General features: G+C 73.6%; 53 protein-coding genes, 1 pseudogene and 1 riboswitch (2 of these 55 only partly in view). Of the genes and pseudogenes, 25 read left to right on the forward strand and 29 right to left on the reverse strand.

The window, feature by feature from the left end; translation table 11 throughout:
- The 4 genes from ACFVGS_RS00470 to ACFVGS_RS00485 all read right to left on the reverse strand — a co-directional run.
- Positions 1-272, reverse strand: partial view of a transglycosylase SLT domain-containing protein gene (locus ACFVGS_RS00470; RefSeq protein ID WP_384407153.1) — the beginning only. The gene continues 592 nt to the left of window position 1, outside the view; only the first 272 of its 864 coding nucleotides appear in the window; it begins with the start codon at positions 270-272; the stop codon falls past the left edge of the window.
- 4 nt (positions 273-276) lie between these two features.
- Positions 277-466, reverse strand: a riboswitch (cyclic di-AMP (ydaO/yuaA leader).
- 310 nt (positions 467-776) lie between these two features.
- Positions 777-1,547 (reverse strand): alpha/beta hydrolase, encoded by a 771-nt coding sequence (locus ACFVGS_RS00475; RefSeq protein WP_385688899.1) that lies wholly within the window; start codon positions 1,545-1,547, stop codon positions 777-779.
- A 262-nt stretch (positions 1,548-1,809) separates the two neighbouring features.
- Positions 1,810-2,529, reverse strand: a complete 720-nt coding sequence (locus ACFVGS_RS00480) for a response regulator (protein ID WP_384407157.1) — start codon at positions 2,527-2,529, stop codon at positions 1,810-1,812.
- Positions 2,526-3,833, reverse strand: a complete 1,308-nt coding sequence (locus tag ACFVGS_RS00485) for a sensor histidine kinase (RefSeq protein WP_384407159.1) — start codon at positions 3,831-3,833, stop codon at positions 2,526-2,528. The genes ACFVGS_RS00480 and ACFVGS_RS00485 overlap by 4 nt, the downstream gene beginning before the upstream one ends.
- A gap of 221 nt (positions 3,834-4,054) precedes the next feature.
- Here ACFVGS_RS00485 and ACFVGS_RS00490 point away from each other — a divergent pair, with 221 nt between their 5' ends.
- Entirely contained in the window at positions 4,055-4,474 is a 420-nt protein-coding gene (locus ACFVGS_RS00490; protein WP_385688903.1) for a DUF2690 domain-containing protein, read from the forward strand.
- Positions 4,475-4,643: 169 nt separating this feature from the next.
- Here ACFVGS_RS00490 and ACFVGS_RS00495 read toward each other — a convergent pair whose 3' ends face one another.
- Positions 4,644-4,781, reverse strand: coding sequence for a hypothetical protein (locus tag ACFVGS_RS00495; RefSeq protein WP_385688905.1), 138 nt, complete (start codon positions 4,779-4,781; stop codon positions 4,644-4,646).
- 188 nt (positions 4,782-4,969) lie between these two features.
- Here ACFVGS_RS00495 and ACFVGS_RS00500 point away from each other — a divergent pair, with 188 nt between their 5' ends.
- From ACFVGS_RS00500 to ACFVGS_RS00510, 3 genes are all read left to right on the forward strand, one after another.
- Positions 4,970-7,801, forward strand: coding sequence for a hypothetical protein (locus ACFVGS_RS00500; protein ID WP_385688908.1), 2,832 nt, complete (start codon positions 4,970-4,972; stop codon positions 7,799-7,801).
- Positions 7,802-8,026: 225 nt separating this feature from the next.
- The gene (locus ACFVGS_RS00505; RefSeq protein WP_385688910.1) at positions 8,027-8,278 is read left to right on the forward strand and encodes an EF-hand domain-containing protein; all 252 of its coding nucleotides are present in this window, start codon (positions 8,027-8,029) and stop codon (positions 8,276-8,278) included.
- 82 nt (positions 8,279-8,360) lie between these two features.
- Positions 8,361-9,083 (forward strand): GntR family transcriptional regulator, encoded by a 723-nt coding sequence (locus tag ACFVGS_RS00510; RefSeq protein ID WP_385688913.1) that lies wholly within the window; start codon positions 8,361-8,363, stop codon positions 9,081-9,083.
- 22 nt (positions 9,084-9,105) lie between these two features.
- Here the strand turns inward: ACFVGS_RS00510 and ACFVGS_RS00515 are convergent, their stop codons facing one another.
- The 6 genes from ACFVGS_RS00515 to ACFVGS_RS00540 form a co-directional block, all read right to left on the reverse strand.
- Positions 9,106-9,387, reverse strand: coding sequence for a hypothetical protein (locus tag ACFVGS_RS00515; RefSeq protein ID WP_385688915.1), 282 nt, complete (start codon positions 9,385-9,387; stop codon positions 9,106-9,108).
- A 261-nt stretch (positions 9,388-9,648) separates the two neighbouring features.
- The gene (locus ACFVGS_RS00520; RefSeq protein ID WP_384407172.1) at positions 9,649-10,431 is read right to left on the reverse strand and encodes a metallophosphoesterase; all 783 of its coding nucleotides are present in this window, start codon (positions 10,429-10,431) and stop codon (positions 9,649-9,651) included.
- Positions 10,428-10,694 carry a BON domain-containing protein gene (locus ACFVGS_RS00525; RefSeq protein WP_384407174.1) on the reverse strand — a complete coding sequence of 89 codons (267 nt, stop codon included), beginning with the start codon at positions 10,692-10,694 and terminating at the stop codon, positions 10,428-10,430. The genes ACFVGS_RS00520 and ACFVGS_RS00525 overlap by 4 nt, the downstream gene beginning before the upstream one ends.
- Positions 10,687-11,493 carry a nucleotidyltransferase family protein gene (locus tag ACFVGS_RS00530; protein WP_385688919.1) on the reverse strand — a complete coding sequence of 269 codons (807 nt, stop codon included), beginning with the start codon at positions 11,491-11,493 and terminating at the stop codon, positions 10,687-10,689. Before ACFVGS_RS00530 ends, ACFVGS_RS00525 begins: the two co-directional genes overlap by 8 nt.
- Positions 11,494-11,502: 9 nt before the next feature.
- Positions 11,503-12,540 carry an iron-containing redox enzyme family protein gene (locus ACFVGS_RS00535; RefSeq protein ID WP_385688922.1) on the reverse strand — a complete coding sequence of 346 codons (1,038 nt, stop codon included), beginning with the start codon at positions 12,538-12,540 and terminating at the stop codon, positions 11,503-11,505.
- A gap of 88 nt (positions 12,541-12,628) precedes the next feature.
- Positions 12,629-12,913 carry a CDGSH iron-sulfur domain-containing protein gene (locus ACFVGS_RS00540; RefSeq protein ID WP_385688923.1) on the reverse strand — a complete coding sequence of 95 codons (285 nt, stop codon included), beginning with the start codon at positions 12,911-12,913 and terminating at the stop codon, positions 12,629-12,631.
- 206 nt (positions 12,914-13,119) lie between these two features.
- Between ACFVGS_RS00540 and ACFVGS_RS00545 the strand changes: the two are divergent.
- The 3 genes and pseudogenes from ACFVGS_RS00545 to ACFVGS_RS00555 form a co-directional block, all read left to right on the forward strand.
- Positions 13,120-13,578: pseudogene (locus ACFVGS_RS00545) on the forward strand (SRPBCC family protein); the annotation flags it as partial.
- Between the two features lie 223 nt (positions 13,579-13,801).
- Positions 13,802-15,106 (forward strand): cytochrome P450, encoded by a 1,305-nt coding sequence (locus ACFVGS_RS00550; RefSeq protein WP_385688925.1) that lies wholly within the window; start codon positions 13,802-13,804, stop codon positions 15,104-15,106.
- The gene (locus tag ACFVGS_RS00555; protein ID WP_385688928.1) at positions 15,099-15,791 is read left to right on the forward strand and encodes a UdgX family uracil-DNA binding protein; all 693 of its coding nucleotides are present in this window, start codon (positions 15,099-15,101) and stop codon (positions 15,789-15,791) included. The genes ACFVGS_RS00550 and ACFVGS_RS00555 overlap by 8 nt, the downstream gene beginning before the upstream one ends.
- A gap of 80 nt (positions 15,792-15,871) precedes the next feature.
- On the opposite strand, the gene ACFVGS_RS00560 is transcribed toward ACFVGS_RS00555, so the two are convergent.
- Both ACFVGS_RS00560 and ACFVGS_RS00565 read right to left on the reverse strand, forming a co-directional pair.
- Positions 15,872-16,576 carry an HAD family hydrolase gene (locus ACFVGS_RS00560; protein ID WP_384407187.1) on the reverse strand — a complete coding sequence of 235 codons (705 nt, stop codon included), beginning with the start codon at positions 16,574-16,576 and terminating at the stop codon, positions 15,872-15,874.
- Between the two features lie 42 nt (positions 16,577-16,618).
- Complete coding sequence (locus ACFVGS_RS00565) at positions 16,619-17,332, reverse strand: HemK2/MTQ2 family protein methyltransferase (RefSeq protein ID WP_385689496.1); 714 nt, start codon at positions 17,330-17,332, stop codon at positions 16,619-16,621.
- A 138-nt stretch (positions 17,333-17,470) separates the two neighbouring features.
- On the opposite strand from ACFVGS_RS00565, the gene ACFVGS_RS00570 reads away from it, so the two are divergent.
- The gene (locus tag ACFVGS_RS00570; protein WP_384407189.1) at positions 17,471-17,950 is read left to right on the forward strand and encodes an SRPBCC family protein; all 480 of its coding nucleotides are present in this window, start codon (positions 17,471-17,473) and stop codon (positions 17,948-17,950) included.
- 71 nt (positions 17,951-18,021) lie between these two features.
- The gene (locus tag ACFVGS_RS00575; RefSeq protein ID WP_385688931.1) at positions 18,022-18,180 is read left to right on the forward strand and encodes a hydrophobic protein; all 159 of its coding nucleotides are present in this window, start codon (positions 18,022-18,024) and stop codon (positions 18,178-18,180) included.
- 119 nt (positions 18,181-18,299) lie between these two features.
- Here the strand turns inward: ACFVGS_RS00575 and ACFVGS_RS00580 are convergent, their stop codons facing one another.
- The gene (locus ACFVGS_RS00580) at positions 18,300-19,400 is read right to left on the reverse strand and encodes a glutamate--cysteine ligase (protein WP_384407193.1); all 1,101 of its coding nucleotides are present in this window, start codon (positions 19,398-19,400) and stop codon (positions 18,300-18,302) included.
- A 173-nt stretch (positions 19,401-19,573) separates the two neighbouring features.
- Between ACFVGS_RS00580 and ACFVGS_RS00585 the strand changes: the two genes are divergently transcribed.
- Together ACFVGS_RS00585 and ACFVGS_RS00590 are read left to right on the forward strand one after the other, a co-directional pair.
- On the forward strand, positions 19,574-20,680 hold the full coding sequence (locus ACFVGS_RS00585; protein ID WP_385688934.1) for an SDR family oxidoreductase: 1,107 nt from the start codon (positions 19,574-19,576) through the stop codon (positions 20,678-20,680).
- Positions 20,681-20,686: 6 nt separating this feature from the next.
- A complete protein-coding gene (locus ACFVGS_RS00590; RefSeq protein WP_385688936.1) occupies positions 20,687-21,271 on the forward strand; it encodes a hypothetical protein in 585 nt (194 codons plus the stop codon).
- Between the two features lie 121 nt (positions 21,272-21,392).
- On the opposite strand, the gene ACFVGS_RS00595 is transcribed toward ACFVGS_RS00590, so the two are convergent.
- The 3 genes from ACFVGS_RS00595 to ACFVGS_RS00605 form a co-directional block, all read right to left on the reverse strand.
- Positions 21,393-23,192, reverse strand: a complete 1,800-nt coding sequence (locus ACFVGS_RS00595) for a thiamine pyrophosphate-requiring protein (RefSeq protein WP_384407198.1) — start codon at positions 23,190-23,192, stop codon at positions 21,393-21,395.
- Entirely contained in the window at positions 23,189-24,226 is a 1,038-nt protein-coding gene (locus ACFVGS_RS00600; protein WP_385688939.1) for a TIGR03557 family F420-dependent LLM class oxidoreductase, read from the reverse strand. Before ACFVGS_RS00600 ends, ACFVGS_RS00595 begins: the two co-directional genes overlap by 4 nt.
- Positions 24,227-24,332: 106 nt before the next feature.
- Positions 24,333-25,253 (reverse strand): SigB/SigF/SigG family RNA polymerase sigma factor, encoded by a 921-nt coding sequence (locus tag ACFVGS_RS00605; protein WP_385688942.1) that lies wholly within the window; start codon positions 25,251-25,253, stop codon positions 24,333-24,335.
- A 184-nt stretch (positions 25,254-25,437) separates the two neighbouring features.
- Between ACFVGS_RS00605 and ACFVGS_RS00610 the strand changes: the two genes are divergently transcribed.
- The 3 genes from ACFVGS_RS00610 to ACFVGS_RS00620 are packed head-to-tail and all read left to right on the forward strand — an operon-like array spanning position 25,438 to position 26,828.
- Positions 25,438-25,764, forward strand: coding sequence for a plasmid stabilization protein (locus ACFVGS_RS00610; RefSeq protein WP_384407204.1), 327 nt, complete (start codon positions 25,438-25,440; stop codon positions 25,762-25,764).
- 33 nt (positions 25,765-25,797) lie between these two features.
- On the forward strand, positions 25,798-26,358 hold the full coding sequence (locus ACFVGS_RS00615) for a DJ-1/PfpI/YhbO family deglycase/protease (protein WP_384407205.1): 561 nt from the start codon (positions 25,798-25,800) through the stop codon (positions 26,356-26,358).
- Between the two features lie 50 nt (positions 26,359-26,408).
- Positions 26,409-26,828, forward strand: coding sequence for a CBS domain-containing protein (locus ACFVGS_RS00620; RefSeq protein ID WP_384407207.1), 420 nt, complete (start codon positions 26,409-26,411; stop codon positions 26,826-26,828).
- Between the two features lie 65 nt (positions 26,829-26,893).
- On the opposite strand, the gene ACFVGS_RS00625 is transcribed toward ACFVGS_RS00620, so the two are convergent.
- Positions 26,894-27,097 carry an antitoxin gene (locus ACFVGS_RS00625; RefSeq protein WP_384407209.1) on the reverse strand — a complete coding sequence of 68 codons (204 nt, stop codon included), beginning with the start codon at positions 27,095-27,097 and terminating at the stop codon, positions 26,894-26,896.
- A gap of 218 nt (positions 27,098-27,315) precedes the next feature.
- Between ACFVGS_RS00625 and ACFVGS_RS00630 the strand changes: the two genes are divergently transcribed.
- Positions 27,316-28,503 (forward strand): alpha/beta hydrolase family protein, encoded by a 1,188-nt coding sequence (locus ACFVGS_RS00630; RefSeq protein WP_385688946.1) that lies wholly within the window; start codon positions 27,316-27,318, stop codon positions 28,501-28,503.
- Between the two features lie 40 nt (positions 28,504-28,543).
- On the opposite strand, the gene ACFVGS_RS00635 is transcribed toward ACFVGS_RS00630, so the two are convergent.
- From ACFVGS_RS00635 to ACFVGS_RS00650, 4 genes are all read right to left on the reverse strand, one after another.
- Complete coding sequence (locus ACFVGS_RS00635; protein ID WP_384407213.1) at positions 28,544-29,839, reverse strand: sugar ABC transporter permease; 1,296 nt, start codon at positions 29,837-29,839, stop codon at positions 28,544-28,546.
- Complete coding sequence (locus ACFVGS_RS00640) at positions 29,836-30,636, reverse strand: ATP-binding cassette domain-containing protein (protein WP_384407215.1); 801 nt, start codon at positions 30,634-30,636, stop codon at positions 29,836-29,838. Before ACFVGS_RS00640 ends, ACFVGS_RS00635 begins: the two co-directional genes overlap by 4 nt.
- Before the next feature lie 43 nt (positions 30,637-30,679).
- Entirely contained in the window at positions 30,680-31,771 is a 1,092-nt protein-coding gene (locus ACFVGS_RS00645) for a substrate-binding domain-containing protein (protein WP_384407217.1), read from the reverse strand.
- A 190-nt stretch (positions 31,772-31,961) separates the two neighbouring features.
- A complete protein-coding gene (locus ACFVGS_RS00650; RefSeq protein WP_385688951.1) occupies positions 31,962-33,371 on the reverse strand; it encodes an aminopeptidase P family protein in 1,410 nt (469 codons plus the stop codon).
- A gap of 144 nt (positions 33,372-33,515) precedes the next feature.
- On the opposite strand from ACFVGS_RS00650, the gene ACFVGS_RS00655 reads away from it, so the two are divergent.
- The 5 genes from ACFVGS_RS00655 (at position 33,516) to ACFVGS_RS00675 (ending at position 41,217) form a co-directional block, all read left to right on the forward strand.
- Positions 33,516-34,499 carry a LuxR family transcriptional regulator gene (locus ACFVGS_RS00655; protein ID WP_384407221.1) on the forward strand — a complete coding sequence of 328 codons (984 nt, stop codon included), beginning with the start codon at positions 33,516-33,518 and terminating at the stop codon, positions 34,497-34,499.
- Between the two features lie 369 nt (positions 34,500-34,868).
- Entirely contained in the window at positions 34,869-35,120 is a 252-nt protein-coding gene (locus ACFVGS_RS00660) for a hypothetical protein (protein WP_384407223.1), read from the forward strand.
- A gap of 136 nt (positions 35,121-35,256) precedes the next feature.
- Complete coding sequence (locus tag ACFVGS_RS00665; protein WP_385688954.1) at positions 35,257-36,027, forward strand: HlyD family efflux transporter periplasmic adaptor subunit; 771 nt, start codon at positions 35,257-35,259, stop codon at positions 36,025-36,027.
- Positions 36,024-38,246 carry an NHLP family bacteriocin export ABC transporter peptidase/permease/ATPase subunit gene (locus ACFVGS_RS00670; protein WP_384407227.1) on the forward strand — a complete coding sequence of 741 codons (2,223 nt, stop codon included), beginning with the start codon at positions 36,024-36,026 and terminating at the stop codon, positions 38,244-38,246. Before ACFVGS_RS00665 ends, ACFVGS_RS00670 begins: the two co-directional genes overlap by 4 nt.
- A gap of 136 nt (positions 38,247-38,382) precedes the next feature.
- The gene (locus ACFVGS_RS00675) at positions 38,383-41,217 is read left to right on the forward strand and encodes an NHLP bacteriocin export ABC transporter permease/ATPase subunit (protein ID WP_385689499.1); all 2,835 of its coding nucleotides are present in this window, start codon (positions 38,383-38,385) and stop codon (positions 41,215-41,217) included.
- A gap of 23 nt (positions 41,218-41,240) precedes the next feature.
- Here the strand turns inward: ACFVGS_RS00675 and ACFVGS_RS00680 are convergent, their stop codons facing one another.
- The 4 genes from ACFVGS_RS00680 to ACFVGS_RS00695 all read right to left on the reverse strand — a co-directional run bounded on the left by ACFVGS_RS00680 (position 41,241) and on the right by ACFVGS_RS00695 (position 45,226).
- On the reverse strand, positions 41,241-41,888 hold the full coding sequence (locus tag ACFVGS_RS00680) for an alpha-ketoglutarate-dependent dioxygenase AlkB (RefSeq protein WP_385688957.1): 648 nt from the start codon (positions 41,886-41,888) through the stop codon (positions 41,241-41,243).
- A gap of 73 nt (positions 41,889-41,961) precedes the next feature.
- Positions 41,962-42,834 (reverse strand): NmrA family NAD(P)-binding protein, encoded by an 873-nt coding sequence (locus ACFVGS_RS00685; protein WP_385688959.1) that lies wholly within the window; start codon positions 42,832-42,834, stop codon positions 41,962-41,964.
- A 7-nt stretch (positions 42,835-42,841) separates the two neighbouring features.
- On the reverse strand, positions 42,842-43,759 hold the full coding sequence (locus ACFVGS_RS00690; RefSeq protein ID WP_385688962.1) for a thermonuclease family protein: 918 nt from the start codon (positions 43,757-43,759) through the stop codon (positions 42,842-42,844).
- 108 nt (positions 43,760-43,867) lie between these two features.
- A complete protein-coding gene (locus ACFVGS_RS00695) occupies positions 43,868-45,226 on the reverse strand; it encodes an aldehyde dehydrogenase family protein (RefSeq protein ID WP_385688964.1) in 1,359 nt (452 codons plus the stop codon).
- Positions 45,227-45,358: 132 nt separating this feature from the next.
- On the opposite strand from ACFVGS_RS00695, the gene ACFVGS_RS00700 reads away from it, so the two are divergent.
- Genes ACFVGS_RS00700 through ACFVGS_RS00720 form a run of 5 tightly spaced genes read left to right on the forward strand, consistent with a single transcriptional unit; the run spans position 45,359 to position 51,084 of the window.
- The gene (locus ACFVGS_RS00700) at positions 45,359-47,116 is read left to right on the forward strand and encodes an ABC transporter substrate-binding protein (protein ID WP_385688967.1); all 1,758 of its coding nucleotides are present in this window, start codon (positions 45,359-45,361) and stop codon (positions 47,114-47,116) included.
- A gap of 8 nt (positions 47,117-47,124) precedes the next feature.
- The gene (locus tag ACFVGS_RS00705; protein WP_384407239.1) at positions 47,125-48,084 is read left to right on the forward strand and encodes an ABC transporter permease; all 960 of its coding nucleotides are present in this window, start codon (positions 47,125-47,127) and stop codon (positions 48,082-48,084) included.
- Complete coding sequence (locus tag ACFVGS_RS00710; RefSeq protein WP_384407241.1) at positions 48,081-49,067, forward strand: ABC transporter permease; 987 nt, start codon at positions 48,081-48,083, stop codon at positions 49,065-49,067. Before ACFVGS_RS00705 ends, ACFVGS_RS00710 begins: the two co-directional genes overlap by 4 nt.
- Positions 49,067-50,071, forward strand: a complete 1,005-nt coding sequence (locus ACFVGS_RS00715) for an ABC transporter ATP-binding protein (protein WP_385688971.1) — start codon at positions 49,067-49,069, stop codon at positions 50,069-50,071. The genes ACFVGS_RS00710 and ACFVGS_RS00715 overlap by 1 nt, the downstream gene beginning before the upstream one ends.
- A complete protein-coding gene (locus ACFVGS_RS00720) occupies positions 50,068-51,084 on the forward strand; it encodes an ABC transporter ATP-binding protein (protein WP_385688974.1) in 1,017 nt (338 codons plus the stop codon). The genes ACFVGS_RS00715 and ACFVGS_RS00720 overlap by 4 nt, the downstream gene beginning before the upstream one ends.
- Here the strand turns inward: ACFVGS_RS00720 and ACFVGS_RS00725 are convergent.
- The 3 genes from ACFVGS_RS00725 to ACFVGS_RS00735 all read right to left on the reverse strand — a co-directional run.
- Positions 51,081-52,751 carry a carbohydrate binding domain-containing protein gene (locus ACFVGS_RS00725; RefSeq protein WP_384407247.1) on the reverse strand — a complete coding sequence of 557 codons (1,671 nt, stop codon included), beginning with the start codon at positions 52,749-52,751 and terminating at the stop codon, positions 51,081-51,083. The two genes, ACFVGS_RS00720 and ACFVGS_RS00725, sit on opposite strands and share 4 nt — an antisense overlap.
- 83 nt (positions 52,752-52,834) lie before the next feature.
- Positions 52,835-53,998 carry an LCP family protein gene (locus tag ACFVGS_RS00730; protein WP_384407249.1) on the reverse strand — a complete coding sequence of 388 codons (1,164 nt, stop codon included), beginning with the start codon at positions 53,996-53,998 and terminating at the stop codon, positions 52,835-52,837.
- 240 nt (positions 53,999-54,238) lie between these two features.
- Positions 54,239-54,556, reverse strand: the 3' portion of a protein-coding gene (locus tag ACFVGS_RS00735; protein WP_384407250.1) for a hypothetical protein. It continues 339 nt past the right edge of the window; the window shows 318 of its 657 coding nt (coding positions 340-657); its start codon lies off the right edge, out of view; the stop codon is at positions 54,239-54,241.

Genomic DNA, 54,556 nt, shown 5'->3' on the forward strand with positions numbered 1-54,556 from the left:
TTCGAGAGCGAGTCGCCCGCGACGACGGAATACTTCACCGGCGCGACACCGGAGACCGCCTTCGGCGCGTTCACCGCGACCGACTGGAGGGCCGCCGAAACCGCCGGCTTTGCCACTGCGACGGAGTTCGTGCCCTGCGGAACGACCGCGGCGGCACTGGTGGCTCCGGCCAGTGGAAGCGCGAGGGCGGCGCTGCCGGTGAGGCTCACGGCGGCGATGCCGCGGGTGAGCGGGACGTTCTTGGGGCGGCGGTGCTTGCCGTGTCCACGCATGGCGGGTTCCTCTCCTCCGCCTGCGAGGTGAGCTGTCGGGTTCGGGCAGGAGATGCCCGGCCGCGGCGTGCGCGACTTCACCCCGAGCCGTCCCCGGAGACCGGGACCGGCGGCAAACCTGGGTCCCCCGCTCCTGCCGGATGTGTGGTGAGTGCGGTCGTTCGGACGGCGGCAGGATTCGGCGTTTCCGTCCGGTTGCGGGGCGACGCTATGCGAAAACAAATCCGGAAAACAAGGCGGGAATTCCTCGCGGAAAATTGATCTAGCGGGAATTACGAAAGGATCATTCCGCCCGACCCGTGCTGCCGTACCAACCCTTTTCCGCGATACGGCACCTGACGCTCCGCCAGCAGCGGGAGGGCCCGGTCCGGCGTGATTCAGATCACGCGCGCCGACCGGGCCCTTTACCGGGGAGCGAAATACCCGCTTGCGCCATCAGATCCGCATTCCGGCATTGCAGGGGAATAACCGGACATCGTCCGTTTTGCCCCGCAATGGAGCGCCTCAGGCGCGGCCGTGCGACGCCACCAGCCGTTCCGCGACCGTGCAGGCCGGCTCGCCCAGGAGGATCGTGTAGTGGTTGCAGTCCGGCACGAGCTCGGCGGTCAGGTTCGGCGCCTGCGCGGTCCAGTGGTCGACGAGCGCGGGCGGCAGCATGCCGGGGGCCTCGCCGAGCAGCCCGAGCGGCGCGTGCAGTAGCAGGGCGGGCACCTTCAGGCCCGCCAGGTCGGTGCCGAACGACGCGGCGCCGGTGAGGAGTTCGCGCCCGTCCTGCCGCACCGCCGCCTCCTGGGCCCGGGAGCGGCGGGCGCCCTCGGGGCCGGTGAGGTCGTAGCGGACGTACGACTCGATGTCCGCGTTCCAGTGCGGCCCGAGCGCCGGGTGGGCGCGGAAGAAGTCCACGTAGGCCTGGTCGCTGTCGTACGTCATCGAGAGCCGGGCGAGCGCCGGGCCCAGGCCGGCCTCCAGCACCGCGTCGGGGTCCGCCTCGGCGGGCAGCGGGATCGGCAGGCCGCCGTCGATCAGCAGCAGGCGCTCGAAGAGGCCGGGAGCCCGGACGGCGGCCCGCAGCGCCACGTACGCGCCCATGGACTGGCCGGTCAGGACCACGGGCCCGCCGTCGCCCCAGGTCCGGGCCGCCGTCACGAGGTCGGCGGCGTGCCGGTCGATCCCGTACGGACCGGAGGCGGTCGAGCTCCCGCCGCGGCCGCGCAGGTCGACCGCGTACAGCGACCAGTCCGCCGGCAGGTGCCGGGCGACGGCCGCGAAGGACATCCCCGAGGCCGAGATGCCGTGGGCGGCGACCGCGGTCCGCGGACCCGTGGCAAGCGCAGCGCGCGGAGCGTCGTCCCGTCCACGGGGAGGTCGAGCGGTATCGGTTCCGGGGCCGGCCGCGGTCCGTCCGCACGGGTCATGGTCGCGTCTCCTCGACGTGTCTGGGCTCGGCCGTGGCGCGCGACGAACCGAACTAAGTGGTCAGGGCGTGCTGTTGGGGCGGGTCGACGGTACCTCAACCCGGCGGCGGGCCTTTCGCCGGTCAGCGCGCCGGACCGCCCGGGACGACGAGCCCGCTCTCGTAGGCGACGACGACCGCCTGGGCGCGGCTGTCGACGTGCAGCTTGCTCATGGTGCGGTTGAGGTGGGTCTTCACCGTCGCCTCGCCGATGTAGAGCTGCTCGGCGATCTCCGTGTTCGACAGGCCCCGGGCGGTGAGCCGCAGCACCTCGCGCTCCCGGGCCGTGAGGACATCCAGGTCGGCGACGGGGCCGGCGACCGGCTCGGCCCGGTGCACGTACGCCTCAATCAGCCGGCGGATCACGCTCGGCGCGAAGAGCATGTCGCCGCCGGCCACGGCGGTGACCGCCTCGATCAGCCGCTGGGGCCCGGTGTCCTTGAGCAGGAAACCGGAGGCCCCGGCGCACAGCGCCGCGTACACGTACTCGTCGAGGTCGAAGGTGGTGAGGACCAGGATCCGCGGGACGGGACCGTCGGAGCGGGCCAGAATGCGTTCGGTGGCCGTGGTGCCGTCCATGCCCGGCATGCGGATGTCCATGAGGATCACGTCGGGCCGCACGAGGGCGGCCTGGAGCACCGCGGACTCCCCGTCGGCGGCCTCGCCGACGACCTCGAGGCCGGGCGCCGCCCGCAGCAGGGCGACGAGCCCGGCCCGGATCAGGTCCTGGTCGTCCACCACGAGCACCCGGATGCCGCCGGTGGCCGAACGCGGCGGGGTTCCGGCGGTGCGCGCGCCCGTCACGCCGGCGGGCGGCGGTCCTTCCGCCGGTGGTCCGGCCGGCCGTGGTGCTCCTGGTGGACCTGGTGACGTCCCTGCCGGTCGGTCGTCCTGGCCACGGGAAGTGTGAGGCACACGCGGAATCCCCCTTCGGCCCGAGGGCCGGCGTCCACTGTTCCGCCGTAGAGCCTCGCGCGTTCCCGCATGCCGATCAAGCCGTGTCCTGAGCGTGTCGGCACGTTGGCCGGATCCGGACGGTGGCCCGGGGGACCGTGGCCCGGGCCGTCGTCGGTCACCGTGACGACGAGCTCGTCCGGCCGGTACTCGACGAGCACCGTGGCGCGCGCCGGCCGGGCGTGCTTGATCACGTTGGTCAGCGCCTCCTGCACCACCCGGTACGCGCAGAGCTCGGTCCCGGGCGCCAGGGCGCGGGCCGCGCCCTCCGTGCGCAGGTCCACGGGCACGCCCGCGGCCCTGGTCCGCTCGGCCACCTCGGCGAGGCGGGCGAGGCCGGGCATCGGCGCGTACCAGACCCCGTCCGGCCCCTCGGCCTCCCTCGTCTCGCCGGCCGCGGAGCGCAACAGGGTCAGGATCCGCCGCAGCTCCCGCAGGCCCTCCTGGCTGGTCTCGGAGATGGTGTCCAGGGCGGCGCGCGCGGTGCCGGGTTCGGTCGCGAAGACATAGCCCGCCATGCCGGCCTGCACGCTGATCACCGACATGTGGTGCGCGACGACGTCGTGGAGCTCACGGGCGATCCGCCGCTGCTCCCCGGCGACGGCCCGCTTCTCCCTCTCCTCCTGCTCCCTGCGCAACTGGGCCGTCAGTCGGGCGAGTTGACGGTTCCTGCGGGCGAGGCGCCGGGTGCCGTTGCCGAAGAACCAGACGACGGCGGGTACCGCCACCGCCTGGATCACGGCGACGGCGAGGCCCAGTTCGGGGGCGCGCAGTCCGCTGTAGAGGACGACGGCCGCGGTGAGCGCGGCGCCCGCCGCCGTCGTGCGGGGCGGGCGCTGGACGGCGACGCCGTACAACGCGATGACCGGGGCCCAGAAGTTGAGCGACGGCTGGTAGCCGGCGGCCAGGTAGCCGGCGAAGGCCAGACAGCTCGCCACGAGCGCGGCGACCGGCGCCACCCTGCGCAGGGCCAGCGGCAGCCCGGTGAGCGCCGTCAGCAGGTACGCGGACAGGTCGAACGCCGGCCAGCCCGTCGGGTGGTACTGGTGCCCGACCGCTGCCGACGCCGTCACCAGGCCGAGGGCCAGGGCCCCGTCGACCAGGAGCGGATTCACCTCGCCGAACCGCGTCGCCCAGTGGGCCCTGGTGTGCATCGCGCGATGGTACGGCCCGGCACGCGGGCACGTCGTCATACCGGAGGTGCAGTGTGCGCCGGTGCGCACTGCCGCAGGGGTTTACCCCGACGGTCAACTCCGCGGTTGACGCCCCGGGTCCGTCGGCCGGGAGATCGTACGGGTGCACCGACCGCAACACCCTCGGCACCACCGATCGCACCGATCGACCACTCGTGACACCGACGACTCAGGGGGAACACATGAAGATCAGCAGGCGGACCGGCGTCGTGCTGTCCACGGCCGCGCTCGTGCTCGGCCTCGGCGGCGTGGCCACGACGGCGCAGGCGGCCACCGGTTCGGCCTCGGCGGCCCTGGCGTGCAGCACGGCGAACGCCACGACCCCGCGCACGGCCAGTGTCGACGGCATCCGCATCGAGCTGCGCTACAGCACTTCCAGCCGCTGTGCGTGGGGCCGGATCACCGGCGCGGACCCCGGCGACAAGGTGTGGGTGGACCGCTCCAGCAACGGCGGCGGCAGCTGGACCGGCCCGCTGGGCATGACCACGGTCCAGTACGGGAGTGACACGCACACCCCCGCGTACGACGACGCCGGTTACGTCATGCGGGCCTGCGCGTGGAACGACTCCACGGGCAACATCCGCTGCACCGGCTGGTACTAGGCGGTCTCGTCCGGATCTCGGCCGGGTCCGCCCCCGATCCGGACGAAACGGCCTGGACCGCCACCGGGGACCCGCACGGTCGCCCGCCCGTCGGTGGACGGGCGGCCGTGCGGCGCGGGATCCGGCACCGGTCCTGTCACGGGGGTGACGGGGGAGGACCGGCGCCGGATCACTTCGCCTCGCGGTACGTCCCCAGGACGTGGTCAGGGATCTTCCCGACCTCGTCGCGCCGGGTTTCGGGCCCGCTGACGAGCACGGCGGCCTGGCCCTCCGGCGCACCGTCCCTGCGACGGCTGAAGCGGCGCACGCCTCTTCTCTCCGACCGCAATGACTGGTCCCTGACGCGATCGTGACGTCCCATCAGGCAACCCGCGTTCCTTCCTTCCCGTCCTCCGGGGGCGAGAGGGGCGCCCGGGGGGGGCTGTCCGGGGGAGCCGAACGACGGCTTGCCGTGGTGCCCGTGTCGTGACGAGACCGATCGTGAGGAAGACCGCTTTGATACGTGTCACACGCGGCGTGACCACCGCCGTGACGCTCATGGCACTCGCCGCCGCATCACCGGGAGTCGCGCAGGCGGCGCCGCCGTCGCCGGGAGCGCCGACGACGTCCCAAGGGGAACGGGACGGGAGTCCGCGGCTGCCCGAGGGGTGGCGGATCACCGGGGCCGGTGCGGAACGCCAGTTGGTGTGGACGGCCGACGAGGCCGTGCCCATGGGGGACGCCCGGGTCGAGTTCCGGCTCGGCGGGCGGCTGCTCGGGTTCCCGGTGGCGCAGCCGGACGGCCGCTCCTTCCGGCTGCCGCTCGGCGACACGCGCCTCGGCGGGCGGACGGAGCAGCGGATCGCCGGCGGGGAGGAGCTCCGGGTGACGGCCGGCGGGCGGCGGCTCGACGCCGACGCGCCGGCGCTCTCGGCGCGCGTACGCCCGAACGCTCCCGCCGTGCGGCCGGAGGCGCCGCTGCCCGCGAACCCGGTGGACCCGGGCGTGCCGGGCGGCCACCGCACCGTCAAGGGCGAGTACGCGCTGAAGTCCGTGCGCCTGCCCGGGTTCCCCGAGCCGGTCGAGATGCGCGCCGCGGTCGTGGCGCCGGACCCGGCCTCCGCGCCCGGCAGGCGCCCGGTGGCGCTGTTCCTGCACGGCCGCCACGGCACCTGCTACAAGCCGGGCACCGACGAGGAGACCGGCGACTGGCCGTGCCCGCCGGGGATGAAGCCGGTTCCGAGCCACCAGGGCTACGAGAAGGCGCAGCGGCTCCTGGCCTCGCAGGGGTACGTGACGCTGTCCATATCGGCCAACGGCATCAACGGGCAGGACTTCCGGGCCGAGGACGGCGGCGCGCAGGCCCGTTCCTCCCTCGTCCGGCTGCACCTGGCGCGGTGGGCGGAGTGGGCCGCGAACGGCAAGGACGCGCCGGCGGTCGTAAGGAAGTCGGCCGCGGCCGACCTCTCGCGGGTGCTGCTCGTGGGTCATTCGCGGGGCGGCGAGGGCGTCAACCGGGCCGCGCTCGACAGTCTGTCCGCCCCGCCCGCCGACCAGGACGGCTACCGCGGCCCCGTGCGGTGGAAGATCCGCGGCAACGTCCTCATCGGGCCCACGATCTTCGGCCAGAACCCGGTGCCCGACGTACCGTCCATGACGATCCTGCCGGGCTGCGACGGCGACGTGTCCGACCTCCAGGGCCAGATCTACCTCGACGGCACGCGCGGTGTCGGCGGTGGCGCGGCGCTGCACAGCGCGGTGTACATGGTCGGCGCCAACCACAACTTCTTCAACAGCGAGTGGACGCCGGGCCAGGCGAAGGCGCCCGCCGTGGACGACTTCTGGACGGACGAGGAGACCCCGGACGCGGTCTGCTCCCCCGGCACGCGGACCCGGCTCACCGCCCCGCAGCAGCAGACCGCGGGCGCCACCTACATCGCGGCGGCGGCCCGGCTGTTCGTCGGCGGTGACGACCGGGTGCGGCCGCTGCTCGACGGCTCCGGGCGCCGGGCGGCCTCGGCCGGTCCCTCCCGGGTGCTCACCCACGCCGTCGGTGCCGGCCGCACACCCGCCTTCCTCCCCGGCCCGTCGGTGACGGTGTCCGGCGGCGGCCGGCTCTGCGCGCAGGTCGACCCGGACCCCGCGCGCTCCTGCCTCTCGCCCGACGAGGGCGGCCAGTCCCCGCACTTCGCGTCGTGGGAGACCTCGCCCGAGCCGGGCCGGGACGCCGTCGCGATGACGTGGACGAACCCCGGCGCGGCGACCGCGGTGCGGGCGGCGCGGCCGGTGTCCCTCGCGGGCGCCGAGTCCCTGGCGCTGCGCGTGATCGTCCCGCCGAACAGCAAGGGCGCCGAGCTCGACGTCGCCCTGGCCGACGGCTCGGGCCGCCGCGCGAAGCTCGGCCGGGTGCGGGCCGACGGCCTGCCGGGAAGTGACCGGACCGCCTCGTACTGGGGCCGCGAGCTGCGCGTACCGCTGTCCGCCGCGGTCCGGGCCGGACTCGACCTGAAGCGGGTCTCCGTCCTCGAACTCACTCCGCGCAGTGCCTCCGGGCGTGCCTGGCTGGTGGACGCGTGGGGCTGGCGCCCCGGCACGCCCGCGGTGCGGCCCGCGCCGCTGCCGCGGGTCGACTTCGGGCGGCTGACGGTCGACGAGGGCGACTCCGGGGTGCGGACCTATCGGGTTCCGGTGCGGGTCTCGGGCCAGGGCAGTGGCCAGGTCCGGGTGTTCACGCCCCGGCCGGGCGGGGAGGGCGTCGAGTCGCGCCTCGTGACCGTGCGCCCGGGTCAGCGGACCGTCGACATCCCCGTGACTGTGCGGGGCAACACGCGCTACGGCTGGGAGGTGTCCCACGACGCGTTCGTCAAGGCGGTGCGCGGCGCCGTGGTCGGCTCGCACCACGGCGGTGTGACGGCGCGGAACGACGACCCGATGCCGAAGGTGCGGCTGACGCCCGTCGCGGACGACGTGGCCGAGGGCGGGGCGCTGACCTGGCGGGTGACGCTGTCCGAGGCCGCCGACGCGGACATCATGGGCGGAGTGTCGTTCCTGCCGGTGACCGGCGGTGCGGAGCTGTCCACGGCGGACCTCGATCCGGAGTGGGTGCGGGACACCTACGGCTCCGTTCCCGAGCCGGCCAGGCCGCTGTCGCGGCCGGAGGAGGAGGACGCGTACGCGAGCTTCGCCGTTCCCGCCGGCGAGACGGCCGTGGAGCTGCGCGTGCCCACCGTCAGGGACGGGGTCGCCGAGCCCGTCGAGTCGCTGCGGGCGCGGCCGTTCTCGTACGACGGTGACTGGGAGCGCGTGCCGGGTCCGGAGTTCACGGGTACGGTGCGGGACGCCTCGTGACGTCTCGGGGTGCCGGGCCGGGGCGATCCGCGGTCTGATGGACATGGGAGGGGCGGGCGCCGGTTCCCCTGAGGGGGCCGGCGGCCGCCCCGCGGCGTCGGGCACGGATCCGGGGCCGCGAGGCGGCGCCGGGATCCGGCGCGAGGCAACTCGGCGGGCGCTTCCGGCGTCCTTCCCCACGGCCGGCACACGCACGGCACCCTCGGATGGCGAACAGGAAACGCGATGAGCGACAAGGCCCGGATTCTCTTCGACGCGCTCGACCTCGACCACGACGGCACCCTGACGCGCGTCGAGGTCATCGAGGCCCTGCGGGCCAAGGGCCCGACGCTGGTCGCGCAGGGAGTCATCCCGGCGTGGGGCGTCGGGGACGCCGACGCCGCCTCGGCGCTGTTCGACGAGGCCGACGCGAACGGGGACCAGGTCCTCACCCTCGAGGAGTTCACCGCGCTGGTGGACCGCCGTTTCGGCTGGTGAGGTCCGCTGCCGGGCTCCCGTGCCCGGCCGACGTATTCTCGGCTTCCCGGCGCGGGACACGTCGGCGGGGCGGCGAGGGACGGTGGCGGACGTGAAGGGGTCGGACCGGGTGGCGGACGGCAACGGCGGCGGTGCGGGCTCGAACGGCGGTACGGGCGGCGGCGGGACGGCTTCCCTGAGCGCGCGGGCGCGTGAGGCGGTGCTGCAACGGATCGTCGACCGCCGCTACGCGCAGGGCGCGCGACTGGTCGAGCGGGAGGTCGCCGAGGAGCTGAGCATGTCCCGCGTGCCGGTGCGCGAGGCGCTGCGGGCGCTGGTCGCGGAGGGGCTGCTGGAACTGCTGCCGCACAGCGGCGTCCGCGTCCGGCGGCTGGAGCGCGCCGACGTGGAGCATCTGTACGAGGTGTGGGAACCGCTCGCGGCCCAGGCGTCCCGGCTCGCGGCGCGGGCGGCCGCGGCGGGCGACGCCGCCGGGCTCGCCGCCCTGGAGGCCGCCCTCCGGCAGGCGGAGACGGCGGCCGCGGCGGAGGAGAGCGCCCGTGAGGTGGCCGCGCACACGGCGTTCCACGACGGGGTGGTGACGATGGCCGGCAATCCGCTGCTCGCCCGCATGATGGAGCAGCTGTCCTGGCAGCTGCGGTTGCTGTTCGGGCTGCGCGCGGAGCCGGAACACATGCGGGCGCAGCACGCGGAGATGTACCGGCACATCGCCGCCGGTGACGAGGAGGCCGCGGCGGCGAGCACGCTGCTGCACGTGCGGGACAGCAGGGCCGTGGCCCTGCGTTCCCTCTTCGGCACCGGCTGACGTCGGAGAAGGACCTGTCCGGTCACGCCGCTGTGGGACGCGGCGGCGTGGGGACGGGCCGTACCGGGCCGACGACGCTGAGCGGGATGCCCAGGCTCTCGCAGAGCCGGCGGGCGCGGGACAGCGCGCTCAGGGAGGCCGGGGACGGATCGTCGGTGGGGAGCTGGACGCGGACCAGTCGCGGGCGGTGCGCGAGCAGCAGGGCCTCGGTCTCCAGAACCGCGGCTCCCCGGCTGGTGACGTCCAGGTCGCGCAGGAGCGAGACGTGCAGAACCCCGTCCTCGAAAGCGTGGCTGATCAGCATGGCGGTCTCCTTCCGACGCCCGGAGGGCTCCTGCCGGGCGGCGCGAGGCCGTGGCAGGCGGCTCACCGGGTATGGCGAGAAGCGTGCTGCATGCATCCTTTCGTGGGGCGTGTCCGCGGCATCCGCCGCCCTGACCACGGGCGAGGGGGTGAGCGGGGCTCCCATCAGCCCCGGGCGCCTCGCCGGGCACGCAGGACAAGGCTAGGCAGACGCCCGCCGTGATCGCACCCGCACGTCGTGTGAAGGCCGTCGGGAGCGGTCTCAGGGCCCGGCGGCGGCATGGCCGTCGGGGTGCAGGTGGTAGAGCGCGAAGGCCCTGCCGATCACGGGCTGGGCGACGTTGCGGACCCGTACGCCGCCGGCCGTCATGCCGTGCTCCGTCCCGAGGTGGGCATGGCCGTGGACGGACAGGTCGGCGCCGGCCGAGTCGATGGCCTCGGCGAGCAGATAGCTGCCGAGGAAGGGGTAGATCTCCAGCGGCTCGCCGGCGAGCGTGTCGGGTACGGGCGAGAAGTGGGTCAGGGCGATGCGCAGCGCGCAGCCGCCGACGGCCAGGTCGCCGAGCGCGGCGGTCAGGCGTTCGGCGCTGAGTCGCGTGGTGCGGACGAAGGCCTTCATCTCGGGCTCCCCGAACTCGCCCGCGCTGCGGCCGACGAAGCCGCCGCAGAAGCCCTTGGTGCCGGCGACGCCCACCTTGCGGCCGCCGACGTGCAGCACGACGGCCTCCCCTTCCAGGACGGCGACGTCCGCGTCGCGCAGCACCCGGGTGACCTCGGCCTCCTCGCCGGAGTGGTAGTCGTGGTTGCCCAGGACGGCCACGACCGGTATCCCCAGCCCGCGTACCTCTCCGGCCACCACCTCGGCCTCGGCCGCGGTGCCGTGCCGCGTCAGGTCGCCGGCGAGCAGGAGCATGTCGGCGCAGTCCGGCAGGGCGGAGAAGGCCGAGCTCAGCAGTCCCGCGCAGTCCTCGCTGAGATGGATGTCGCCGACGGCCGCGACACGGACGGCGGTGTCGGCGGTGGACGGGCCGGTGGCGACGGTCATGACAGCTCCTCCCAACGGTCCGGGGCGTCGGCGCAGGCCACTTCGAGGTCGACGCGCAGGGTCAGCCCGGCGAGCTCGTCACGCGCCAGCCGCAGGATCTCGTCCCGGTGGGTGGCGGTGGGCACGGTGCCGGTCAACAGCACGGCGCTTCCTCGCTGTTCCGCCTGGATGCCCAGTTCGGCCAGGTCGTCTCCGGCGAGCCGCTCGCGCAGCCGGGCGATGCGGTATTCGTCCTCGTGGGCCCCGGCGTGCTGCTCAGTCATCGTCGTTCCCTCCGTCGCCCGCCTCGTCGTTCCCTCCGTCGCCCGCCGCCGTCGTCCGGGGGATGACGTCGAGGAGTTCCAGCAGGTAGAGGAAGGCGACCGCCATCGGCTTGTCGTGCGTCTCGGCGCGGACCCGGTCCCAGTCGACGCGTTCGCGCAGTCCGCGGGCCACCGGCAGCAGCGGGCCGAAGTCGCAGTGGTGCTCGGACAGTGCGTCGAGGCGGCCCACCAGGAGGTCCGTCGGGTCGATCACCGGCATGTGCACCGAGTCCACGGGCAGGGTCCAGGCCCGTTCGAGGAGTTCCCTGGTGACGGGCCGTCCGGCGAGGGCGAAGATGAGGTCGATCTCCTCTCCGCCGCTGCGGGCCTTCACCAGCCAGTCCTCGGGCGGCTCCACGATCCGGATGCCGCGCCGGCGCAGCAGGCGGGTGACCGTTTCGGCGTCCTCGGCGCGCAGGGCGAAGTCGGTGTCGTGCTGGAGCCTGACCGGGATGCCGTGCGCGTACACGGCGACGCTTCCGACGAGGGCGAAGGGGCAGCCGGAGGTCTTCAGGACGGCGCCGACCTCCTTGGTCGCCTCCAGGATGGCCTGGGTGTGGTCGGGCGGCAGGGGCTGCGGGGGGTCGGTGCGGGTCGACGGCGCTTCGTGGTCGTCCTCGGACGGAGGGTGCACGGCGGCGAGCGGCGGGCGCCCCTCTTCCGGGGCCGGCGGGGGGCTCGCCGGTTCGGCGGCGGGCCCGGCGGTCGGTCCGGTGGGCGGTCCGGTGATCGGTCGGCGCGTCGGTTCCATGAGGTTCATGCCTCCTCCTCACGGTGCGTCGTCGAGCGGCGCGCGCAGGGCCGTGTCGCCGTCTTCCCACGCGCGGGTGACGGAGGCGGCGAACGCGTCCTCGAGGAGGACGGTGGCCTGTACGCCGAAGGCCACGTCCGGGGCGAGGTCCGGTTCGTCGGCGAGCAGCCCGCCGACGACCTCGCGCCGCACGAGCTGTTCGTGGACGGCGTCGGCCTCGACGTGTTCGTCGTAGAAGCGCACGGCGGCCTCGTCGGTGCCGATCCTGCGCATCGCGGCGGCGATCCGGGACGCGGCGGGCGAGGAGCCGATCTCCAGGGCGGCGAAGTGCCCGACGAGGGCGCCACGGCGGGCCCGGTGGAGGCCCAGCAGCGACATCAGGTTGGCGTTGGCGAGCGCGGGCGCCCCGACGAGCGGCAGGTAGTGGCCGTACGCGGGGTCGAGGCCGAGGGCGCGCAGGAGGTCGGCGTAGAGCCGGGCGTGCATGTGCTCGGCCCGGCCGCAGCCGTACTCGTCGTACTGGATCATCATCATCCCGGCCTTGGCGCGGCCCTGGAGGCGGGGAACCACCCACAGGTGCGGGTCGGCCTCGCGGAGCTGGTGCACGGAGCGCAGGACGGCGTGCTCCCGCACGTGGTGCGGGGTGCCGTGGCGGAGCAGGTAGTGGGAGACGCCGTGGCCTTCGACGGGTTCCGTCAGCAGCGCCTCGAAGACCTCGTCGAGGTTGCCGGGCCGTCCGCAGTCGGCGCGCAGCGCGTCCTCGAAGCGGCGTTCGAGGGCGGCCCGCAGGCGCAGCAGGGCCGGGTCCCATTCGGCCTCGTCGGGGACGCCCGCGAAGCCCCGGTAGTGGAGCTCGTAGCCGAGGTGCAGGGCCAGCTGGAGGTCTTCCCCGTACGGGTCGGCGGCCTCGGTGGCGCGGCGGCCGGGCAGCGGGCCGGCCGCGCCGCGCAGCCGGGCGACGAGTGCCTCGGACAGCTCGCCGCGGGGCGGCGGCAGCCGGGGGCCGTCCTCCGGGCCGGTGCGTTCCGCCGGCTCCCGCAGGAGTGTGGTGGTCATGTCACGGTCTCCTCACGACGGGCCCGGCGGGTGGGCGCCGTCCGTTGGGACGGGCTCGCGATCCGGCCGGACGCGCGAACGGCGACGGTCAGTCCCGCCGCCCGGTCCCTTCCTGGTTGCGCCGCATCCGGCGGCGGTGGCTGGTGTCGCAGAAGGGTTCTCTGAGGCTGCGGCGGCACATGCACAGGGCGACGACGGGCCGGTCGCTGCGGCGGACCGTTCCGTCCGGGAGCACGATCTCGACCGGGCCCTCGACGAGCAGCGGACCGTCCGCGACCGGGGTGACCCGCACGGCGGCGGGCCGAGGGGGTCTGGTGACCGGGTCCGCGGATCCTCGCGCACGATCCTCGGCGGAACTCACGACAGCGCTCACGGCGCACCTCCGTTCGCTGGGGCGACGCTTTGGCGGATGCCCGCTTCCGTCACCGGTATGCCCGGGCACTCGTGCGGGGGGGGCTGGTACGCCGCGGCAGGCGTGCGGGCGGCCGGACGGGGTAGTCGCAGCCGTCCACGGACCGTGATCCGACGGGACGGGGTACCGACGGCACGACACCGGACCGAGGAGACGAGGAGACGGCCATGAGCATGGTGCAGGAGACCATCCGGGTCACGGCGCCGCTGCACGACGTCTACGGCCAATGGACCCAGTTCGAGGAGTTCCCGAGGTTCATGGACGGTGTCGAGGAGGTACGGCAGCTCGACGACCGGCACTGCCACTGGCGCACCCGCGTGGCGGGCGTGACCCGCGAGTTCGACACGGAGATCGTCGACCAGCTGCCCGACGAACGCATCTCCTGGCGCACGGTCGGCGGCGACGTGAAGCAGAAGGGCGTCGTCACCTTCCAGCGCCTCGACGACACGCACACGAGGGTCAGCCTGGCCATGGACGTCGAACCGCAGGGCATGGTCGAGAAGGCCGGTGACGCCCTCGGCTTCCTGGAGAGCCGGGTCCAGGGCGACCTGATGCGCTTCAAGCAGTTCATCGAGGAACAGGACGGCGCGACCGGCAGCTGGCGCGGCCGGCTCCGGCCCGAGGACTCCACCGGCGAGGCCCCCACGGCCCCGACGGCCGGCGAGCCGGTGCCGCCTCCCGAACGGCCCGGCCCGTATCCCGGCCCGCTCCCCGACGAACCCGGCGGCGCGCCCCACATCTGACGCCGACGCCCGCCGCCGCGGGCCGCCCGGCGAGCCCGGACGGCCCTGGTGAGCCCCGTACCGACCACGGTGAGCCCGTACCGACCACGGTGAAGGGAGACGGACCATGCGCCCGTCGAACCCCGTCGGCGCCGCGCCGCGTTCCGGCGCCGACCGCACGCTCGGCCTGCTCCTGAAGGGATACGGGTGGCTGCCCGGACTGCGCCGGGACGCTCCCGGCGACGGCCCGGTGGCGACCCGGCTGCTCGGGCGGCCGGTCCGGGTGCTGCGCGGCCCGGACGCGGTCGCCTTCTTCTACGACGAACGGCACGCGCGGCGCTCCGGCGCCCTGCCCGGGCCCGTGCTCGACACGCTCTTCGGCCGCGGCGCGGTGCACACCCTCGACGGCGCGGAACACCGGGTCCGCAAGTCCCTGTTCCTGTCCCTGCTGACCGCTCCGGACGCGGTCGAAGCGCTGGCCCGGAGCGCGGCGGAGGACTTCCGCGAGCGGCTCGTCGAACGGGACGGCGAGGAGGTCACGCTGTTCGACGAGGGCGCGCTGGTCCTCGCCGGCGCCGTCCGCGACTGGGCGGGGCTGCCCGGGTACGACGGCGCGGGCACGGCGCGCCTGGCCAGGGACTGCGTGGCCATGGTCGACGGCTTCGCCACGGCCGGGCCACGCCATCTGCGGGCCCGCCGGGCGCGGGCGCGGCAGGAGGACCTGCTCGCCGCGGAGGTCGAACGGGCCCGGGCGGCGCCGGTGCCGGCCGGCCCGCCGCGCACGGCCTTCGACGCCGTGGTGGCGCACCGGGACGCCGACGGTTTCCCGCTCGCCCCGGCCACGGCCGCCGTGGAACTGCTGAACATCGCGCGGCCCACGGTGGCGATCACCTGGTACCTGACCTTCGCGGCCCACGCCATGTGCCGGCGCCCCGACGTGCGGCGGCGGCTCGCGGCGGACGAGCCCGTCGGGTTCGCCACGGCGTTCGCGCACGAGGTGCGCCGCTTCTACCCGTTCGTGCCGTTCGTCGGCGCGCTCGCGCCCGAGGGGCTGGTCCTGGACGGCGAGCGGGTGCCGGGCGGCACGCTGCTGCTCCTCGACGTGTACGGGCGGAACCACGACCCGGCCCTGTGGGAGGAGCCGTACCGCTTCGAGCCCGACCGGTTCCTGGGCCGGTCGCCGCACACCGACGCGCTGGTCCCGCAGGGCGGCGGACCGCGCGACGGGCACCGCTGCCCGGGCGAGGACATCACCGTGACCGTGCTCGCCGGCCTGGCCCGTGAGCTGGCCAGGACCGGCTTCACGGTCCCGGAGCAGGACCTGCGGATCCCGCTGAACCGGATCCCGACCCGGCCACGCGACGGCCTGCGGATCGTCGTCGGCTCCGAACGTGAGCCCGTGCCCGTACGGGAGGTGTGCGGTCATGACTAGCCGTTCCGCGGCCACCGCGCCGGAGACGTACGACGACGAGCGGTACGACGCGACGCCCTTCCTGCCGCCGCGCGGCGGGCTGCCCGCGTACCGTCGGGCCGCTGCCGACTGCCGGGGCTGCCCGCTCCACCGGGAGGCGAGCGGCACCGTCTTCGGGCGCGGCCCCGCGCATGCCCGGCTGATGCTGGTGGGCGAACAGCCCGGCGACCGCGAGGACCGGGAGGGCAAGGCCTTCGTGGGACCCGCGGGGAAGCTCCTCTCGCGGGCGCTGCGCGACGCGGGGATCGACGAGGAGGACGTGTATCTCACGAACGCGGTCAAGCACTTCAAGTTCACCCAGGACGAGACCCGCAAGCGCCGGATCCACAAGGCGCCGAGCCTGCGCGAGACGCTGGCCTGCCGTCCCTGGCTGGTCGCGGAACTCCGTCTCGTCTCCCCCGAGTTGATCGTCACGCTCGGCGCCACCGCGGGCCGCTCGCTGCTCGGTCCGTCCTTCCGGGTGGGCGCCGACCGGGGTGTGCCGCAGCCGCTGCCGGACCCCGGCGAGGAGGCCGCCGACGCGGCCGGCGGGGAGATCCGGGTGATTCCCACCGTGCATCCCTCGGCGGTGCTCCGGTCGCAGGACCGGGAGGAGATGTACGCGGGGCTGGTCGCCGACCTGCGCGCGGCGGCCGAGGCCCTGTGACCTGCGAGCCGTGACACCGCCTGACGCGGGGTCACGGCTCGTGAACGGGCGGCCGGTCACCCGGCGGGGCGGTCCGGCGGTCACCCGGCGGGGCGGTCCGGCGGCCGGGACAGCGGGCTCGTGTCAATACGGCGCAGCAGCGTCATGGGGTCCTCGCACACGAGCACCGCGCCCGCGTCCTCCAGTTCGGCGCGCGAGGTGCCGCCGGTCAGCAGGCCGATGCACGGCAGGCCGGCGCGTCCGGCGGCCTCGACGTCCCACACCGTGTCGCCGATGAACACGGCGTCCTCGGGCTCGGCGCCCACCGCCTTCAGGGCGGCCTCCACGAGGTCGGGCGCGGGCTTGGTCACGTCGACGTCGGCGCCCGACGTGACGGCGTCGATCACCTCGTCGGCGTCGAGCAGCCCGCGGACGGCGCCCACCTCCTCCTCCGAGGCGGAGCTGGCGAGCACGACCTGCCAGCCGCGCGCGGACACGGCGCGCAGCAGCTCCGTGGCGCCCTCGAAGGGACGGAGGTTCTCGTACCAGGCGGCGTAGAGGGCGCCGTGCGCGTCGGCGACGGCGCGGTCCTCCTCGCGCCGCCGCTGCGCCCCGAGCACCTGGTCGAGGAGGCGGTCGGCGCCCATGCCGATGGCACGGTGGATCCGGGCCATGGGCACGTCGTGACCGTGCCGGCGCAGTGCCTGCCACCAGGCCAGCGTGTGCAGGTAGTTGGTGTCCACGAGGGTGCCGTCGACGTCGAACAAGGCGGCGCCCCGGGACGCCCGTGCCCCACGCGTAGTCATCGTGTTCCTCCTCAGGCCGCGCCCGGCGGGCGGCGGGTCCGGTCAGGCCGCTTCGCGGTCGCGACTGCCCCGCATCGCCACGGGCATGCGGGCCCCCGGTTCGCGGACGGCCCGGATCACCACCAGCACCTCGCTGGTCGTCCCCGGCGGGACCAGTCCCCTTCGCTCGAACCAGGACGCCCGCGCCGCCATGACGGGCCCGAAGGACTGGGCACGCCGGGCGGCGACACCGGCCCGGAGACCGGCGCGGCGCAGGGCGGCGAGGGTGGCGGCCACTCCGCTGAGCGAGGACTGCACGACGAGCAGCACGCCGCGGGGAGCGAGGAGCTCGGGAACGGTCCGGCAGATCCTGTCGAGCAGGAGCCGCCCGTCGGGGCCGGCGTCCCAGGCCCGGCGCGCGCCGTGGGCCGGCCCCTCGGGCGCGGCGGCGGGCACGTAGGGCGGGTTGACGGTGACGAGGCCGAAGCGCTCGCCTCGCACCGGTTCCGTGAGGTCGCCGCGCAGGACCCGGACCCGGCAGCGGTGGAGCCAGGCGTTGCACCGCGCCGCGGCGACGGCCGCCCCGGAGATGTCGGCCGCGGTCGCGTCGGCTCCCCTGCGGGCCGCCGCGAGGGCGAGGATCCCGGTGCCGGTGCACAGGTCGAGCGTGCGGACGCCCGGCTCGATCCGTTCGCGGGCGAGGCTCTCCAGAAGGAGGGCGGTGTCGCCCTGCGGGGCGTAGACACCGGGCGGTCTGATCAGCGGCACCGTGGACATCATGGTCATTCCGAGCGAGTACCCGGGTACGGGCGGGGCACTCACCGGTCGCATGGTGCGGGCGCCCGGGGTTACGGGAGCCGACGGCGGGTAGCCGCGCTGCCAGACCGGTCCTTCGCGGGCCAGGAGGTGAACACGATGGTGCACGCCACGATCGAGGTGGACGCCCCGCTGCGCGAGGTCTACGACCAGTGGACCCAGTTCGAGGAGTTCCCGCGCTTCATGGACGGTGTCGAGGAGGTCCGTCAGCTCGACGACCGGCACTGCCACTGGCGGACCACGATCGCCGGAGTGACCCGGGAGTTCGACACGGAGATCGTCGACCAGCTGCCCGACGAGCGCATCTCGTGGCGCACGGTCGGCGGCGACGTGGGACAGATGGGCGTCGTCACCTTCGTACGGGCCGACGACAGCCGTACCCGGGTGGACCTGGCCATGGAGGTGGAGCCCCGGAGCCTGGCCGACAAGGCCGGCGCGGCCGTCGGCGCCGTCGACAGCCGGGTCGAAGGGGACCTGTACCGCTTCAAGGAGTTCATCGAGGACCGCGGCCGCGCGACCGGCGGCTGGCGCGGCCGGCTGCGGCCGGCGGACAGCGAGTCCGCTCCGGAGCCGCCGTGACGCGGCCCCGTGTGGCACACCAACGACCGGCTCGTGCGAGCGGCCGGTCCGATCCCCTCAGGAGACTCGTCATGATTCCTTTGCTCATCGTCCTGCTCATCATCCTCGTGCTGTTCGGCGCCGGCTTCGCCCTCGACGTGCTGTGGTGGATCGCCATCGCCCTGCTCGTGCTCTGGGTCCTGGGATTCTTCTTCCGCTCCGGGAGCAACAGCCGCTGGTACCGCTGGTGACGTCCGTGCGGTGACAGCCGTTCGGCCGACGGCGCCGGCCCTCGGGCCGGCGCCGGGCCGTGCGGTCGTCCGCCGGTCGGTCAGGACAGCCGGTCGGTCAGGACAGGAGGCCGTCGGGGTCAGGGCAGGGCCGTCAGTCGCGCCAGCGCGTCCACCACGTCGCTGAGGCGGCCCTGGCGGCGGTACGCGACGCGCTGCCGGGTCGCGCCGACCCCGTAGGCGCGGATGCTGTGCCACTGGCGCAGGACCCGCGTGGTGTCGCCGGTGCGGTCGAGTTCCGGCCGCACCCGCTCGACGAGGCGGTCGACCAGTTCGGTGGCGGGCCGCTCGGAACCCGTGCACGGATCGATGCCGAAGCCGGACAGGCCGTACCGGGCGGCCAGCTCATGGGCGAGCAGCAGTCGGCGCAGCGGGGTGCGCTGCACGGGCTGGTGGGCCTGCTCGTCGGCCAGCAGGGTGGCGGCGAGGGCACGGACGAGGGCCGCGACCATGACGACGGTGTCCACGTCCGCGTTGGAGTCGGCGACGCGGATCTCCAGGGTGGGCACGTGCTCCGACGGGCGGGCGTGCCAGTACACCATCCGCCGGTCGAGCAGGGTGCCGGTGCGCACCAGCTCGGCCACGTGCGCGAGGTAGCGGGGCTCGTCGAGGTCGGGCGCGGGCCCGACGGTGGGCCAGCTCGCGTACTCGACGGAGCGCCAGCTGGCGAAGCCCGTGTCGCGCCGCCGTGCGAAGGGCGAGTTGGCCGTCACCGACTGCAGCACGGGGAGCCACGGGGCCATGCGGCGGGAGAGGGCGAGCGCGAGCTCGCGGTCGAAGGTGCCGACGTGGACGTGACAGCCGCAGACGAGGCCGTCGACGGTGCTGAAGCGGGACGCGAAGCGCCGGGCCATGCGCCGGTAGCGCTCCGTGTCCGTGATGGTCAGCGGCTGCGCGGGCGGCACGACCGGCGTGCCGGTGGCGATCGGCAGGCAGCGTTCCGCGCGGGCTGCGGTGCCCACGACGGAGCGCAGCCGGACCAGTTCGTCCCTCAGGTCGCGGCACGAGCCGGTGGGCTGGGTGATGGTCTCGACCTGGGCGTTGAAGAACTCGTTCTGGACCTGCTCGCCGAGTATCCGCGCGGCCGAGGCGATGACGTCCGGAGCCCGGTCGACGGGGGCACGGCTCGCCCGGTCGACGAGGACGAACTCCTCCTCGACTCCCATGGTCAGGTCGTTCATGGCCGTCTCCTCGCTTCGGCCAGCGTCTACCCGGTGAGCGGCGTTCCACCCGCGTCGACGCACGCCAGGCGTGTTCCGGCCGGGCCGGGGCAGTCGCCCGCTGGGAACCGTGTCCCGACGCACGGGCGGGGACCGTGCGCCGGGACGGAGACCGAGGCCCGAGGAGCGTGATCATGGTCAGGACGTCGGACGTCCTCTCCTTCCTGGAAGGACTGCTCGTGCTGCGTGCGACGCGCGGCGGGGCGCGGCCGTTCGACGGGTGCACGGTCGTGGTGACGGGTGCGAGCGCGGGCGTGGGGCGTGCCACGGCGCGGGAGTTCGGAGCGGCCGGAGCCCGGGTGGCGCTGCTCGCCCGCGGCCGGGTGGGTCTGGAGGCGGCGGCTAGTGAGGTCGAGCGCGCGGGCGGCACGGCCCTGGTGGTACCGGTGGACATGGCGGTCCCGTCGATGGTGGAGGAGGCCGCCGACCTGGTCGAGAGCCGTCTGGGGCCGATAGACGTCTGGGTGAACTCGGCGTTCACCTCCGTGTTCGCCCCGTTCCTCTCCGTCACCGCCGACGAGTACGAGCGGGTGACCGAGGTGACCTATCTCGGCTGCGTCAACGGGACGCGGGCGGCGCTGCGCCGCATGCTGCCGCGCGACTCGGGAGCCGTCGTGCAGATCGGCTCGGCCCTCGCCGAGGTGTCCGTGCCGCTCCAGGCGGCGTACTGCGGGGCGAAACACGCGATCAACGGCTTCACGGCCTCCGTGCGGCTCGAACTGCTGCACCGGCACAGCCGCGTGGCCGTCACGCTCGTGCAGCTGCCGTCCGTGAACACGCCGCAGTTCTCCTGGGCGCTGTCCAGGCTGCCGCACCGGCCGCGCCCGGTCGCGCCGGTCTTCCAGCCGGAGGTGGCCGCCCGGGCCGTGCTGCACGCGGCCCGGCACCCGCGGCGCAAGGAGTACCGGGTCGGCGCGTCCACCGCGGCGGCGGTACTGACCCGCCGGGCGGCGCCCGGCCTCCTGGACCGGTACCTGGCGCGTACCGGCTACGACTCCCAGCAGACCGACCTGCCGGCCACGGCCGACGGTCCGCACAACCTCTGGGCTCCCCTGGACGGGCCGGACGGGCGGGACCACGGCGCCCACGGCGCCTTCGACGCGGAGTCCGCCGAGCGTTCGCCGTACACCGCCCTGGCCCGGCATCCGATGACCGTCGCGTCGGCCGTGGGCGCGTCGGCGGCGGGCGCGTCCGCGCTCGCGGCCCGTGCCCTCCGGGCTCGGCGCGACGAAAGGCGGTGACCGGCCGTGACCGGTTTCGAACTCCTTGACCTCTCCCTGCACACGGAGGAGCTGGGACGGCTCGAAGTGCCGCGCAGCGACCGCCCCGTCGAAGCGGAACCGATCGTGGTCCCCGAGGGCACGGTGATCAGTGTCGGCCTCACGTTCCGGCTGGACCGGGAGGTCGACGGGCTGGCCTTCGAGGAGTCCCTGGTCATGGACGGGAAGGTGCTCGCGACGACGCGGACCGTCCTCGGCGGCTTCCGGACCGGCGGCCCTTACGAGGTGCGGCTGCCTCCGGAGCGCCTCCCGGTGGGCCGGGCGCACTGCGGGGTGTACACGGTGACCGGCCGCTTCACGGACGGCGACGGCCGGGACCTCGCGGAGAAGGGCTACCGGATGCGCCTGGAGCACCGCCCGTCCCCCCGGCCCGGCCCGCATCCCGGTTCCCGGCCCGCCGTCCCGCCGCATCCCGCGGCACCCCGGCCAGGATCGCCGCCTCCGGCGTCCCCGCGTCCCGCTCCGCCCTCGGGCGCGCGCGACGCGGTTCCGGGCTGGGGTGACCCCGCCGCTCCCGCCGACCCGGCCGCTCCCCCGGCTCCGGCGGCCTGACCGCAGCCCCGCCGGCTCCGGCGGCCTGACTTCCGAGACCGCACTGGTCACTTCCGAGACCGCACTGGTCACTTCTGAGTCCGCACCAGTCGCTGTCGCGCGCGTGGATCGCGACCGGCGTTCACCGTCCGCCGGGGCGGCGCGGCAGCAGTTCCTGGGCCTTGGCCTTGAGGCCCTGCATCACCACGTGCCCGCGGTGGCCGTCGCCGCGGGCGAGGGAGGCGAGGGTGGCCTCGATCTGCTCCCACGTGGAGTGCGGCGGGATGGGGGGCACGGCCGGGTCGGTGCGGAAGTCCAGGACGGTGGGACCGTCCGCGGACAGGGCCTGGCGCCAGGCGTCCTCGACGTCGCCGGGATCGGTGACGCGGATGCCGTCCATGCCGAGCGACCGGGCGAAGCCGGCGTACGGCACGTCGGGGATGGCCTGGGAAGGACCGTAGGGCGGTGTGCCGCCCATGGCACGCAGCTCCCAGCTGACCTGGTTGAGGTCCTGGTTGTTCCAGACGGCGACGACGAGTCTCGGGTCGGTCCATTCGTCGGCGTACTTGGCGACGGTCACCAGCTCCGCCATGCCGTTCATCTGCATGGCGCCGTCGCCGACGAGGGCGACGGCGGGCCGGTCGGGGTGGGCGAACTTGGCGCCGATCGCGTACGGGACGGCGCAGCCCATGGTGGCGAGGGTGCCGGAGAGCGAGGCCCGCATGCCGGGGCGCAGGGTGAGGTGGCGGGCGTACCAGTTGGCGACGGAGCCGGAGTCCGCGGTGATCATGACGTCGTCGGGGAGCAGCGGGTCGAGCGCGTGGGCGACGAGCTCGGGGTTGACGGGGTCCGCGGAGAGCGCGGCGCGGCGCTCCATCACGGTCCTCCAGCGGCGCGTTCCGGCGATGACGGCCCGCTGCCAGCCGCGGTCCTCCTTGCGGAGGAGCAGAGGCAGCAGGCGGCGCAGGGTGGCCGCGGCGTCGCCGACGAGGTTGACCTCGTACGGGTAGCGCAGTCCGACCATGTGGGCGTCGATGTCGATCTGCACGGCCCGCGCCTGGCCGTACGGCGGCAGGAACTCGGAGTAGGGGAAGCTGGAGCCGACGGTGAGCAGGGTGTCGCAGTCGCGCATCAGCTCGTACGAGGGGCGGGTGCCGAGCAGGCCGATCGAGCCGGTGACGTACGGCAGTTCGTCGCTGAGGGCGTCCTTGCCGAGGAGGGCCTTGGCGACGCCGGCGCCGAGCAGTTCGGCGGTCTCCTCGACCTCGCGGGCGGCGCCGGCCGCGCCCTGGCCGATGAGCATGGCCACCCGGGTGCCCGCGTTGAGGAGTTCGGCGGCGCGGGCGAGGGAGGCGTCGTCGGGCACGGGTGCCCAGCCGGCGACGTCGAGGCTGGACGGGACCATCTTGTGGGCGTGTTCCGGAGCGGAGTACGGCAGTTCCTGCACGTCCGCGGGGATGATCAGCGCGGTGGGGGCGCGGCGGGCGTAGGCGGTGCGGACGGCGCGGTCGAGGACGTTGGGCAGCTGTTCGGGGACGTTGACGGTCTCCAGGTAGCTGGAGGCGACGTCCTTGAACAGGCTGTGCAGGTCGACCTCCTGCTGGTAGGAGCCGCCCATGGCGCTGCGGTCGGTCTGTCCGACGACGGCGACGACGGGTACGTGGTCGAGTTTGGCGTCGTACAGGCCGTTGAGGAGGTGGACGGCGCCGGGTCCCGAGGTGGCGGCGCAGACGCCGACGTGGCCGGAGAACTTGGCGTGTCCGACGGCTTCCAAGGCGGCCATCTCCTCGTGCCGGGCCTGGATGAACCGCGGGTCGTCCCCGGCCCGTGACCAGGCGGAGAGCAGGCCGTTGATGCCGTCGCCGGGGTAGCCGAAGACATGGCTGACGCCCCAGGCGCGGAGCCGGTCGAGCAGGTGGTCGGCAACGGTCTCCTTGGTCATGACCGCTCGCCTCCGTCCCTCGGGTCGGTTCGGTCCGTCCGTCCGTTCCGGTCGGCGGCGCCGCTCGCGCCGGCCGGGCCGGCTCCGTCGAGCAGTGGCAGCACCTTGGTCCGGTAGAAGTCGAAGAAGCCCCGCTGCTCGGGCCCCATCTGGCCGACGTGGACGCGGTCGACGCCGGCGTCGGCAAAGGCCCGCAGCCGGCGGGCGTGCTCCTCGGGATCGGGTCCGCAGGGCACGGACTCCGCGACCGTCTCCTCGGTGACGAGTTCCGAGGCCTGCTCGAAGTGGCGGGGTGTGGGCAGGATCTGGTTCAGCTCGCCGGGCAGCTGCTCGACGGACCACAGGCGGTGGGCGGTGCGGACCGCCTCGTCGCGGGAGGCCGCCCAGCACACCTTGGTGGAGGCGGACACGGGCCGCCCGGGGTCACCGGCCCGGAAGGTGCCGATCAGTTCGCGGTCGGGGGCGGTGGTGACGAAGCCGTCGGCGATCCGCGAGGCGAGTGCGGCGGCCTTGGGGCCGAAGGCGGAGAGGTCGATCGGCGGCGGGGTGTCGGGCAGGGTGTAGAGGCGGGCGTTCTCCACGGTGTAGTGGCGGCCGCGGTGGGTGATCTGCTCGCCGGTGAACAGCTTCCGGATCACCTCGACGGCTTCCTCCAGCATGTCGAGGCGTACGTCGGCGATCGGCCAGGCGTCGCCGAGGACGTGTTCGTTCAGCGCCTCCCCGCTGCCGAGCCCGAGCCGGAAGCGCCCGTCCAGCATGACCTGCGAGGCGGCGGCGGCCTGGGCGACGAGCGCCGGGTGGAGGCGCACGGTCGGGCAGGTGACGGCGGTCTCGACGGGCAGCTCGCAGCGCTGTGAGAGACCGCCGATCACGGACCAGACGAACGGACTGTGCCCCTGGGCCTCGTTCCACGGGTGGAAGTGGTCGGAGATCCACAGCGAGCGGAAGCCGGCGTCCTGGGCCATGCTCGCCTGGTCCAGGAGATCCACCGGCCCGAATTCCTCGCAGGACAGGAAGTAGCCGAACTCGGTCATGACACCTCCACGTGGGTGCGCGTCGCTCCGTGCGGTGGGCTCCGCGGTGCGGCTGCCCGGGTGACCCGGAGGAAAACGTGGAGGCGACCGGGGGGCGGGGCGCCGGTCAGCCTTCGGTGGTGGCCGGCGCGGCCGGCTCTTCCTCGGCCAGGAGTCCCGTGCGGAGCTCACCGAGGATGCGGGTGAGCAGGCGCGAGATGTGCATCTGGGAGAGGCCGAGGCGGGCGCCGATCTCCGCCTGGGTGAGGTCCTCGCCGAAGCGCAGCGACAGGATCATGCGGTCCCGCTCGTCGAGGCGGGCGATGAGCGGCTTCAGGGAGGCGAAGTCCTCGATCAGCTCGTACGAGGGCTCCGGCGCGGCGAGCCGGCGCGAGCCGGCGCGCGGCGGGTCGCCCTCGTCGGCGACGGAGGCGTCCAGGGAGCGGGCGGTGTAGCCGCGGGCGGCGATCTCGCCCTCGGCGACGCGCTCCTCGGGGACGTGCAGGTGCTCGGCGACCTCGGCGCGGGTGGGCCGGTGGCCGAGGCTCTGTTCCAGGGCGTCGGCGGCCTTGGCCATGTCGATGCGGAGTTCCTGGAGCCGCCGGGGCACCCGGACGGCCCAGGTGGTGTCGCGGAAGAAACGCTTCATCTCTCCGACGACGGTGGGCAGCGCGAACGCGGAGAACTCGATGCCGCGGTCCGGGTCGAAGCGGTCGATGGCCTTGATCAGACCGATCGTGCCGACCTGGACGATGTCCTCGCGCTGTTCCGGCCGGTTCTTGAAGCGCCGGGCCGCGAACCGTACGAGGCTCAGGTTCAGCTCGACGAGGGTGTTGCGTACGTAGGCGTGCTCGGGCGTGCCCGGCTCCAGTTCGCGCAGCCGGGTGAGGAGCGCGGTGGACAACGTCTGGGCGTCATCGGTGGACACCTGGGTGGGCCGGTCGATCTCCGGCAGTCCGTCCAGCGCGTGTCGGCGCATCGCGGCCGCCCGGGTGGGCGTCGCGGGACGGACGGGGGAGCGACGTGTCGACGTCGCGTTCCTGGGCATGTGGCTCCTTCGACGGTGGCGGTGGGCCTGCGCCGTACGGGTTGCGCGGCGGGGGTCCGTCGGTCGAGCGTCTGAGGTAAGGATTCCCGCTCCGCTCCCTTTTGACACGAATTAATCCAGTCGGTCAGGGCAGCGGCCCGTTAAGGGCCCAGAACAACCCCGCACGCCCGGAGAGGAGCGGACCATGCCCCGCGGATCGAGCGCCAAGCGCGAACGTCAGTACGAGCACATCAAGGAGAGTGCCCTGGACCGCGGCGAGAGCCAGAAGCGCGCGAAGGAGATCGCCGCCCGCACCGTGAACAAGGAACGCGCCCGCGCGGGCGAGTCGAAGACGGCGAGCAAGACCTCGCTCCAGGACATGTCCTCCTCACGCCGCGGCGGCAAGCGCTCGCACAGCGGCTCCGAGGGACCGACGTACGACCAGCTGTACGCGGAGGCACAACGCCGCAACATCCACGGCCGGTCCTCGATGAACAAGGCCGAACTCAAGCGCTCCCTCGGGGACGAATGACCATGTGACCCAGGGACGCCGAAGGGATCCACCGTGACGCTCGACGGAACGACCGTTCTCGTCCTCACCAGCAACTACGGGACGGAGCAGGACGAACTCATGCACCCGATGGCGGTACTGCGGGAAGCCGGTGCCCGCGTCACGGTCGCCGCCCCCCGGGACGAACCCGTCCTGACCCTGATCTCCGACCGCCGGCCGGGAACCGTCGTCGAACCGGACACGACCTTCGCCCAGGCCTCACCGGACGCGTACGACGCGGTGGTCGTGCCGGGCGGCACCCTGAACGCCGACCGGCTGCGCACCAACCACCGGGCACAGCGCCTGATCGCCGCCTTCGCCGACGACGGCAGACCCGTGGCGGCGATCTGTCACGGTCCGTGGCTCCTGCTGGAGAGCGGGGTGGTCAAGGGCCGCGAGCTCACGTCCTACCCGTCCCTGCGCACGGACCTGGAGAACGCCGGCGGCCACTGGCAGGACCGAGAGGTCGTCGTGGACACCTCCGGCGGCCATCCGCTGATCACCTCGCGCAGACCGGCCGATCTGGACGCCTTCTCGAAGGCGATCGTCACGGCACTCGAGGGCCGCACCGCCTGACCCCGATCCCCTCCGTTCCGACGCCCCTTCCACCACCACGGGAGACCACCATGACCACCGCACGCGAGATGATGACCCCGGACGCCACCTGTGTCCGATGGGACGAGACGGTCGCCGACGCCGCCAGGAAGATGGCCGAGCTCCACGTGGGCGCGCTGCCGATCTGCGGTCCCGACGAGCGGCTCAAGGGCATGCTCACCGACCGTGACATCGTGCTGAAGGTCGTCGCCGAGGGCAAGGACCCCGCGCAGTGCACGGCCGGAGAGCTCGCCCAGGACGAGATCGTCACCGTCGGTGCGGACGACGACGCCGACGAGGTGCTGCACGTGATGAGCGAGCACCGGATCCGCCGTGTCCCCGTCATCGACGACCACGTCCTCGTGGGCATCATCGCCCAGGCCGACGTCGCCAGGACCCTGCCCGACCGCCCGGTCGGCGACCTCGTCGGCTCCATCTCCGAAGATTCCTGAGGCCTCGCCCGGAAACGCCCCTGGCAGCCGCGCCCGGACGGCGCGGCTGCCAGGGGCGAGGTGGGTCACCGCTGGGGCGGCTGCTCCGGGGGCGGCGGCGCCTGGTCGGAGCCCAGCTGCTGCTTCAGCCTGTCCTGGGCCGTGTCGACCTGGCCGCTGTACCTGCCCTGCGTCTTGCCGTCGACGAAGTCGCCGGCCTTGTCGATGCCCTGACCCGCCTTGTCCTCGTGGCCCTTGAGCATCTGCTTGAGCTTGTCCATCACGGACATCGCAGCCCTCCTAGAGTGGCCCCCCTGTCCCGTCCAGCATCCCGGACCGGCACGCGGCCCGCATCCGCAGAGCGGTTCCGCACGCTGGTCCGGGAAGTGGTCCGGGCGCGTGGGCACCGTGAGGCGGACGCGGGGTCCGACCCCGGGTGTACGGGCCGCCGGCGGGTTCCGCCCGTGGTCTGACGCATGGTCGGGCCCCACGCCCTAACGTCCTGGACATGGTCAAACTGACTCGGGCGGCCGCGGCCGCCCTCCTCGCCTGCGCCGTCGCGTTACCCGCGACCGCCCTCCCCGCCACCGCGGCGACGCCGACGGCCGCCGCCCCCGCGGCCACCGCCGCCTCGGCGGCCGCCGCGCTCGAACTTCCCGCGCCCACCGGCAGGTCCGGCGTCGGAACCTCCGTCCTCCACCTCGTCGACCGGTCCCGCACCGACCCCTGGGTGCCGGACGCCGACGGCCGGGAACTGATGGTCACCCTCCACTACCCGGCGGCCCGCAAGGCGCACGGCCGGCCCGCCCCGTACGCGACCGAGCAGGAGGCACGCCTGCTCCTGGAGGGCGTCGGGGTGACGGATCCGGCGTCCGTGCGCGCGCTCGCCGGCATGAGCACCCACAGCGCGACGAACGCGCGGCCCGCGCCGGGGCGGCATCCGCTCGTGGTGCTGTCGCCGGGCTTCGGCGTGCCGCGCTTCACGCTCACCGCCACCGCCGTGGACCTCGCCTCGCGCGGCTATGTCGTCGCCTCCGTCGACCACGCCTACGAGACCTCGGGCACGGCAGTGCCGGACGGACGGATCCTCACGTGCGTGGCCTGCAAGGCCCTGGAGGAGGGCCGGGCGAAGGGCAGCGACGTCACGGCCGCGCGCGCCGCGGACGTCCGCTTCGTCCTGGACCGGATCACCGGGCCGCACGCCGCCTGGCCGTACGCGCGGATCGTGGACCGGTCCCGGATCGGCATGGCCGGCCACTCCATCGGCGGCGCGAGCGCGGCGACCGCGATGCTCGCGGACCGGCGCATCGACGCCGGGGTGAACATGGACGGCTCCTTCTGGGACACGCTGCCGGCGGGCGGTCTCGGCGGCCGGCCGTTCCTGTTCCTGGGCACGGACGACGAGACGCACCGCCCTGGTGGCGAGGACGCCACCTGGGACCGTACGTGGCGGGCGCTCGACGGCTGGAAGCGCTGGCTGACGGTGGCCGGTGCCGACCACTTCACGTTCTCGGACGCGCCGGTGATCCAGCGTCACTTCGGCCTGCCGGCCGGGCCGATCCCGGCCGACCGGGCGCTCACCGTGACCCGTGCGTATCTCGCCGCGTTCTTCGACGAGCACCTGAAGGGTGTCCCGCAGCCGCTCCTCACCGGACCGAGCGCGGAGCACCCCGAGGTGCGGTTCCACCAGCCGTAGCCGGTCCGGGCCCGCGGCCGTGGGCGCGCCTGAGCACGCCTCAGGCGCGTCCCGCGGCCTTCTGGCTGCGCCGGGACAGGGAGTCCACGACCACGGCGGCGAGCAGCACCGCGCCGGTGATCATGAACTGGACGGCGTTGCTGACGCCCATGATGTTCATGCCGGACTGGATGGAGCCGATGACGAGCGCGCCGAGGAGCGCGGACCACACCGAGCCTCGCCCGCCGAACAGGCTGGTGCCGCCGATGACCGCGGCGGCGATGACGTTCATCAGGAGGTTGCCGCCGCCGGAGGTCTGGCTCGCGGACTGGATCTGGCCGGCGAGGAAGATGCCGCCGACGGCCGCCATGGTGCCGGAGATGGTGAAGACGCTCATCCGGACGAAGGCCACGCTGATGCCGGCGCGGCGGGCGCCCTCGATGTTGCCGCCGACCGCGAAGACCTGCCGCCCGTAACGGGTGCGGCGGAGCACGAAGTCGAGGAGCACCAGCAGGACGAGGAAGATCAGCAGCGCCAGCGGCAGGCCCTGGTACTGGTTGAGGATGTACGCGGCGGCGAAGGCGAGGGCCCCGATGACGACCGTCCTGATCACGATCTCGGCGACCGGCCGGAACGGCACCCGGGCCGCCTGCCGCCGCTTCGCGTCGAGCAGCGAGGCGAGCAGGAACAGACCGGTGCCGACGCCCGCCGTGACGTAGGAGACGGCCGCGTTGTGGAAGATCGTCGAGTAGAGCTCGGCGACGATGGTCTCGCTCGGGATGTTGACGGTGCCGGAGGTGCCGAGCACCTGGAGCATCAGGCCGTTCCAGAAGAGGTTGCCGGCCAGGGTGACGACGAAGGCGGGCACGCCGACCTTGGCGAAGAAGAAGCCGTGGATGAGGCCGACCGCCGCTCCCCCGGCGACGGCGACCAGCAGCGCCAGCCATTCGTTCATGCCGTTGAGCACGTTGAGCACGGCGAACACGGCCGCGCACAGACCGCTGACGGAGCCGACGGAGAGGTCGATCTCGCCGAGCAGCAGGACGAAGACGATGCCGACGGCGATCATGCCGGTGCCGACGATCTGCTGGCTGAGGTCCGAGAGGTTCTGTGCGGAGAGGAAGGTGCTGTCCAGGCTGCCGAAGACGGTCCAGATGACGACGATGGCGACGACGACCGGCAGGGAGCCCAGCTCGCCGCTGCGCAGCTTGCGCCGGAACTCGCCGAGATAGCCGCGGAAGCCCTCCTCGCGGACGATGAGCCGGCTGTCGACGGCGGGGACGGCCTCCGGCGCGGGTCGCTGGGTGGCGGCGTCACCGGGCGCGCCCGGCCCGCCGGGCTTCCGTTCGCGTCTCATGGCTCCTCCTCCCCGCGGGCCTGCCGTTCTTCGCGGATGCGGGCCTGACGCCGGGTCACGGCGCTCTCGGTGGCGCCGGTGATGGCGGAGATGATCTCCTCGGTGCTGGTGGCGCGTTTGTCGAAGAGGCCGTTGTTGCGGCCGAGCCGCAGCACCGCGATGGTGTCCGCGACCGCCATCACGTCCACCATGTTGTGGCTGATGAGGATGGTCCCCAGGCCGTGCTCGCGGAGCCGTTCGACGAGGTCGAGGACCTCGGCGGTCTGCTCGACGCCCAGCGCGGCGGTGGGCTCGTCCAGGATGACGACCTTGGGGTCGCCGATGAGGGAGCGGGCGATGGCCACCGTCTGGCGCTGGCCGCCGGACAGGGAGGCGACCGGGATGCGGACGCTGGGGATGCGGATGGACAGGGTTTCCAGGAGTTCGCGGGAGCGCTGCTCCATGCGGACCTCGTCGAGCACGCCGAAGCGGCGCAGTTCGCGGCCGAGGAAGAGGTTGCCGACCACGTCGAGGTTGTCGCACAGCGCGAGGTCCTGGTAGACGGTGGCGATGCCGAGGTTCTGGGCGTCGTGGGGCCGGTTGATGGACACCGGCCTGCCCTGCCACTCGATGACGCCCTCGTCGGGCGGGTTCACCCCGGCGATCGCCTTGACGGCGGTCGACTTGCCGGCGCCGTTGTCGCCGACCAGGGCGACGACCTCACCGGCGTGCACGTCCAGGTCGACGTCCGACAGGGCCTGGACCGCGCCGAACCGCTTGGAGATTCCCCGTAGCGTGAGCACAGGTGTTTCCGGCACCGCCACCGCCTCCGACCCTGCCAGGCCCGTCTTCGCCGGGCGGTTACTCGAGTCCGGCCTGCTTGCACGCGGCCTCGTACGTCGGCGTGCAGATCTCGTCGACCGTGTAGAGACCGTCCTTGACGACGGTGTCCTTGATGTTGGTCTTGTCGACCACGACCGGCGTCAGCAGGTTGGCCGGCACCTTGTCGCCGCTGCCGTTGGTGACGGTCAGGGGGACGAGGTCCTTCGGGAGCGCCTTGCCCTCGGCGAGGTTGACGGCCATCGTGGCGGCGATGTCGGCCTCGGGCTTGTACGGCTTCATGATGGTGATCGTCTGATCACCGACCAGAATGCGCTGGATGGCGTCGAGTTGGGCGTCCTGACCGGTCAGCGGCACTTTGATGCCGGCCGCCTTGAGGGCGGTCGAGATGCCGGCGGCGAGGCCGTCGTTGGCGGAGTAGACGCCGACGATCTTGTCCTTGCCGAGTGCGCTGATGGCTCCGGACATCTGCTGGTTGGCGTTGTTCGGGTCCCAGTTGGGAGTGTCGTACTCCTTGCCGATCTTCACCTTGCCGTCGAGCACGGAGTGTGCGCCGGCCTTGAAGTCGGCGGCGTTCGGGTCGGTGGGCGAGCCGTTGTGCATCACGATCTGGCCGGAGTCGGCCTTGTCGCCGAGGGCGTCGAGGAGCGCCTTGCCCTGCAGCTCGCCGACCTTGCGGTTGTCGTACGAGACGTAGGAGTCGACCGGGCCCTGGGCGAGCCGGTCGTAGGCGACGACCTTCACGCCGGCGGCGTGGGCCTTGTCCACCGAGGACTGGATCGACTTGGAGTCCACCGCGTCCAGGATGAGCACCTTGTCGCCCTTGGCGAGCGCGGTGTTGACCTGCTGTTGCTGCGTGGTCGCGCTCTCGGCCGCGTTGTAGTAGTCGACCTGGGCGCCGGGCGCCAGCTCCTGGATCTTCTGCTCGATGTAGGGCTTGTCGAACTTCTCGTACCGGGTCGTCTTGCTCTCCGGGAGCAGCAGCCCGATCTTGATCTCCTGACGCTGGGCCGAGTCCGAAGCTGGCTGGGCGACGCCACTCGTGGCCACCGCACTCAGGGACAGGACCGCGGTTCCCGCGACGGCGATCGCCGCGCGCACTGTACGGGTCATGGCAGGCTCCTTCCGCGCGCCCTCGAGCCCTCTACCGCGGGGCTACGAGGCTTGCGAAGACTGCCTGACCGCGGGAGCGTCGGCGCACCTATGGCCTATGTATCGACATTAGCCCCAACCCGTGGCGCCTTCCATTCGCGGCGCCGTGCCCCCCGTGGGCACGGCGCCGCTCCCGGTGCCGCTCCCCCGGTCAGCCGGCGTGCCGGGCCATCCAGGCCTCGACCTCGTCGGCGGACCTGGGCAGACCCGCCGACAGGTTCTCGTGGCCGTCCTCGGTGACGAGGAGGTCGTCCTCGATGCGGACGCCGATGCCCCGCCACTCCTCGGGCACGGTCAGGTCGTCCGGCTGGAAGTAGAGCCCGGGCTCGACGGTGAGCACCATGCCGGGCTCCAGGACGCCGTCGACGTACTCCTCGTTGCGGGCGTGGGCGCAGTCGTGGACGTCCAGGCCGAGCATGTGGCCGGTGCCGGCCATGGTGAAGCGGCGCTGGAGGCCGAGTTCGTAGGCGCGCTCGGCGGGGCCCTCGATGAAGCCCCACTCGACGAGCCGGGCGGCGAGGTGGCGCTGGGCCGCCTCGTGGAAGTCGCGGTAGGCGGCCCCGGGCTTGACGGCGGCCATGCCGGCCTCCTGCGCCTCGTACACCGCGTCGTAGACCCGGCGCTGGACGGGCGTGAAGGTGCCGCTGATGGGGAGGGTGCGGGTGACGTCGGCGGTGTAGAGGCTGTTCGTCTCCACGCCGGCGTCGAAGAGCAGCAGTTCGCCGGGGCGCACGGGTCCGTCGTTGGTGGTCCAGTGCATGATCGTGGCGTGCTCGCCCGCGGCGCAGATGGAGCCGTAGCCGACGGAGTTGCCCTCCAGGCGGGCGCGGCGGAAGAAGGTGCCCTCGATCCAGCGCTCGGAGGTGGCGACGGCGCGGGAGAGCTCGGCGATCGCGTCGGTGAAGCCGCGCACGGTGGAGTCGACCGCCTTGCGCATCTCGCCGATCTCCCAGGCGTCCTTCACCAGGCGCAGGCCGCTCAGCACCTCCTCCAGCTCGTCGTCGCGCTCCTCGTCGGTGCTGACGGCGGCCTCGAGGACCGGGTCGACGCCGCGGACGACACGGGTGGGCACGGTGGAGGCGGCGAGGTCCCGGGCGGCGGTGCGGACGTCCCGGCAGGGCAGGCCGAGGACGCGCTCGGACTCGGCGAGGGAGCGGCGGCGGCCCATCCACAGCTCGGCGTGGTAGCCGCTCCAGAACTCGTCGGTGTCCCGGCCGTCGCGCGGCAGCTGGTAGCAGTAGGCGTCGTGGCCGCCGTCCGCGCGCGGTTCGAGCACCAGGGCGCCGTCCCTGGCCTGGTCGCCGGTCATGTGCACGTAGCCGGAGTACGGGCGGAAGGGGTAGGTGTCGTCGTTGGAGCGGGCCTTGAGGTTGCCCGAGGGGATCACCAGGCGCTCGCCGGGGAAGCGGGCGGAGAGCGCCGCGCGGCGGAGGGCCGCGTACGGGGCCTGCTCGTCGGGAGTGAGGTCGTGCCGTTCGGTGTCGGCCCAGCCGGTGCGCATCAGCGCCGACAGTTCCTCGGAGATGCCTGCGTACAGACCGTTCTTCCGGGCCTTGGCCACGTCGTACCCCTTCGTCGGTTTGCTCGCGTGTTCGGGTGAGCTTGCGGTTCCGGACGGTAGTCCTCCCGGCGGACGGCGTGGGCCCGGGAGTGCCAGTGGCACTGATCGGACACGCAGGGGTCGGAGGGCGCCGACAATGAGGGCATGACGAACGCGAAACTCGGTGAGGCGCTGCGGCTCCTGGGGGTCGGTCCCGCGGCGGGACGGGTCTACCGGGCGCTGCTCGCATCGGCGCCCGCGCCGCTCGGCGTGATCGGGCGTGCGGCGGGCCTGGGCGGCGCCGAGCTGTCCGACGCGTACGCGGAGCTGGTCGACGCGGGCCTGGCCAGCGCGGCCGACGGCGAGGGCGACGTGGTGGCGCCGGTGCCGCCCGCGGCGGGCCTGGAGATCCTGGCCCGGCACCGGGCGGCGGAGCTGGAGGAGTCGCGGATCGCGGTGGGCGGAGCCTTCGAGTCGTTCCGGCGGCACCGGCTGGCCGCCTACAACGACGACCTGGTCGAGGTCGTCACGGGGGAGGCGATCGGGCCGCGGATGCGGCACGCGTGGGCGAGCGCGCGGGAGCAGATCCGGCAGTTCGAGTCGCCGCCGTACGTGCTGCTGCCCGGCGCCACGGAGGACGCGCTGGCGACGCTGGCGCGCGGGGTGCGGCAGCGGGTCGTGTACTCCCGGGAGTCCCTGGAGCACCCGGGACACCTGCGGGACGCCATCGAGCCGGCCATCGCGGCGGGCGAGCAGGCGCGGGTGCTGCCCTCGGTGCCGGTGAAGCTGCTGATCATCGACGAGGCGTACGCCCTGGTGTCGCTGTCGATCAGGGAGGCGGACGTGGTCAACACGATGCTGGTGGTGCAGCCGTGCGGGCTGCTCTCCGCGCTGGTGGCGCTGTTCGAGCAGTGCTGGAACAGCGCGCTGCCCTTCCACGGCGGCGCGGCCCGGCCCGCCGCCCTGCCGCCCGCCGACCGCCGGCTGCTGCGGCTGCTCGCGGGCGGGGCGAGCGACGAGGTCATCGCGCGCGAACTCGGTGTCAGCCGCCGGACCCTGTTCCGGCGGCTGCAGGTCCTGATGGCCCGCCTCGGCGCGGCGAACCGCTTCCAGCTGGCGCTGCAGGCGCAGCGGGCCGGCTGGCTGTGAGCGGCCGCGAGCGCCGGGGGCCGCGGGCCGTACCGCGCCTTCGTCACCGCCTGCCGAGAACCTGCACATTGTGTACGTGACTTGAACCGGGCCTCCCCCACCGCTCGCCGGACCGGCACACCACCCGAGGCTCGCTGCCGGGTTTCGTCCCGGTTCGTCCGCCACCCTTCGAGGACCCCCGGAATCTGTTACTCCGCTCTGCGGAGAAGTCGTCGCCATTGGGTGAAACATGCTGCACGGGCGGCTTCCAGTGGTGCGCGAAAGGTGCCGAAAAGGCGTCAAGGGAATTGGCTCGTACACCCGTTGGCGTGCTTTGATCTGGCCCGCCGCGGCAGACGGATTCCCCCCACTGAACGAAAGGTGCGCTCCATGCGTAACGACATCGAGACCCGCGAGATCGCCGACACCGAGCTCGACGCCGTGTCCGGCGGTGTCATCAGCGTCAACGGCGGTCTCGCCGGCGCCGTGACCGGCGACGTCACCAACCTGCTCGGCACCGTCGGCAACCTGCAGACCGTGCAGAACGTCGAGGGCCTCGTCAACGGCGTCCCCGGCCTGGTCCAGGGCGTCACCGGCGTCTCGGTGAACACCGGCGCCATCACCGGCATCGCCGGTCTCTGAGCGAGTCCCACCGCCGGACGCCCCGGGGCACACGCCCCGGGGTGTCCGGCACCCGCGGCGGGACCGACGGGGGTCGTCCCGCCGCGGTACGGCGGCACAGGAAAACGCAGTCGAACTGCGGTCGAAGGAACAGTCCATGCAGTTTCGCCAGAAGGCCCTTTCCAAGCTGCAGTCCCCCGAGGAACTCGATCTCCCGGTGCGTTTCGCGCGCCCCCAGGGCCGGCTCGTCCTGGCCGTCACGGTGCTCGTGATGGCCGCCGCCGGGTACTGGGCGTTCACCGGCACGGTGACGTCGAAGCTGAGCGCGCCCGGCATCCTCACCCACGCCGAGGGCCGCTACCTGCTGCAGAGCCCGGTGGCCGGGCAGGTGACCGAGGTCCTGGTCGCCGAGGGCCGGACGGTCACCGCCGGAGAACCGCTCGCCGTCGTCCGCACGGACCGCGGCGACAAGCCCGTGCGCGCCGTGGCCGGCGGCCGGGTGGCCGTCCTGTTCGCCCGTACCGGCGCCGTCGTGACGGCCGGCGCCGACGTGGCCGCCGTCGAGCGGGTCACGGACCCGGACGAACCGCTGGTGGCGGTGCTGTACGTGCCGGCCGGCGAGGCCTCCTCGGTCCGCACGGGCACCGCCGTCGACGTGACCGTCCCCCACGCCGCCGGAACCCGTGCCGGGACGCTGCGCGGCCGGGTCACCGCCGTGGGCCGCGCACCCCAGTCCCGTGCGCAGATCGGCGGCTTCCTCGGCGACGACGGGCTCGCGGCGGAGTTCACCCGGCAGGGCAACCCGGTGGCGGTGCTCGTGCGCCTCCCCCGCTCCCCCGAAGGCCCGGACCCCGCCGGCTCCGGCACGCCGGTCACCGGCTCCGTCCACCTCTCCTCGCAACGTCCCGTCGACTGGCTGCTCCCGTGAACCCGCGCAAGAAGACCTCCCGCCCCCGGCGCCGTCCGGCCCGCACCGCGCCGCCCCGCGGCCGCGGGACCCGCACCGTCCGCACCCCGACGGTGCTGCAGATGGAGGCGGTGGAGTGCGGCGCCGCGGCGCTCGCGACGGTGCTCGGGCACCACGGCCGGTTCGTGCCGCTGGAGGAGCTGCGCATCGCGTGCGGAGTCTCACGCGACGGCTCGCGGGCCAGCAACCTCCTGAAGGCGGCGCGGAGTTACGGGCTGACGGCCAAGGGCATGCAGATGGACCTGGCGGCGCTCGCCGAGGTCGTGGCGCCGGCCGTGCTGTTCTGGGAGTTCAACCACTACGTCGTCTACGAGGGCATGGGCCGGCGCCTGGGCCGGTCCGGCGTGTACGTCAACGACCCCGCCAAGGGCCGCCGTTTCGTGCCCATGGAGGAGTTCGACACCGCCTTCACCGGAATCGTCCTCGTCTTCGAACCGGGCGCCGGCTTCCGGCGCGGCGGCCGCAGGCCGGGCGTCCTGGACGCCGTGCCCGCCCGGCTGCGCGGCACCTCGGGCACGATGGCCGCCGCGGTGCTCGCGAGCGTGCTGCTCGTGGCGGTCGGCGCGTGGGTGCCGGCGCTCAGCCGTACGTACATCGACAGCTTCCTGATCGGCGGGCAGTCCTCGCTGCTCGGCGTGCTGTTCGCGGCGATGGCCACCGCGCTGGTCCTCACGGCGGCGCTCACGGCGCTCCAGCAGGGCAATCTGCTGCGCGGGCGCGTGGTCTCCTCGACCCTCGGCGGCGCCCGCTTCCTGCGGCACCTGCTCCGGCTCCCGGTCGCCTTCTACGCCCAGCGCAGCCCGGCGGACCTGGTGCAGCGGCTGCGCTCCAACGACCAGGTCGCCGAGACCCTCGCCCGCGACCTGTCGGCGGCGGGCGTGGACGCCGTCGTGGTGCTGCTGTACGCGGTGCTGCTGTGGACCTACGACCCGCAGCTGACCCTGGTCGGCGTGGGCGTGGCGCTGCTCAACGTGGTGGCGCTGCGGATCACGATGCGGGTCCGGGCCACCGGCACGCACAAACTGCGCGCCGAGAGCGCCCGGCTGACCAACACCTCGTACGGCGGTCTCCAGCTGATCGAGACGATCAAGGCCACGGGCGGCGAGGACGGCTTCTTCCGCCGCTGGTCGGGGCAGCACGCGGTCACGCTCGACGTGCAGCAGCGGCTCGGCGTGCCCGGCGCGTGGCTGGCCATCGTGGCGCCCACGCTGGCCGCGCTGAACAGCGCGCTGATCCTGATGATCGGCGGACTGCGCGCCGTGGAAGGCCATCTGACGGTGGGTCTGCTCGTCGCCTTCCAGTCCCTGGTGACCGGCTTCACGGCGCCCGTCGCGCGTCTGGGCGGGGTCGCGGGCCGGATCCAGGACTTCGCCGCGGACGTCGCCCGGCTCAAGGACGTGGAGAACTTCCCCGTGGACCCGGTCCACACCCGACGCGAGCCCGCCGCCGGTGCCCGCAGGCTCACCGGCCATGTGGAGCTCGACGGCGTCACCTTCGGCTACAGCCCGCTGGACGCGCCGCTCCTGAAGGACTTCTCGCTCGCGGTCGGCCCCGGGCAGCAGGTCGCGCTCGTCGGCGGCTCGGGCAGCGGCAAGTCCACGGTCTCGCGGCTGATCGCCGGTCTGTACGCGCCGTGGGAGGGCGCGGTCCGCATCGACGGGATGCCGCTCGCGGACATCCCGCGCGGCGCGCTCGCCGCCTCCGTGTCCTTCGTCGACCAGGACGTCTTCCTCTTCGAGGGCACCGTCCGCGACAACGTGGCGCTCTGGGACCCGTCGGTGCCGGACGAGGCGGTCGTCGCGGCGCTCGCGGACGCCGCCGTCCTGGACGTGGTCTCCCGCCGCCCCGGCGGCATCCACAGCCGGGTCGAGCAGGACGGCCGGAACTTCTCCGGCGGGCAGCGGCAGCGGCTGGAACTGGCCCGGGCCCTGGTCCGCGACCCCAGCGTGCTGGTCCTCGACGAGGTGACCAGCGCCCTGGACGCGGTCACCGAGCGGGAGGTCATCGACAATCTGCGGCGGCGCGGCTGCGCCTGTGTGGTCATCGCCCACCGGCTGAGCACCGTGCGCGACAGCGACGAGATCCTGGTCCTCGACCGGGGCACGGTCGTGGAACGCGGGCGGCACGCCGGTCTGGTGGCCGCGGGCGGGCCGTACGCCGAACTGGTCAAGGAGCACTGAGGTGACCACGCCGAGCCCCGTCACACCCGGCACCGTCCACGTCACCGCCACCGGGACCGGCACCACGGCCTGGACCGGGACCGGGAGCACGGCCGGGGCCGGCACCGGAACCGCCGGTGCGTACCCGCAGGACCCGGTGCTCGCCGCGCTCGGCGGGCTCGGCGCGGGCGTGGACTGCTCCGGCCTGCGCAGTCTGTCCCTGGAGGGACCGTCCGTGCTGTGGCTGGTCGTGCACGGCAGCCTCGACCTGTTCGCGGTGGACGCGGCTCGCGCCGGGGCCTGGCACTTCCTCGGCCGGGTCGGCACCGGCGCGCTGCTGCTCGGGCCCGCCGAGGGCCCTCGGCACACCCTGGTCGGCCGCCCTTCCGCGGAGTGCCTGCTGCGCCGCGTCGAACTGCGCGAGCTGCACCGGCCGGAGCCGGCGGCGTACGGGGGCGGGGAGTACGGCGCCGGGGACGCCGCCTGGCAGGGGCCGCAGGGCTGGTACGGAGCCGGCGCGCCGGCCGCGAGCCCGCTGGAGGACGCCTTCGCGCTCGGCGTGGGCCGCGGCCTGCGGGTCCTGTACGAGGCTCCGCTCGACGACCGGACCGGCGAGCAGGGTGCCGTCACGGACGACGAGGTCATGTGGATGCGGGTCCCGCCGGGGAGCCTGGCGTACGGAGCGGTGTACGAGGCGGCCGCGGCCGGCACCCTGCTCGTGGACGCGGCGCTGTGGCAGGGCATGGTGGAGCAGCAGTACCGGCTGCTGTACGCCCTGGACGACTGGATCGAGGAGCGGGAGCGGGCGCAGGAGGACCGTACGGCGGCCGGTCTCGCGGCGGGCCGGGCGGCCGGCAGCGAGGCCGACCGTACGCTGCTCGCCGCCCTCGGCCGGCACGGCGGGCGGACCCGCGGCGGGGGCGACGCCGACGCCACGCTCGCCGTATGCCGGCTCGTCGCGGCGGACGCCCGCATCGCCCTGCCGGAGACGGTCGCCGGTACCGCGGCGGCCGGTGACGAGCGGCTCGACCCGGTGGAGCGGATCGCGCTCGCCGCCCGCGTGCGCACCCGCGAGGTCGCGCTGCGCGGCCGCTGGTGGCGTGAGAACGCGGGCCCCCTGGTGGGCCGCCGGGAGCCGGACGGAGCGCCGGTGGCGCTGCTGTGGCGGCGCGGCCGCTACGTGGCGGTCGACCGCCCCGGTGGGCGGCGCGAGCGGATCGGCGCCGACGCGGCCGCCGGGTTCGAGGACCGGGCGGTGATGTTCTACCGGCCGCTGCCCGAGGGCCGGCTCGGTCTGGCACGGCTGCTGCGGTTCTGCGCCCGCGGCACCCGCCAGGAGGTGCGGGACCTGCTGCTCGCCGGTCTGGTGTCGGTGGTCCTCGGCGCCACGGTGCCGCTGGCGACCGGTCGGATCCTGGGCAGTTACGTGCCGGCCGGCGAGAGCGGCCTGATCGTGCGGACGGCGCTGGCGCTCGTCGCGGCGGCCGTGGTGTCGGCCGCGTTCATGCTGCTGCAGAACGTCGCCCTGCTGCGGATGGAGGGCCGGATCGAGGCCACGCTCCAGCCGGCCGTCTGGGACCGGCTGCTGCGGCTGCCGACGACCTTCTTCACCGGCCGCTCGACCGGTGAGCTCGCCAACGCGGCCCTCGGCATCGGTGTCATCCGCCGCATGCTGTCCGGCGTGGCCCCGGTCTGTCTCCAGGCGGGCGCGGTCGGCGCGGTGAACCTCGTGCTCCTGCTCACGCACGGCGTGCGGCTGGCGCTCGTGGCCCTCGCGATGCTGCTCGTGGTCGGGGCGGTGCTGCTCGGCCTCGGCCTGTGGCAGCTGCGCCACCAGCGGCGGCTCGTCGAGCTGGGCAACCGGCTCGACAACCAGGCCTTCCAGACCCTGCGGGGGCTGCCCAAGCTGCGGGTCGCGGCGGCCGAGAGCTTCGCCTACGCGGCCTGGGCGCGGGAGTTCGCGCGGACCCGGGTGCTGCAGCAGCGGGCCGGCCGGATCCAGAACGCCGTCACCGTCATCGGCGCGGTGTGCCTGCCGCTGTGCACCCTGGTGATGTTCGTGCTGCTCGCCGGTCCCGCCCGGGGCACGATGTCGGCGGCCGGCTTCCTCACCTTCTCCACGGCGCTGACGATGCTGCTCGCCTCGGTCACCCAGCTGACCGGTGCGTTCCTGTCGGTCGCCGCCGTGCTGCCCGTGTTCGAGCAGGTCGAGCCGATCCTTCGGGAGGCGCCCGAGGTGCGGGGAGGAGCGGCCCGCCCGGGCGTGCTGAGCGGCGCGATCGAGGCCCGGCAGTTGTCGTACCGGTACGGCGACGACGGTCCGCTGGTGCTCGACGGCGTCGATCTCACCGTCGGAGCCGGGGAGTTCGTGGCGGTGGTGGGGGCGAGCGGCTGCGGCAAGTCGACGCTGCTGCGGCTGCTCATCGGTTTCGACCGGCCCACGGAGGGAGTGGTGCGTTACGACGGCCAGGACCTGGCCGCGCTCGACCAGGCGGCGGTGCGCCGCCAGTGCGGCGTGGTGCTGCAGCACGCCCAGCCGCTCACCGGCTCGATCCTGGACTGCGTGCGCGGCGCGGAGGCGTACACCCTGGAGGAGGTCTGGGAGGCCGTCGCGCTCGCCGGTCTCGCCGAGGACGTGCGGGCGATGCCGATGGGCCTGCACACGATGCTCTCCGACGGCGGCGGCACCGTCTCGGGCGGGCAGCGCCAGCGGCTGATGATCGCCCAGGCCCTGATCCGCAGGCCGCGGATCCTGTTCCTCGACGAGGCGACGAGCGCCCTCGACAACGAGGCCCAGCGGGTGGTCATCGAGTCCACCCGGGCGCTGCGGGCGACCCGGGTCGTGATCGCCCACCGCCTGTCGACGGTGATGGGCGCCGACCGGGTCGTCGTGATGGCCGAGGGCCGGGTCGTGCAGCAGGGCACTCCGGCCGAGCTCCTCGCGGACCCGGCCGGCCCGTTCCATGAGCTGGCCCGCCGCCAGCTGGCCTGACCTGCCGCTTCGGCCGCGAGCGGTCAGCGCACGCCGCGCGGGCGGAACTGGACGCTGATGCGCGGGCCGACGGCGCGGGTGGTCTTCGGCACGGCGTGTTCCCAGGTGCGCTGGCAGGAGCCGCCCATGACCAGCAGGTCGCCGTGGCCGGACGGCAGCCGGAGGGCGACGGGGCCGCCGCCGCGCGGGCGGAAGGCGAGGTCCCGCGGGTCGCCGAGGGCGAGGATCGCCACCATCGTGTCGTGGGTCGCGGAACGGCCGGTGCGGTCGCCGTGCCAGGCGACGCTGTCGCGGCCGTCGCGGTAGAGGCAGAGTCCGGCGGTGGCGAAGGGCTCGCCCAGCTCCCGGGCGTAGTGGGCCCCGAGCGCGTCGCGGGCCTCGGTGAGCGCCGGGTGCGGGAGCGGGACGCCCTCCCCGTAGTGCGCGAGCAGGCGCGGGACGGCGACCACGTTGTCGTACATGCGCCGTTCCTCGGCCTGCCAGGGCACCTTCGCGGCCAGTTCCTCGAACAGCGCGTCGGCGCCGTGGAGCCAGCCGGGCAGATGGTCGACCCAGGCGCCGTCGCCGAGCTCGGTGCGCCGGATGCCGTCCAGGGGGCCGGGTCCGATGTCGGTGCCCTGGTCGAAGAGGGAGCCCTGGAAGGCGGTGATGCCGGGTCGTGCCGCTGTCATGGATCCAGCGTAGACGATGAACCGAACATGTGAGCGATTCACCGGGGTGGCGGTACGGCGTGGTCCCGGTGCGTCACCGCGGCAGCAGGTGCCGGTAGCTCCGCGGATTGGCCGCGAGGAAGTCCGCGAAGGCCTGAGGCGGGTGCCCGGTCAGGACGCGGACATCGTCGGACACGTCGTCCATCTCGCCGGCGGCCACCGCCTCGTACGAGGTGATCCAGCCTTCCACCTGCCAGTCGGGCGCGTCGTAGCCGGCGCGCGAGGCGTGGGCCTCGTCGCGGGTCTCGGGCACGTAGGTGACCGTGCGCCCGCTGGCCGCGGTCAGCGCGGCGGCGACCTCGGCGAAGCTCAGCGCCTCCGGGCCGGTCATGTCGTACGTGACGCTGTCGTGCTCGTGCCCCGTGGCGCGCAGCACCGCCGCGGCCGACTCGGCGACGTCGTCGTGGGTGACGGCACCCACCCGGCCGTCGCCGGCGGGGCCGCGCAGCACGCCGTCGGGCGACGCCATCGCTGCCAGGTCCGCCTGGTAGGTGCTGTCGCGCAGGAAGGTGAAGGTCACGCCGGTGGAGCGGATGTGCTGCTCCGTGTGCCAGTGGTCGCGGGCGAAGGTGAAGGTGGCGTGCGGCGCGGCGTTCAGGTACGAGAGGTACACGACCCGCCGCACCCCGGCGACGACGGCCGCGTCCACCACGGTGGCGTGCGTCCTGACCCGGCCCGGGCCCTCGTGCGCCGAGACGAGGAAGAGCGTGTCCACGCCGTCGAGCGCGGCCCGCATCCCGCCGGCGTCGTCGTAGGACGCCGTCCTCGTGTCACCGGTCGGCAGCCGGTCGAGCTTGGCCTGGTCGCGGCCCAGCGCGCGCACCGGCACGCCGGCCTCGGCGAGCAGTCCGGTGACGCGCCGGCCGATCCGGCCGGTCGCGCCGGCGACCGCGACGAGTGCGCTCATGCGGTGCTCATTTCTCGACGAAGAGCAGGTCCTCCGCGGCATGGGTCATGAGGACGGTCCCGCCGTTGACCACCTTGACCACGTTGTGCAGACCGACCAGCTCGCCGGGGCTCGGGGTGGGTCGCAGGATGCGGAAGGCGTCCATGTTCCCGCCCAGGTAGGCCGGGAAGCAGTCCAGGGTGGTGTGTCCCAGCGACAGGTACTCCTTCAGGCGGCGGAAGAGCTTCGGGAGGATGACCGCGCCCTGGGTGATCGAGGTCATGTCCACGACCTTGGCTCCCCTGAGGGTCGCGTCGACCGTCTCGCCGTTCGCGTCGCGCTTCCACACGCCCTTCCCGGGTGCCGTCTTCGCCTGCAGGGCCGCCTCGGCGAGCACCTCGCGCAGGTCCCTGGGCAGACCGGCGTAGAACGTGGGGTAGGCGAGGCCCTCCGCCAGCATGTGGTGATTGGCCGTCTCCCGTACGAGCTTGTCGCGCACGTCGAGTTCGTAGCCGCTGGCCCCCGGCGGGGCGCCCTTGCCCACGAGCGCCACACAGCGCCCGAAGACGTCGGTGCCGCGGGTGAGGATGAAGCCCGGGACCCGGTCGGGGGTCGCTGTGATGTTCTCGACGCCGGGGTGCTGGGGGTCGGGAACGCGCCGGATGTCGCGGAAACCGAGCCACTCGAGCAGCGCGTTCGTGGCGGCGTCGCCCAATTCCCGCGGCTGGCGCTCGACTTCTCCGTAGACGCCGTCGTAGTGGGTCTCCAGCGCGTCGACGCCTTCGAGGCGGACGTTGACCCGGCCCTCCCGCGTGGGCTGCGGCTTCCTGCACCCTCCGACGAGCTTCCACTCCCCCACGTAGTCGGGAACGAACGGAAGCGTGTCACCGTCGGGGCTGGTACGGCCGGAGAGATGGAACGATCCCTTGATCAGCAGCATGGGCATGGTCGCTCCCGAGGTCGCGGCGTTTCGCGGCGTTCGCAGCATGGAAGGGAACCGGCTCTCTTCCATGCTGCGTCGGCCCCGGCGCGACCGCCATCGGAGCGGCGCCCGTCAGCCCGGCGACAGGGTGTACGTGCGGGACGAGGTGTAGAAGTCCAGGGCGGCCCGGCCCTGTTCGCGCGGTCCGTGGCCGGAGGCCTTGGCGCCGCCGAACGGGAGGTGGAAGTCGACTCCGGTGGTCGGTGCGTTGATCCGGACCATGCCGGTGTCGAGCCGGTCGAGCCCGTCCAGGGCGGCGGTCAGGTCCGCGGTGTGGACCGAGGTGACCAGTCCGTAGCGTGCGGCGTTGGTGATCCGCACGGCGTGGTCCAGGTCGCGTGCGGGCAGCAGGACCGCGACGGGCCCGAAGACCTCCTCGCGCAGCAGCCGGTGGCCGGGGGCGGCCTTCTCGACCAGGGTCGGCGCCGCGTACCAGCCGGTGCGGTCCGGGACGGTGCCGCCGGCGAGCACGGAGAGCCCCTGCCAGGCCGCCTGCGTCTCGGCGCGGGCGGCCTCGGAGATGAGCGGGCCGCACACGGTGGCCGGGTCGGCGGGGTCGCCGACGGGGAGGGCCCGCAGCGCCTCGGCCAGGGCGTCGCGCAGCGGGTCGAGCGCGCCGCCGACGGCGACGACGCGGCTGGTGGCGGTGCACTTCTGGCCCGCGTATCCGGCGACGGAGGCGGCGATCTGCGCCGCCGCCCGCGGGATGTCGGCGTCGGGGAGGACGATCGCCGCGTTGAGGCCGCCCATCTCGGCCTGCACGGGGATGCCTCGGGCGGTCGCGGTGCGCACGACGTCGCGGCCGACGGCGGAGGAGCCGGTGAAGGAGACGATGTCGGCGGCGGAGACCAGCGCGCCGCCCTCGGTGGCGCCTCCGGGCACGACGGTGAACACGCCTTCCGGCAGCGCCTGTCCGACGAGTTCGGCGAGCCGCAGGGCGCAGGCCGTGGCCTGGGGAGCGGGCTTGAGGACGACGGCGTTCCCGGCGGCGAGGGCGGGCGCCGCCTTCCAACTGGGAATGGCGAAGGGGAAGTTCCAGGGCGTGACGAGCCCGGCCACCCCGTGCGGGCGGCGCCGGGTGAGCAGCAGGCCCGGGCCGCTCGCCGTCTCGTGGACGGCGCCGGTGGGCTCGTAGGGCGCCTGGGCGTAGTAGCGCCAGAGGGCGACGGTGCGCGCGAGTTCGGCGCGGGCCTCCGTGACCGGCTTGCCGACCTCCCGTACGGCGAGCTCGGCGAGTTCGGTGCTCGCGGCCTCGATCGCGGTGGCGACCGCACCGAGGGCGGCCGAGCGGGCGGCGGCCCCGCCGTGCGCCCAGCCGGGCTGGGCGGCCCGGGCCCGCTCGACCGCGTCCGCCGCGGCGAAGGCGCCGGGGGCCGGGATGTCGACGAGCCGGTCGGCCGGGTCGGCGGGGTTGCGGGAGATGACGGTCATGCGTCGAACCTTCTCTGTCGTGTCCGAGGGCTTGCGCAGTACAATTTCACATTACTATGTTACGGGTCACATTTTTGGCCACGCCGCCCTGCTGCGCGGCCGACCGAACCGCCCACCTCGGAGTGACTCCTGATGGACCAGCACAAGCGAAACGCCCTCGCCGTCGCCCTGTTGACGGCCCTCTCCCTCGGCGCGGCCGGCTGCTCAGGCGGCGGCACCGGCCCCGCGGCGGGACCCGGGCGCACCGGCGCCAACCCGGCGACCGGAAACCTCGGCAAGGTCGTCGGCGGCACGCCCGCGAAGGGCGGCACCCTCACCGTGCTGTCCAACCAGGACTTCACGCATCTCGACCCCGCCCGCAACTGGGTGATGGGCGACATGGACTTCGGCACCCGGCTGCTCTACCGCACCCTCGTCACGTACAAGTCCGAACCCGGCACCAAGGGCGGCGAGCTGACCCCCGACCTCGCCGAGGACCTGGGCACCTCCTCCAACGGGGCCAAGACCTGGACCTTCCGCCTGAAGAAGGGCCTCAGGTACGAGGACGGCTCCCCCGTCACCGCGCAGGACGTCAAGTACAACGTCGAGCGGTCCTTCTCCCCCGACCTCCCCGGCGGGCCCGACTACGCGGCCCGCTACCTCGCCGGGGCCGAGGGCTACCAGGGCCCGGCCGGCGGCAGGCACCTGGACTCGATCAGGACGCCCGACGACCGCACCATCGTCTTCGAACTGCGCAAGCCCTTCGCCGAGTTCCCCTACGCGACGGTGCTGCCCACCTTCGCCCCCGTGCCCAAGGCCCAGGACAAGGGCCCCCAGTACGACAACCGCCCGTTCTCCTCCGGCCCGTACAAGATCGAGTCGTACGCCCGCGACAAGCAGCTCGTCCTGGTCCGCAACCCGCACTGGGACCCGGCGACGGACGGCGTGCGCAAGGCCTACCCGGACCGGATCGTCGTCACCATGGGCCTCAAGGGCAACCAGATCGACGACCGGCTGGTGACCGGATCCGGCGCCGACGCCTCCGCCGTGCCCTGGGTCAAGCTCCGCCCCGAGAGCACGCCCAAGGTCCTCACCAAGCCCGACGTCAGGGCGCGCCTCCTCGCCGAGTCCACCAACTGCACCGAGATGGTGCAGATGCACACCGGCCGCGCGCCCTTCGACGACGTGAAGGTCCGTCAGGCCGTGCAGTACGCCCTCGACCGGCAGGCCGTCCTCACCGCCTCCGGCGGGCCGGCGCTCAACGACCCGGCCACCGCGCTCATGCCCGGCTCCCTCTTCTCCGGGGGCAAGCAGCCCGACACCCTGAAGATCCCGCCGACCGGTGACGTGGCGAAGGCCCGGCAGCTCCTCAAGGAGGCCGGCAAGCCCGACGGCTTCTCCACCAGCATCACCGTCTCCACCGGCGACAAGGCCGTCGCCGAGGCCGTCCAGCAGTCCCTCGGCCGGGCCGGCATCAAGGTGGTCATCGAGACCGTCGACCCGTCCGCCTTCTACGACACCATCGGCGACACCAAGAACCGCACCGACCTCACCTACACCGGCTGGTGCCCCGACTACCCCTCCGGCTCCACCTTCCTGCCCTTCGTCTTCGACGGCCGCTACATCAAGGAGAAGGGCAACTCCGGCAACCACTCCCTGTTCCGCGACGACGCCACCATGAAGCGGATGGACGAGATCGCCGCGATGACCGACGCCGCCCAGGCCAACAAGGCCTGGCAGGAACTCGACGGACAGATCCTGGCGAAGGCCCCCACCGCGCCCGTCGTCGTCGAGCGCATGCCGCTCCTCGTCGGCCCGAACATCGCGGGCGCCTTCGGCCACACCTCCTTCGGCGGCCAGCTCGACTACGCGACGGTCGGCCTCAAGGACCCGTCCAAGAGCGGGAGCTGATCCCGCACATGACCACCGTCTCCGCATCACCGGACACGGCGAAGGAGCAGCGGGAGGCCGGGGCCGCCGCGGGCGGCAGCCCCTGGCGGCTCGCCCTGGCCGAGCTGCGCCGCCGCACCTCCGCCGTCGTCGCCCTCGCCGTCGTCGCCCTCTTCGCCCTGATCGCCGTCGCCGCCCCGCTGCTCAGCCGGCTGGGCGGCTGGCGCCCCGACGAGTTCGACGCGTCGGCCGTCGACCCGTACCTCGGCGGACTGCCCCTCGGACCGCTCGGGGGGATCTCCGCCGAGCACTGGCTCGGCGTCGAACCGGTCACCGGCCGGGACCTGTTCGCCCGGGTCGTGCACGGCGCCCAGGTCTCGCTGCTCATCGCCTTCGCGGCGACCGCCATCGTGGTCGTCGCGGGCGTCGCGGCAGGCGTCGCCGCCGGCTACTTCGGCGGACGCACCGACACCGTCCTGTCCCGGCTCATGGACCTCACCATGTCCTTCCCCTCCCTCATCTTCATGATCGCGATGATGTCCGTGGCCAGGGACGTCAACCGGATCCTGCTGATGGTCCTGGTCATCGGCCTCTTCGGCTGGCCCGGCATCGCCCGGATCGTGCGCGGCCAGACGCTGTCGCTCAAGCACCGCGAGTACGTCGACGCGGCCCGGGTGAGCGGCGCCTCCGACTGGCGCATCCTCACCCGGGAGGTGCTGCCGGGCGTCGCGGGCCCGGTGATCGCCTACACCACCCTGATCGTGCCCGGGATGATCGCCACCGAGGCCGCGCTCAGCTATCTCGGCGTCGGCGTGCGGCCGCCGACGCCGTCCTGGGGCCAGATGATCGCCGAGAGCGTCGCCTTCTACGACACCGACCCCATGTACTTCGCCGTGCCGAGCCTGTGTCTCTTCCTCACCGTCCTCGCCTTCACCCTGCTCGGCGACGCGCTGCGGGACGTCTTCGACCCCCGGGGAGGCCGGTCGTGATCCTCTACCTCGGCCGCCGGCTGCTCGGGGTGCTCGGCGTGCTCCTCGCCGTCGCCGCCATCACCTTCCTCATCTTCTACGTCCTGCCCTCCGACCCGGCCGCCGCGGCCTGCGGCAAGTCGTGCAGCACCGAACGGCTCGCCGCGATCCGCGCCCACATGGGCCTGGACCAGCCGCTGTGGCGGCAGTTCGGCGACTTCGTGACCGGCGTCTTCACCGGACGCACGGTCGGCAGCGGCCCGTACGCGCTGGACTGCGCCTTCCCGTGCCTGGGCTATTCGTACGAGAACAGCCAGCCGGTCTGGGACCTGCTCGTCGACCGGCTCCCGGTCTCCGCCTCGCTCGCCGTCGGCGCGGCCGTGATCTGGCTGGCGCTCGGCCTCGGAGCGGGCGTGACCGCGGCCCTGCGCAAGGACACGCTCACCGACCGGGCCCTGATGGTCGGCGCGGTCGCCGCCGCCTCCCTGCCCGTCTACTTCACCTCCGTGATGCTGATCTACGGGCTGATCCGGGTGACCGGGCTGCTGCCGTACCCGCAGTACGTGCCGTTCGGCGCCGACCCGCTCTCCTGGGCCTCGAACCTGCTGCTGCCCTGGCTGGCGCTGGCGGTCCTCTACGCGGCCATGTACGCCCGGCAGAGCCGGAGTTCGATGATCGAGTCGATGGCGGAGCCGTACATCCGCACCGCCCGGGCCAAGGGCCTGCCGCGGCGGACCGTGGTGGTCAAGCACGGACTGCGGGCCGCCATGACCCCGATCCTCACCATCTTCGGCATGGACCTCGGCGGACTGCTCGCGGGCGCCGTGATCACCGAGTCCATCTTCGGACTGCCGGGCGTCGGACGGCTCTTCTACGGGGCGCTCGCCACCGGCGACCAGCCGGTGATCCTCGGGGTGACGCTGCTCGCCGCCACCTTCATCGTCGTCGCCAACCTGTGCGTCGACCTGCTGTACGCCGTCGTCGACCCGCGTGTGAGGTACTGATGCCCGAGGCCGAACCCCTTCTGTCGGTCCGCGACCTCACGGTCGAGTTCCCGACCCGGCACGGCCCGGTGCGCGCCGTGGACGGGCTCTCCTTCGACGTGCCGCGCGGCCGGACCCTCGGCATCGTCGGCGAGTCCGGCTCCGGCAAGTCGGTCACCTCGCTGGCGGTGATGGGCCTGCACACCGGTGCCCGGGTGTCCGGCTCGATCGTCCTCGACGGGCGCGAGCTGGTCGGCCTCCCGGAGCGGGAGCTGAACCGGCTGCGCGGCCGGCGGATGGCGATGGTCTTCCAGGACCCGCTGTCCAGCCTCCACCCGTACTACACGGTGGGCGAGCAGATCGCCGAGCACCACCGGGTGCACTTCGGCTCGCGTCGCGCGGTCGCCCGGCGGCTGGCCGTCGACGCGCTCGCCGAGGTCGGCATCCCGGAGCCGCGGCGGCGGGCCGGCGAGTATCCGCACCAGTTCTCCGGCGGCATGCGGCAACGGGTGATGATCGCGACGGCGCTGGTCTGCGAGCCCGAGCTGCTGATCGCCGACGAGCCGACGACGGCGCTCGACGTGACCGTGCAGGCCCAGATCCTGGAGCTGATCGCCAGGGTCCAGGCGGAGCGCGGGCTCGCCGTCGTGATGATCACCCACGACCTCGGTGTGGTGGCCCGGGTCGCCCACGAGGTCCTGGTGATGTACGGCGGCCGCGCGGCCGAACGCGCAGCGGTGGACGGCCTGTTCGGCTCGCCCGCGCACCCGTACACCCGGGGCCTGCTCGACTCGCTGCCGCGGCTCGACGACCGGGACGACGCCCCGCTGCGGGCCATCCCGGGCTCCCCGCCGTCCCTGCACACCCCCGCCCCGGGCTGCGCCTTCGCGCCCCGCTGCCCCCGGCCGGCCCTCGGCACGGACGAGGAGCGGGCCCGGTGCGAGGGCGAGCGCCCGCCGCTCGCCGGCCCGGCCGCGCATCCGGCGGCCTGTCACTTCCCCGCGTACGGAGGCGTCGCGTCATGAGCACCACCCCTCTCCTCTCGGTCCGCGACCTCACGATGACCTTTCCGGGCCGCGGCCCGCGCGCCGCGCGGGTCCGGGCCGTCGACGGCGTCTCCTTCGACATCGCGCCCGGCGAGACCCTCGGCCTGGTCGGGGAGTCGGGCTGCGGCAAGTCGACGACCGGGCGTTTGATCGTCCGGCTGCTCGAACCGACCTCCGGCTCCGTGACGTACGACGGGCGGGACATCACCCGGCTTCCGCAGCGCGCCCTGAAGCCGCTGCGGCGTGAGCTCCAGATGGTCTTCCAGGATCCGCACTCCTCGCTGAACCCGCGCCGGACGGTGGCCCGGATCATCTCCGATCCGCTGCTCGTGCACGGGAGTTCGGCGGCCGAGGCGCGGCGGCGGGCGGCCGAGCTGATGGAGCTGGTGGGTCTGATCCCGGAGCATCTGGACCGTCATCCGCACGAGTTCTCCGGCGGCCAGGCCCAGCGCATCGGCATCGCCCGGGCCCTGGCGACGGGACCGCGTCTGGTCGTGGCCGACGAGCCGGTCTCGGCGCTCGACGTGTCCGTGCAGGCGCAGATCGTGAACCTGATGGAGCGGCTGCAGGCCGAGCTCGGCCTCGCGTACCTCTTCGTCGCCCACGACCTGTCGGTGGTGAAGCGGGTCTGCGACCGGGTGGCCGTGATGTACCTGGGCCGGATCGTGGAGATCGGTCCGAAGGACCGGGTGTACGGCGATCCCGCGCACCCGTACACGCGGGCGCTGCTCTCGGCGGTTCCGCTGCCCGACCCGGCGGCGGAGCGGGCCCGGGAGCGGGTCGTGCTGCACGGCGACCCGCCGAGCCCGGCCGCGCCGCCTCCGGGCTGCACCTTCCACCCGCGCTGCCCGAAGGCCCGGGACGTGTGCCGGAAGGAGCCTCCCCCGCTGCGGATCACCGCGGCGGGGGAGGCGAGGGAGGTGGCCTGCCACTTCCCGGAGACGGGCCCGGCCCCGGCGGACGGAGCCAAGCGGTCAGGGCCCGACGCCTAGCCGGTGAACCCGGCGGTGATCCGCGTGAACTCCCAGTCGGGCTGGGCGATGCCCGAGCAGGTCTCGGTCACGCCGCCGCCGGCGCAGCCGCGGTCCCGGTTGACGGACCAGAAGGCCAGCCGGGCGATGTGGTGACCGTTCGCCCAGTCGCGGATCCGTGTCCAGGTCTCCGTGGTGGTGACCTCCTGCTGGTCGGAGAGGCCGTTCATGCCGGAGATGCCGATGTGGGCGTAGGCGGTGGCGTCGTCCCAGCCGTAGACGGACTTCAGCTTGTTCTTCAGGCCCTCGGCGGCGTTGACCGTGTTTCCGTACATGTCGGCGCCGCCGCCGAAGTCGAAGGGCATGATGGTGAAGACGTCGATGTTCGCGTTCAGCGCCTTGGACTGCTCGATGAGCCGGTTGCCCCAGGAGGTCGGGCCGGTGGTCGAGGTGCCGAAGGTGAGGATGGTCCGCAGACCGGGATTGTTCGCCTTGACGATCTTCAGGGCACCGAGGATGCGGTCCTGGACGGCCGCGTTCTCGAACTCGTCGGTGTTCTCGATGTCGACGTCGATGGACTTCAGTCCGTAGGCGTCGATGACCTTCTGGTAGGCGCCCGCGAGGGCCTCCGGGGTCGAGCAGTTGGGGCCGAGCTTGTTGCCCGACCAGCCGCCGACGGACGGGACGATGTCGCCGCCGGCGGCCCGGATCGCGCTGATGGCGGACTGGTCGACGCCACCGGTGAGCGGGCGCTGCCCGTCCCAGGCCGGGTTGCAGCCGCCGGAGGAGAGGATGAAGGCCATGGTGAAGGTCTTGATGCCGGTGGCGTTCATCACCGTGGCCGGGGCGGGCGGGTTGCCCCAGCCGAGGTAGAGGTAGGGCGCGGCCTGCTTGAAGCCGGTGCCGCCTCCTCCGCCCTGGGTGGTGGTGGCGGTGACGGCGTTGGACGCCGGGGACACGTTGCCGGCGGCGTCGCGGGCCTTGACGGTGAAGGTGTAGGCGGTGCCCGCGGCGAGTCCGCCGACGGTGGTGCCGGTGCCGGTCACGGTGCTGACCCTGGTCGCGCCCTGGTAGACGTCGTAGCCCGTGACGCCGACGTTGTCGGTGGCGGCCGTCCAGGACAGCGACACGCTGGACGAGGTCGTGCCGGTGGCCCGGAGGCCGGTGGGCGCGGTCGGCGCCTGCGTGTCGGTGCCGCCACCGCCGCCGGGGCCGTCGAGGCTGATGTCGTCGGCGTAGTAGGTGCCCTGGCCGTACCAGCCGTGGGTGTAGACCGTCGCGCTGGTCTGCGACGCGCCGGTGGTGAAGCGCAGCGAGAGCTGCTGGTACGAGGGCGCGGCCGCGGTCCAGGTCGAGGTGCCGCCGTCGACGCCGAGGTAGACGTAGTTTCCGCGCACCCAGCCGGACAGGGTGTAGGTCGTGTTGGGCTGGACGGCCACGGTCTGGGAGCACTTGGCGTGGTCGGAGGAGCTCGCGGCGCCGGCCAGTGCCTTGGTGCCGCCGTGCACGGGGGTGGAGACGACCGAGCCGAGGCCGCCGGAGCAGGTCCAGCCGGTCAGGCCGCCGGATTCGAAGCCGGGGTCCGTCAGCAGGTTGGCGGCCTGGGCGGGGGTGGGAAGGGCGACCAGGGCCGCCGCGCCGAGGAGCGACGCACCGAGCGACGCCACCAGGCGGTTGCGGATGAGCACCGTACCTCCAGGGGGGTTGAGGAGGGGAAGCGGTCACAGATTGGACTGGACCAATGCCCCCGTCAAGCCCCCCTGGTGAAACCTCAGTTGGTAGCGGGTCGCAGCCGGTCGATGGGGTGGGTGTTCACGTAGTCCGCCACCGTGTCGTCCTTGAACGCCTGCCACAGGGCGGTGCAGCGGGCCCGGTCGAGGTGGACCACCGACTGTCCGCGCTCCATGCCGGTGCCCTTCACGGGCGCGTTCATGAAGGTCATGTCGCCGGACCTCACCTCCCGCATGTTCCAGACCAGTTCGCGCATCTCGCCGTCTCCGAACCGCTCGTCGACGGACACCGTCTCGGTGAAGATGTCGAGGGTTTCCTTCAGCCGCACCGGGTCGGTGAGCGACGCGGAGCCCATCACCTTCTCCAGGACCGTGCGCAGGTAGTTCTGCTGGCGGTGCGTCCGGTCGAAGTCGCCGTTGGGAAGGTTCTTCCGCTCCCCCACGTAGTCCAGAGCCTGCTCGCCGTTCATGTGCCGGCGTTCCCCGTCGGACATGATGATGTCGACGCCGCCGACGGCGTCGGTGAGCTTGCGGAAGCCGTTCCAGTCGATGACGGCGAAGTGGTCGACACGGACGTCGGTCAGCCGCTGCACCGTGTCGATGAGCAGCGGCGGGCCGCCCCACGAGAAGGCCGCGTTGAGCTTCGCCCTGCCGCGGCCGGGAATGTCCACCCAGGAGTCGCGCGGCAGTGACACCACGTAGGCGGCGGAGTGGTCGTCCGGGATGTGCACCAGCATCATCGCGTCGCTGCGCTGGTCGCCGTACTTCCACAGCCTGCCCTTGGCGTCGCTGCCGGTCGTGGGCACCTCCGACCGCGAGTCGAGACCCACGAGGAGGAAGTTCCGGCCGCCCTTGGACGCGGCGGGCACCGGTGCGTCGGTCGGGAAGGTCTGCGGGATCCGCTGCACCCGGCCCGTGTAGTGCTGGTACGCCCAGTAGCCCGCGCCGGCGGTCAGGAGCACCGCCCCGACCAGCAGGGCGAGCGCGCCGAGCAGCACCGTCCGCGCCCGGGGGCGCCGACGGCGCGGCCGCGGCCGGTCCCTGGGGTCGGCGTTGTCTGCGTCACCGGCGTTGTCGTCGTCGGCGGCGCTGTCGGCAGCGGCCCCGTCAGCGGTGGTGCCGGCGGTGCTGGTGCCGGCGGTGGTGCCGGCCTCCTCCTCGAGCTCCTCGTCGTCGGCTCTGCCCTGCGCGCCACGCGTACTCATCTGCTACGGCTCCCCCCTCCGCGGCCCCCGCCCCGGATCACCCCACCGCGCCCCGACTCGTCGCTCCGGGCGCGCACTTCAGGCCACCAGGATGCCGAAGATCGGCCGCTCGCGCGACGGATCGGCCGGGACCGGGCGACAACGGCCCGGCACCGCACCGGTCTGCCGAAAGATCCCCCGCCCCGCACCGTGATCGTCACGGTGCGGGGCGGGACACGGACCTCAGTTCTCGGACAGGCCCTAGCCGGTCACGGTGATCTGCTGGGCGGGATCCGTGGTGTCGGTGATCTGGTAGGTGGCGGTGAAGGTGGCCGACTGGTTGCCGGTCGGGCACAGGAAACCGCCGGTGACGGTGGCCGGGACGGGAGCGCCGCTGATGGCGAGCGCGGACGGCGCGCCGTTGGTCCAGGTGCCGTTGACGGCGGTGGGCCCGGCGGGCGAGGCGGTGATGGTGCAGGACGCGAATCCGCTGGTCTTGAGCACGACGCCGCCCTTGGGGATGGTGAACCCGCCGGTGGCCGGAGCGCCGTTCTGGGCGGAGAGCGTCCAGGCGCCGTT

This window comes from Streptomyces sp. NPDC127114 (assembly GCF_042677525.1).
GTDB lineage: Bacteria > Actinomycetota > Actinomycetes > Streptomycetales > Streptomycetaceae > Streptomyces.

Excerpts from the sequence above, each read along its gene's own strand:
- ACFVGS_RS00550 (WP_385688925.1), top strand. The coding sequence starts at position 13,802 with ATGCGCCCGTCGAACCCCGTCGGCGCCGCGCCGCGTTCCGGCGCCGAC.
- ACFVGS_RS00720 (WP_385688974.1), top strand. The coding sequence starts at position 50,068 with ATGAGCACCACCCCTCTCCTCTCGGTCCGCGACCTCACGATGACCTTT.
- ACFVGS_RS00630 (WP_385688946.1), top strand. The coding sequence starts at position 27,316 with ATGGTCAAACTGACTCGGGCGGCCGCGGCCGCCCTCCTCGCCTGCGCC.
- ACFVGS_RS00560 (WP_384407187.1), bottom strand. The coding sequence starts at position 16,576 with ATGACTACGCGTGGGGCACGGGCGTCCCGGGGCGCCGCCTTGTTCGAC.
- ACFVGS_RS00695 (WP_385688964.1), bottom strand. The coding sequence starts at position 45,226 with ATGACCGTCATCTCCCGCAACCCCGCCGACCCGGCCGACCGGCTCGTC.
- ACFVGS_RS00585 (WP_385688934.1), top strand. The coding sequence starts at position 19,574 with ATGGTCAGGACGTCGGACGTCCTCTCCTTCCTGGAAGGACTGCTCGTG.
- ACFVGS_RS00685 (WP_385688959.1), bottom strand. The coding sequence starts at position 42,834 with ATGAGCGCACTCGTCGCGGTCGCCGGCGCGACCGGCCGGATCGGCCGG.
- ACFVGS_RS00600 (WP_385688939.1), bottom strand. The coding sequence starts at position 24,226 with ATGACCGAGTTCGGCTACTTCCTGTCCTGCGAGGAATTCGGGCCGGTG.
- ACFVGS_RS00705 (WP_384407239.1), top strand. The coding sequence starts at position 47,125 with ATGACCACCGTCTCCGCATCACCGGACACGGCGAAGGAGCAGCGGGAG.
- ACFVGS_RS00660 (WP_384407223.1), top strand. The coding sequence starts at position 34,869 with ATGCGTAACGACATCGAGACCCGCGAGATCGCCGACACCGAGCTCGAC.
- ACFVGS_RS00525 (WP_384407174.1), bottom strand. The coding sequence starts at position 10,694 with ATGACTGAGCAGCACGCCGGGGCCCACGAGGACGAATACCGCATCGCC.
- ACFVGS_RS00505 (WP_385688910.1), top strand. The coding sequence starts at position 8,027 with ATGAGCGACAAGGCCCGGATTCTCTTCGACGCGCTCGACCTCGACCAC.
- ACFVGS_RS00490 (WP_385688903.1), top strand. The coding sequence starts at position 4,055 with ATGAAGATCAGCAGGCGGACCGGCGTCGTGCTGTCCACGGCCGCGCTC.
- ACFVGS_RS00475 (WP_385688899.1), bottom strand. The coding sequence starts at position 1,547 with ATGTCCTTCGCGGCCGTCGCCCGGCACCTGCCGGCGGACTGGTCGCTG.
- ACFVGS_RS00580 (WP_384407193.1), bottom strand. The coding sequence starts at position 19,400 with ATGAACGACCTGACCATGGGAGTCGAGGAGGAGTTCGTCCTCGTCGAC.
- ACFVGS_RS00610 (WP_384407204.1), top strand. The coding sequence starts at position 25,438 with ATGCCCCGCGGATCGAGCGCCAAGCGCGAACGTCAGTACGAGCACATC.
- ACFVGS_RS00620 (WP_384407207.1), top strand. The coding sequence starts at position 26,409 with ATGACCACCGCACGCGAGATGATGACCCCGGACGCCACCTGTGTCCGA.
- ACFVGS_RS00680 (WP_385688957.1), bottom strand. The coding sequence starts at position 41,888 with ATGACAGCGGCACGACCCGGCATCACCGCCTTCCAGGGCTCCCTCTTC.
- ACFVGS_RS00605 (WP_385688942.1), bottom strand. The coding sequence starts at position 25,253 with ATGCCCAGGAACGCGACGTCGACACGTCGCTCCCCCGTCCGTCCCGCG.
- ACFVGS_RS00655 (WP_384407221.1), top strand. The coding sequence starts at position 33,516 with ATGACGAACGCGAAACTCGGTGAGGCGCTGCGGCTCCTGGGGGTCGGT.
- ACFVGS_RS00690 (WP_385688962.1), bottom strand. The coding sequence starts at position 43,759 with ATGCCCATGCTGCTGATCAAGGGATCGTTCCATCTCTCCGGCCGTACC.
- ACFVGS_RS00570 (WP_384407189.1), top strand. The coding sequence starts at position 17,471 with ATGGTGCACGCCACGATCGAGGTGGACGCCCCGCTGCGCGAGGTCTAC.
- ACFVGS_RS00700 (WP_385688967.1), top strand. The coding sequence starts at position 45,359 with ATGGACCAGCACAAGCGAAACGCCCTCGCCGTCGCCCTGTTGACGGCC.
- ACFVGS_RS00645 (WP_384407217.1), bottom strand. The coding sequence starts at position 31,771 with ATGACCCGTACAGTGCGCGCGGCGATCGCCGTCGCGGGAACCGCGGTC.
- ACFVGS_RS00530 (WP_385688919.1), bottom strand. The coding sequence starts at position 11,493 with ATGAACCTCATGGAACCGACGCGCCGACCGATCACCGGACCGCCCACC.
- ACFVGS_RS00565 (WP_385689496.1), bottom strand. The coding sequence starts at position 17,332 with ATGTCCACGGTGCCGCTGATCAGACCGCCCGGTGTCTACGCCCCGCAG.
- ACFVGS_RS00555 (WP_385688928.1), top strand. The coding sequence starts at position 15,099 with ATGACTAGCCGTTCCGCGGCCACCGCGCCGGAGACGTACGACGACGAG.
- ACFVGS_RS00485 (WP_384407159.1), bottom strand. The coding sequence starts at position 3,833 with ATGCACACCAGGGCCCACTGGGCGACGCGGTTCGGCGAGGTGAATCCG.
- ACFVGS_RS00665 (WP_385688954.1), top strand. The coding sequence starts at position 35,257 with ATGCAGTTTCGCCAGAAGGCCCTTTCCAAGCTGCAGTCCCCCGAGGAA.
- ACFVGS_RS00730 (WP_384407249.1), bottom strand. The coding sequence starts at position 53,998 with ATGAGTACGCGTGGCGCGCAGGGCAGAGCCGACGACGAGGAGCTCGAG.
- ACFVGS_RS00625 (WP_384407209.1), bottom strand. The coding sequence starts at position 27,097 with ATGTCCGTGATGGACAAGCTCAAGCAGATGCTCAAGGGCCACGAGGAC.
- ACFVGS_RS00595 (WP_384407198.1), bottom strand. The coding sequence starts at position 23,192 with ATGACCAAGGAGACCGTTGCCGACCACCTGCTCGACCGGCTCCGCGCC.
- ACFVGS_RS00635 (WP_384407213.1), bottom strand. The coding sequence starts at position 29,839 with ATGAGACGCGAACGGAAGCCCGGCGGGCCGGGCGCGCCCGGTGACGCC.
- ACFVGS_RS00715 (WP_385688971.1), top strand. The coding sequence starts at position 49,067 with ATGCCCGAGGCCGAACCCCTTCTGTCGGTCCGCGACCTCACGGTCGAG.
- ACFVGS_RS00575 (WP_385688931.1), top strand. The coding sequence starts at position 18,022 with ATGATTCCTTTGCTCATCGTCCTGCTCATCATCCTCGTGCTGTTCGGC.
- ACFVGS_RS00535 (WP_385688922.1), bottom strand. The coding sequence starts at position 12,540 with ATGACCACCACACTCCTGCGGGAGCCGGCGGAACGCACCGGCCCGGAG.
- ACFVGS_RS00515 (WP_385688915.1), bottom strand. The coding sequence starts at position 9,387 with ATGCTGATCAGCCACGCTTTCGAGGACGGGGTTCTGCACGTCTCGCTC.
- ACFVGS_RS00520 (WP_384407172.1), bottom strand. The coding sequence starts at position 10,431 with ATGACCGTCGCCACCGGCCCGTCCACCGCCGACACCGCCGTCCGTGTC.